The following is a 52207-nucleotide window of genomic DNA, read 5'->3' as shown; positions in this document are numbered from 1 at the left end:
GTACAGCATCACGTTGTCCAGCAACTCGTCCCGGGTCAACGCGTTCTCGGGGTGCCCGGCGCAGTCGGTCCACGCCCAGAACTTCTCCACGATCCAGGCCAACTGCGCGACCGGCGAATCCACCAGCCCGTAGCCCAGCGTCTGCGGCCGGGTGGACTGCTGCTTGGAATAGCCGGTGCCCCAACGTTGGTGCTCTTTCATCGCGGCCAGCGCCGCGCGCTCGGCATCGGTGGGATCGCGCATCGCCTCGGCGGTCGGCATCGCGATCGGCATGTTGGTGTGAATCCCGACGCAGTGGCCGCCGTTGCGGCCGATCTGCGTGGTGACCGCCGCACCCCAGTCGCCGCCCTGCGCGCCGTAGCGCTCGTAGCCCAGCCGCGTCATCAACGTCTCCCAGGCCGCCGCGATCCGCTCGACGCCCCAGCCGGAACGCGACGGCTTGCCGGAAAAGCCGTAGCCGGGCAGCGACGGGCACACCACGTGAAAGGCGTCCTCGGCGCGCCCACCATGGGCGGTCGGGTCGGTGAGCGGCCCGATCACCTTGTGGAACTCCACGATCGAACCGGGCCAGCCGTGGGTGATGATCAGCGGGAACGCATCGGGATGCGGCGAGCGCTGGTGCACGAAATGAATAGGCAGCCCGTCGATCTCGGTGACGAACTGATCGAAACGGTTCAGCGCCGCCTCCCGTGCCCGCCAGTCGTAGCCGGCGGCCCAGTAGTCGGCCAGGTCGCGGACGTAGGCCAGCGGGATGCCCTGGCTCCAGTCGTCGACGCATTCGGCTTCGGGCCAGCGGGTGGCGGCCAGCCGCCGGCGCAGGTCGACCAGCACATCGTCGGGCACATCGATCCGAAACCGTTGGATATCCGCCATGGCGCTACCGCCCCAGCGCCAGCAGAATGATGGCGAGCAGCGGCAAGGTGCCTTGCACCGCGGCGGCCCGCGCCTTATCCGGCGACGAGGCCACCAGCACCAGCGCCGCGGCCGCCATCGACCCGACGCCCGCGAACACCAGCGCGGCGCCAACCGCGCGGTTCCCCAACGTGATCGCGCCGATCCCGACGGCGGTGACGATGGCCAGAAACAGGTTGTAGAACCCCTGGTTGAACGCCAGCGGTTTGGTGGTCTCGGCCTCCTCCGCGGTAGTGCCGAACGCGGCCCGGGTGCGCGGCGCGGTCCACCGCAGCGACTCCAGCACGAAAATGTAGACGTGCAGCACCGCGGCCAGCGCGGCGAAAATCAAACCGGCGACAAGCATGACCGCCATTTAACCCGCCGGCCGGGATACGTACGGGATAACCCTCGTCGAACGTGTACTCAGCGCGAAAAATCCGCCCGAAATTCGGGCTGAGTACACGCTCGGCGGCCCGGGCTCAGCCGCCCACCCGCGCCCGCAGCTCCCGTTTGAGCACCTTGCCGTAGCTGTTCTTGGGTAACTCCTCGACGAACACGTAGCGCTTGGGCCGTTTGAACCGGGCGATGCGCGCCAGCAGGTGCGCGTCCAAGGCGGACTCGTCGGCGCTGCCCACCACGAACGCGACCACGATCTCCCCCCACTCCGGGTCCGGCGCCCCGATCACCGCGGCCTCGGCGACACCGGGATGCTGCAGCAGCGCCTCCTCTACCTCCCGCGGGTAGATGTTGCTGCCGCCGCTGATCACCACGTCCTTGGAGCGGTCGTGCAGGGTGAGGTAGCCGCCGACGGCGAAGCAGCCCAGGTCTCCGGTGTGCAGCCAGCCGTCCCGCAGCGTCGCGGCGGTGGCGTCGGGATCGTTCCAATAGCCGGACATGACCACGTCGCCGCGGCACACGATCTCGCCGACCTCGCCGCACGCGGCCGGGATGCCGTCGTCACGCAACACCGCGACCTGCACCCCGGAGCGGGGGTAGCCGACCGACCCCAGCAGCGCCTCGTTGTCGGCGTCGTGGTCGGCGCGGGGCAGCCCGGTAATGGTCATCGGCGCCTCGCCCTGGCCGTAGATCTGGGCGAAGACCGGGCCGAACGCGGCCATCGCCTTCTTGAGGCTGTCGACATACATCGGGCCGCCGCCGTAGATGATCGTCCGCAGCTGACGCGGGCAGGCCCGGCCGGTCGCGATCAGCCGCTGCACCATGGTCGGCGCCAAAAAGGCGCTGCAGCCGCGATGCTGGTCGCACAGGTCGAGGAATTCGTCCGCGTCGAACCCGTGCGACGCCGGGATCACCTGCCGCGCACCGCGCGCGACATAGGCCGGAATGTAGAGGCCCGACCCGTGCGACATCGGTGCGGCGTGCACCAGGGCGCAGTCCTGGTCGGGGTCGTCGATATCGGCCAGGTGCGCGAGCGTCATCGCCATCAGGTTGCGGTGGCTGAGCATCGCGCCCTTGGCGCGCCCGGTGGTGCCGCTGGTGTAAAACAGCCACGCCAGCGTCGACGGGTCGGTGTCCGGCGGCGCGGCCGGATCCGCCGCGAGCCGACGCGAGTACGCCTCGGTGGCCACGGATTCCACCGGCACGTCGGTCACCGCGGCGAGCTGGGCGGCGATGGTCGGCGAGGCGAACACCTGCGCGACGCCGGCGTCGGTGAGGATCTGCGCCATCTCGCGGGGATGCAGCTTGTAGTTCAGCGGCACCGCCACCGCGTCGGCCGCCCAGATCCCGAAGAACAGCTCGACGATCTCCGGCCGGTTCTCGCTGGCGATCGCGATCCGCGCCCCCGGCGCGCCGCCCGCCCGCAGCGAGCCGGCCAGCCGCAGTGCCCGGTGCCGCAGCTCGGTCCAGCTGCAGTACCGGCGCGCCCCGTCGTAGACCGCGCCGGCGTCACCGAAGCGAACTGCGGCCTGATCCAGCACCGCGAACAGGTTCACGGCGTGGTCCATTGCGAGGTCAGGGCCCGCTCGGACAGGTATTTCGTGGAGCTCCAGCCGCCGTCGACCACGATGGTCTGCCCGTTGATGAAGCTGCCGCCGGGTGAGCACAGGAACGCCACCGTGTCCGCCACGTCATCGACGGTGCCCAACCGCTGGTGCGGGGTCATCTCGGTGTTGATGCGGCGGAACCGTTCGTCGGCCAGCCGGTGTTCGGTCATCGGGGTGCGGATCACGCCGGGCGCCACCGCATTACAGCGGATGCCCTGCGCCCCGTACTGGCAGGCCAGGTGGGTGGTCAGCGCGGTCAGCCCGCCCTTGGCCGCCGAGTAGGCCCCGCCGCGCAGCCCCCCCACCACCGCGAAGGTGGAGGTGATGTTGATGATCGCCGAGCCCGGCCGCATGTGCGGCAGCGCCTCGCGGGTCAACCGAAACGGGGCGCGCAGCATCAAACCCAGGAAATAGTCCAGGTTCTCGTCGTCGGTCTCGTGCAGCGGTTTGGGGCTGCCCGCGCCGGCATTGTTGACCAAGAAGTCGATCCGGCCCCACCGCTGCACCGCCGCCTCGACGATCCGCCGCGGCGCATCCTCGTCGAGCAGGTCGACGGCCAGGGTCGCGACGGCGTCGTGCGAGTGTTCCAACTCGGCCAGCCGCCCCCGGTCGCGTCCGGTGCCCAGCACCGCCATGCCCGCCTGCGCGAGCCGCACCGCGCAGCCCCACCCGATTCCGCTGCTCGCCCCGGTCACTACCGCTGTCTGCATATCACTCATCCGTTGCTGTCAGCATTGCCTTAATCCGCTGCTTCAATACCTTCCCGGCGTCGTTTTTGGGCAGCGCGTCCCAGAGCACCACCTGCTCGGGGGCTTTGAAGGTGGCCAGGCCGTGCGCCTGCAGGAAGCCGCGCAGCGCGGCGACATCCGGGCCCGGCGCCGCCGCGGGCACGACGACCGCGCAGGCGCGTTCGCCGGTGCGGGCATCGGGCAGGCCCACCACGGCCACCTCGGCCACCTCGGGATGCCCGACGAGAATGTCCTCGACTTCCTTGGGGGAGATGTTCTCCCCGCTGCGGATGATGAGGTCCTTGGCGCGGCCGGTGACGACCAGGAACTCGTCGTCGACCCAGCGGGCCAGATCCCCGGTGCAAAAGAAACCGTCCGCGTCGAACGCGTCGGCCGCATCCTCGGGGTGCCGGTAGCCGACCAGCATTTGCGGTCCACGCGCCCGGATTTCGCCGTCGACCAGCTTCACCTCGGCCAGCCCGGGCCGGCCGTCGGTGTCCGCGGCGCGGTCGCGGTCGGCGGGGCCCAGCGCGCCGACCGTGGTGACCGGCACCTCGGTGGAGCCGTACACCCGGGTGACCACGGCGCGCTCGAAATGGGCGGCCGCCCGCCGGATCAGGCCCGGCGACACCGAGGCGCCGCCGCAGACGAACAGTTTCAGATCGGGCAGCCGGGTCCCGGCCCGCTGCGCCGCGGCCAGCAGCTGATCCAGGAACGGCGTCGCCCCGGCGAGGTGGGTGCAGCGCTCGGCCTGCATCAGCGCCACCGCGGCCTCCGGGTTCCACCGGTCCATCAGCACCGCGGTGGTGCCGAGCAGCAGCGGGCACTCGAACGCGTAGATGGATCCGCCGATGTGCGCGATCGGGGACGGCACCAGAAACGTGTCGCCGAACTCGACCAGCCAGTGGTCCCGGATCTGGGTGATCAGCGCGTGAATCGAATTGTGGCTGTGCAGCACCCCTTTGGGGCGCCCGGTGGTGCCCGAGGTGTACATGATCATCCGCACCGCGTCCGGGTCGAGCGTGGGCAGCGGCTGGGCGGCGGGTCGGCGACCCAGCAGCGCCGCGTAGCCGTGCTCGCCGGGGCCGCCGCGCACCACCACGACCTCGGGCGGGGCAGCCAACTGGGCGGTCACCCGGTCCAGCATCGCGGGATAGTCGTAGCGGCCGGTGTCACCGGGTACGAAGATCATCCGGGTGGCGGCGTCGTCGAGGATGAACGCCAGCTCGCGATCCCGCAGCGACGGCAGGATCGGGTTGACGACCATCCCGGCCAGCGTCGCCCCGAGGTAGATGACCGCGGCCTCATGCCAATTCGGCAACATGAAGGACACCACGCTGCCGACCGGCATCCGCGCCAGCAGGGCCTGGGCCAGCGCCTCGGCCTGACTGTGCAGGGCCTGGCAGTCCAGCCGGCACGCCCCGTCGATCAGCGCGATACGCCGGGGCGCGCGCTGCGCGGCGTCGCGCAGCGTGTCGGCCAGCGTGGTTTTCACCCACCACCGGTGCGCGTAGGCGGCGGCCGCGCGGTCGTAGTCGCAGCGGTCCATCGGCGGCCTAGCCTCGCACTCGCCGCATGGTCATCGCGTGCCGGAACCGCGACGCCGGATGGGTGTTGATGGTGACCTGCGCGACCTCGCCGTCGGAGGTGGTGTAGGTGCGGCGCACTTCCAGCGCCGGGGTGCCCGGCTGGACCTTCAGGCCCGCCGCCAGCGGCGGCGAGATCAGCACCGCGGCGATCTCCTGATGCACCTCGACGATGTTCTGCCCGAACAGGTCCTCGATCAGCGGGAAGATCGGGCCCTCGTGGCGCTGCAGCAGTCGGCCCACCCCGGCGAAGGCCCGGTTGATGTAGTACTCGGTCCAGCACAGCGGAAAATCCGCGCCCTCGGCCTGCCGGTAGCCGCGCACCGCCAGCCAGGAGTCGCCGCTGGCCAGCCCGGTGCGGCCGGCCAACTCGTCGTCCACGGTGACCATGGCGCTGGATTCGATGGCGAAGCGGGCGCCGGTCGCAAACGCCAGCAGGTCGTTGATCGACATGACGTCTTGCACGTAGGAGTCCGAGGTGGGGCGGGGCACCACCAGGGTGCCCGCCCGCGGCCGCGATGCCACCAGGTTATCGTCCCGCAGCCGGCGCAGCGCCTCCCGCACGGTGTATCGGCTGACCGAAAACCGTTGACACAGCTCGTGTTCGGTGGGCAGCTGGGAGCCTACCGGGTAGACGCCGTCCACGATCTCCTTGCGCAGGGTGCGCGCCACCTGCAGGTAACGGTGGTCGTTGTCGGGCATCGGGCGCGCCTAGGTCCGTCGCAGCGCCAGCACGCTGCCCTCGGCGTCGGCCGACAGGTACAGGGTGCCGTCGGGTCCGGCCGCGAGCCCGGCGAACGGGCCCTGCGGCCCGGAGAACGGCGGCATGCCCCGCAACGGTTTGGGGGTCACCCCAGCCGGGGCGCCGACCGGCAGGTCGGCCGCGATGACGCGTCGGGTTTTGTGCTCCAGATCGAAGCCGATCAGGGTCTTGTCGCTGGCGTCGACGACGTAGAGCTGCCCGTCGTGCACCGCGATCCCGTGCGGGCGCGCCACACCGTCCAGCACGGGTTCGCTGCCCGACCCGGTCACCGCGACCACCCGCCCGGCCTCGGCGACCAGGCAGCCGCCGTCGGGGCCGATCGCCACCCCCACCGGATCGCTGAGCCCGGAGGCCAGCACCTCGACCTGCCCCGCCCGGATCGCCAGCAGCCGCCCGGTGCCGAATTCGGCCGCCACCGCCGCCCCGTCCGGGGCCAGCGCCACCCCGTAGAGCTGATCGAATCCGTCGGCCAGCACCTCGCTTTCCTGGCTGGCCGGTCGGTACCGCGCCACCTGGCCGCCGGAGGTGGTGACGACGAACTCGCCGGGCCCGGCCGGGGTCAGGCCGCGCAGAAAACCCGGGTAGCCCGGGCTGAACAGCATGCCCACCGTGTGCAGCGCCCGGTCGCGGCCCAGCGCGTAGCAGTAGGTGCCGTCGGCGATGTGCAGGGTGCCGTCGCGGCCCACCGCCAGATCCAGCGGCCAGTTCAACCCGCCCGGCAGCACGGTGCGGATCTGCCCGTCGGCCAGGATTTCGGTGATCTCGCCGGTGAAATTCGAGACCAGCAACCGGTCGCCGACGAACGTCAGGTTGTCCAGGCCCGGGTTCAGCTCGGCCAGCACGGTGCGCGCCCCGCTACGCGGATCGATCCGCAGCACCTGGCCGCTGTGCACCTGGGTCGACACCAGCTGGCCGTCGGCGTCGAATTTCACCGCGTCGGGCACGCCCAGGTCGGCGGCGACGCGCTGCGGCTCGCCGCCGTCCGGGTCGATGCGCCAGATCTCGTTGGCGCCCATCACCGGGAAGTACAACAGGCCGTCGGGCCCGACCTCCATGGCGTTGGGGGAGGGCACGTTGTCCAACAGCACCCGCGGCGCACCGCCGTTCAGGTCGAGTTCGAGCAGCCGCCCGCCCTCCCGGCATTCGCCGATGAACAACCGGCCCCGATGCACGGTGATGCCGTTGGCCGACGGCACGTCGTCGCGCAGCACCCGGGCGCGGCCCGCGGTGTCCAGCACGCTCACCCGCCCGTCCATCACCTCGGTGGCGTACAGGTTGCCGGCCGGGTCGAAGGCCACATCGTCGGGCGCGATGATGTCGCCGCCCTTGGCGCTGATGGTCGCCAGCGCACCGGTCGCTAGGTTCAGCGCGCTGATCTGGCTGCCGGTGACCTGCGCGACGTAGACGCGGCCGTCGGCGCCGGTGCGCAGACCGTTCGCGCCGAACAGCCGGCTCGGCGGGGTCAGCCGCTGCAGCTGCCAGCCCTCGGCGAGGCGGGGCGCCGCCGGGGCGGCGTAGCGGCTGTCCGGCTGCGGCATGCGTGTTCCGACCGTCATCGCTCGCACGTTAGCAAGCGGTATTGGTCCAGACAATAACGCCACCCGCCCAAAATTCACCCCTTGACGCCAGGATCAGCTGTAGAGAATCATATTCTCAATCCAATGCACACAACTACCTGGTCCGGACAAATACTTTGGGTGAGAACGATCTGCTGAGCCTCGACGGCCGCGTCGTCGTGGTGTCGGGCGCCGGTGGCGGCGGAATCGGCACCACGGTGACCCGCATGGTCGCCGAGGCCGGGGCCACCGTCGTCGCGGTGAGCCGATGTCGGGACAACCTCGACCGGCACCTCGGGCCCCTGGTCGACCGGGGCCTGCCGATCGTGCCGACGGTCGCCGACGCCGCCACCGACGACGGCATCGCCGCGGTGCTGGAGCAGGCCCGCGCCGCCGCCGGCGAGCTGTACGGGCTGGTGAACGTGGCCGGCGGGGCCGCGCCGGCGACCTGGAGGCCGTGCACCCGGGTGCGCCGCGCGGACTGGCGGGCGTTGTTCACCGACAACCTCGAGACCATGTTCTTCATGAGCCAGGCGGTGGCCGCCGAACTGGTCGCGCAGCGCCGGCCCGGCTCGATCGTGTCGATCTCGTCGATCAGCGGAATGAACACCGCGCCGTTTCACATCGGCTACGGCACCGCGAAGGCGGCGGTGGTGGCGGCGACCCGCACCATGGCCGTTGAACTCGCCGGCCACCGGATCCGGGTCAACGCGGTGGCACCCGGGGTGACCGAGACGGCGGCGTCGGCCACCTACGTCGACGCCGACCCCGACCGCGACCGGCGGGCGATCGCGATGGGGCGCCGCGGCCGCCCCGACGAACAGGCCGGCGCCATCCTGTTTCTGCTGTCGGACCTGTCGAGCTACATCACCGGCCAGACCCTGCTGGTCGACGGTGGGCTGGACCTCAAATGGACACATCTGGGCGCGGACAACACCTCGCTGTTCCTCAAGGACGAAGCCTTCCGCGCCGCCATCACCCGTTGGGAGGAACCGTGACCGATTCCGACGAGCTGTCCGCACCGACGACGATCGGGGTCGAGGCCTACACCTGCCCGGACTACGCCCGCGCCGAGCGGGACCGGCTGTGGCGCAAGGTGTGGCAGCAGGTCGGTCGGGTCGAAGAGCTGCCCGAGGTGGGCAGCTACCTCACCTACGACATCCTCGACGATTCGATCATCGTGGTGCGCACCGGCGCCGACGAATTCCGAGCACACCACAACGTCTGCATGCACCGCGGCCGGCGGCTGGTCGACACCCCGGCGGGGGCCAAGAACGCCTGTGATCGGACCCGCAAGTCGTTCGTGTGCGGGTTTCACGGCTGGACCTACGACCTGACCGGGGCGTGCACCCACATCCGGGAGCGCCCGGACTGGCAGGGCGCGCTCACCGCGGACAACACCCACCTCGCCTCGGTCAACGTCGACACCTGGGGCGGTTGGCTGTGGATCAACATGGACCCGGACTGCGAACCGTTGGCCGACTACCTGTTTCCGGCCGCCAAGATCCTCGACCCGTTCGGATTGCAGAACATGCGCTACAAGTGGCGCAAGTGGCTGAACTTCGACTGCAACTGGAAGGTCGCGATGGAGGCCTTCAACGAGACCTACCACGTCTATACCACCCACCCGGAGTTCAACAGGTTCGGCGAATTCAAGGGCTGGGCCAAGGCGCAGGGCAAACACTCCAACATCGGCTACGACGCACCCGACGACCTGGAGGAAACCAAGTCGAAGATCCGGTTGGGCACCGGGGATCCGCGGATCTCCACCGCGCAGATGCAGGTCTACACCATGGAGGAGACCAACGCGACGACCACGCAGACGCTGGTGAACGCGGCGCTGCGGCTGGTCGACGAGTTGCCCGAGGGCACCCCCGCCGACCAGGTGCTTGAGCACTGGTTGTCCTCGGCGCGCCGGGATGACGAGGCGCGCGGCGTGATCTGGCCGACCATCCCGGCCGACATCCTGGGCCAAAGCGGCACCGCCTGGCAGATCTTCCCGAACTTCCAGATCGGGCAGGGCCTGACCAGCGCGCTGTGCTACAGCGCCCGTCCGGACCCCGGCTACAACCCGGACAAGTGCATCTTCGAAGTGTCGGTCTTCGAGCTGTACCCGAAAGGCGAAGAGCCGCACACCCAATGGGAGTACACCCCGGTCGGCGACCCGCGCTGGCGGTCGGTGCTGCCCCAGGACTTCTCCAATATGGCCGCGGTGCAGCGGGGCATGAAATCGCTGGGTTGCCCGGGCACCAAACCCAACCCGTACCGGGAACGGGCCACGGTCAACCTGCACCACCAACTATCGAAGTACATGGGTACCGGCGACCCACAGCAACTGCCGACCTCAACCGAAGGGAACGAGCGATGAAAGTCAACCTGGGCACCGGTGCGCAGAACTCGCAGGACTGGGAACGCGTCCTGGCCGGCGATTTCTCGACACCGCCGGCCACCCCGGACTACAAATGCGTGCAAGCCGCGCTGGCGCTGGGGGATCTGGCCGAGCCGCTGGGCTTCGACGGCATCTGGTTCCCGGAACACTGCGGCACCCCGTACGGGATGACCCCCAACCCGATTCAGGCGCTCACCTACTTCGCCGGGCGCACCGAGCGGGTCGGCCTGGGCACCTTCGTCGTGGTGGCGCCGTGGTGGCATCCGGTCCGGCTGGCCCACCAGATCGCCTACCTGGACATCGTCTCGGGCGGCCGCTACACCACCATCGGGATCGGGCGCGGCGTGTCCAAGGGCGAATTCGAGGCCGTCGGGGTGCCCCGCGAGGAAAGCCGGCAACGGTTCAACGAAACCCTCGACATCTTGCAGTTGGCGTTCTCCGGGGAGCGGTTCTCCTACGACGGGGAGATCTTTAAGGTCCCGGAGATGTCGCTGCGGCCGGCGCCGCTCAGCGACGACCTGTTCTCCCGCATCTACAGCTCGTCGTCGACCGCGGAATCGTTGGAGATACTGGCGCGGCGCGGCATGGTGCCGCTGTTCGTCGGCAACAAGCCGATCTGGGATGCCGGGGCCGAGGTGCAAAAGGTCAACACCTTCCGCGCCGAAGAGGGTCTGCCGCCGTGCCAGCCCAAGAACGTGATGTTCATGTACTGCGTCGCCAACGAGGCCGACGCGGCCAAGACCGAAGAGTGGATCTGGACCGCCAACCGGGATGTCACGGTGCACTACGGTTTCGCCGACGCCTCGAACTTCAAGGGCGTCAAGGGGTACGAGGCCTATGCCGCCCGGGAGGCCAGCGCGACCGCGGTGCTGGCCTCGGCGGTCACCGGCGACGGGAAGCCGCCCGCGCAGAAGACCCCCGGCTACCACGCGTCGAACCTGCTGATCGGGACCCCCGAGGAAATCCTCAAGCGGATCACCGCCGCCCAGGAGGCGTGCTCGTTCTCGGAGATGACGATCGTCCCGCAGTTCGGCACCATGCCCTACGAGGACGCCATGGCCAGCACCAAACTGTTCGCCCAGGAGGTGCTGCCCGAGGTGCACAAGATGGAGGCGCCGCTGCACCCGGCCGCGCTGCCGGAGAAGTCGCTGGCATGACCGACAGCTGCCCGCCCACGCAGACGCCCGACGACATCGACATCGACGCGCTGCGGGAGAAATACCGGGCCGAACGCGAGAAGCGGCTGCGCGCCGAAGGTTCCAAACAGTACGTGGAACTGTCCGACGATTTCGCCGGCTACTACGAAACCGATCCGCATTCACCGCCGCTGGTCCGCGACGCGATCTCGGCCGACATCGACGTCGCGGTTCTCGGCGGCGGCTTCGGGGGGCTGCTGACCGCCGCCCACCTCAAAAAGGCCGGCGTCGACGATGTGCGGATCATCGAGTTGGGCGGCGATTTCGGCGGGGTGTGGTACTGGAACCGCTATCCGGGCATCCAGTGCGACAACGAATCCTACTGCTACATCCCGATGCTCGAAGAGCTCGACTACATGCCGAGCAAGAAGTTCGCCGACGGCGCCGAGATCTACGAGCACTGCCGCCGGATCGCCAAGCACTTCGGCCTCTACGATTCCGCGATCCTGTCCACCCAGGTGCGCAACCTGCGGTGGGACGGCGAGATCAACCGGTGGCGGATCGGCACCAACCGCGACGACGACCTGCGGGCCCGGTTCGTGGTGCTGGCGTCCGGGCCGTTCCACCGGCCCAAACTGCCGGGTATCCCTGGCATCCAGGACTTCAAGGGGCATTGCTTTCACTCGTCGCGGTGGGACTACGACTACACCGGCGGGGACGCCACCGGCGGACTGGACAAGCTGGCCGACAAGCGCGTCGCCATCATCGGTACCGGGGCCACGGCGATTCAGATCGTGCCGTTTCTGGGCCGCGCGGCCAAGCAGTTGTACGTGTTTCAGCGCACGCCGTCGACGGTCGACGTGCGCAACAATGCGCCGACCGACCCGGACTGGGCGAACTCGCTGCAGCCGGGCTGGCAAGCCGAGCGGCAGCGCAACTTTCATGCTTGGACGTTCGAGGGGATGGCGCTGGGCCAGCCGGACCTGGTGTGCGACTTCTGGACCGAACTCGGGCGCAACACCGCCGCCCGGGTGCTGGCCCTGGACGATCCCGCGTCGCTGACCCCCGAGCAGTTCATGGCGATTCGGGAGGAGGAAGACTACAAGGTCATGGAGCGGCTGCGCCGCCGCGTCGACAGCATCGTCGACGACGCCGAAACGGCGGAGGCGCTCAAGCCCTACTACCGGTTCCTGTGTAAGAGACCGCTTTCCAATGACGAGTACCTGCCCACCTTCAACCGCCCCAACGTGACGCTGGTGGACGTGTCGGCCACCAAGGGGGTGGAACGGGTCACCGAGAAGGGGCTGGTGGCAGGCGGCGTCGAGTACGAGGTCGACTGCATCATCTACGCCAGCGGCTTCGAGATCACCACCGAGATCTCGCGCCGCTATTCCATCGACGCGATCGAGGGCCGCGACGGGTTGTCGCTGTACGACTACTGGCGAGACGGGTACAAAACCTTCCACGGCATGACCAGCCACGGCTTCCCCAATCAGTTCTACACCGGCTTCACCCAGGTGGGTATCTCGGCGAACATCTCGGCGAACTACGAACTGCAGGGCGAGCACATCGCGCACATCATCGCCGAGGCGCTCAAGCGCGGCGCCACCACCGTCGAGCCCAGCCAGCAGGCCCAGGACCAGTGGTGCCAGACGATCCGGGAGACCGCGATCGACAATTCGGCGTTCGATCAAGCCTGCACGCCGGGCTATTACAACAACGAAGGCGGCGGCGGGGGCGAGGGCATCCGGTCGCATCTGGGCGAACCGTACGGGCCCGGCTTCTACGCGTTCGGCGACCTGCTGCAGCAATGGCGCGACAAAGGCGATCTCGATGGCCTCATCCTGGGAACCTGAGCTGCGCTTCGATGACCGCGTCGCCGTCATCACCGGCGCCGGCCGCGGGCTGGGCCGCGCCTACGCGCTGCTGCTGGCGTCGCGGGGCGCCAAGGTCGTCGTCAACGACCCCGGCGGCAGCCTGGGCGGCGACGGCACCGACACCGGCCCCGCCGAGCAGGTGGTCGCCGAGATCACCGCGGCCGGCGGCGAGGCCGTCGCCTGCACCGAGTCGGTGGCCACCGCGGCCGGCGGTGCGGCGATCGCCGCGGCGGCGCTGGACCGCTACGGCCGCCTCGACATCCTCATCCACAACGCCGGCACCGTGCGGCGCGGCTCGCTGCTCGAGATGAGCTACGCGGATTTCGACGCCGTCGTCGACGTCCACCTGCGCGGGGCGTTTCACGTTGTCCGCCCGGCGTTTCCGGCCATGTGCGCGGCGGGCTACGGCCGCATCGTGTTGACCTCGTCGATCGGCGGCCTGTACGGCAACCACGGGGTGGCCAACTACGCGGTCGCCAAGGCCGGCCTGATCGGGCTGTCCAACGTGGCCGCGTTGGAAGGCGCCGCGTCCGGGGTGCGCTGCAACATCATCGTGCCGGCCGCCGACACCCGGATGGCCGAGGGCATCGACACCTCGGCCTACCCGCCGTGGGGCCCGGAGCTGGTGGCGCCGGCGGTGGGCTGGCTGGCCCACGAATCCTGTTCGGTCAGCGGCGAAATGCTGATCGCGATCGCCGGGCGGGTGGCGCGGGCCGTCCTCGCCGAAACCCCGGGCGTGTATCGGCCGTCGTGGTCGATCGAGCAGGTCGGTGCGGACCTGGCCGCGATCCGGGACGTCAGCGCTCCGGTGATCTTTCCGGTGGTGCCCGACGGGCACGTCGACCACATCCGGTACAGCTTCGCGATGGCCGAAGGAGCACAGCATGGCTAGGCCCACCGACCGGACCGGGCCGCTGGCCGGGCTGCGGGTGATCGACCTGACCGCGATGGTGATGGGACCGTACTGCACCCAGATCATGGCCGATATGGGCGCCGACGTGATCAAGGTCGAATCCCCCGACGGCGACACCACCCGCTACATCTCGGTCGGGCCGGCGCCGGCGATGAGCGGGGTGTTCGTCAACGTCAACCGCGGCAAGCGCAGCGTGGTGCTGGACCTGCACACCGACGCCGGGAAAACCGCGCTGCGGGCGTTGATCGGCACCGCCGACGTGTTCATCCATTCGATGCGGGCCAAGGCGATCACCAAGCTCGGCTTCGGCTACGAGCAGGTCGCGGCGCTCAACCCGGGGATCGTGTACACCAACTGCTACGGCTACGGCCGGCGTGGGCCGGGCCGCGACCTGCCCGCCTATGACGACACCATCCAGGCCGAATGCGGGCTGCCGGCCGTCCAGCAGCAGCTGACCGGGGAGGCCAGCTATGTCGGCACCATCATGGCGGACAAGGTCGCCGGGCTCACCGCGCTGTACGCCACCATGATGGCGCTGTTCCACCGGGAGCGGACCGGGGAGGGCCAGGAGGTGGAGGCCGCCATGTTCGAGACGATGGCGTCGTTCATGCTGGTCGAACACGCCAACGGCGCCATCTTCGACCCGCCGCTGGGCCCGGCGGGCTATCCGCGGGCGCTGGCCCCCAACCGCCGCCCGTATGCCACCAGCGACGGCCAGATCGCCGCGCTGATCTACAACGACAAACACTGGAACGCGTTTATCGGCGCGGTGCAGCCGCCGTGGGCCAGCGCCCGGTACGCCACCGTGCAGCGCCGGGCCCGCGAGATCGACACCGTCTACGCGCTGCTGGCCGAGACGCTGCGGGAACGCAGCACCGCGGACTGGCTGGCGCTGTTCCGTGAGCTGGAGATCCCCGCGGCGCCGCTGCACACCCCCGGGGCGCTGTTCGACCATCCGCACCTGAACGCGGTCGGTTTTTTCGAGACGGTGGACTCCCCGCACGGGGCGGTGCGGTTTCCCGGTGTGCCGACCTGGTTTTCGCGCACCCCGGGCCGCGTGGCGGGCCCCGCCCCGGAGCTGGGGGCCGACACGGCCGCGGTGCTGGAGGAACTCGGGCTGGCCGCCGAGCCGGCGCGCGGCGCGGGATAGCTTTGTCCACAGCTCGGGTGGGTGGCCGATTGACGGGCCCGGGCCGCGGTGCCAGCATGGAACGAACGTTGGCTCACGGGTATCTGGACCGAGGAGGTGAGGGCGAGATTGTGTCGCAGCGATAGTCCACATCCGTGTTTGACCGCAGTTTCGGCCCGACCCGGTCCGGGTACCCCTGTTCTCGGCTGAGCCCGAGCCGTCGCCGTCGCGCGACTTTTCCGACCGGACGGGCCTCCGGACAGGAGAAGGCCATGGATTTTGTTCTGCACCGCCCCGTTTCGGCCCGGTGCTCCGCGGTGTTGCGGCAGGCAGGTCGCCGCGCGGCCGGCCGGCTGCGGGCCTGGCGGCATCTGACGCCGCAGCAGCGGGCCGACCTGTACGTGTCGCGGATGCCGCCCGCGGTGATCACCGCCTCGCTGGGCGGGCACCCGCTGCGCGCGCCGGGGCGGGATTAGGTTGCGGGGGTGGAGGATAAAGATCGCGCCGACTATGCGGATTCATACGCGATACGCCTGGGCGTATGAAACCGCACACTCGCGAACGCTCCGGTACCCGGAGCCCTAGCCCGAACCCGCCCGCTTGTTCGCCAACCGCAGCCAGGTGTCCACCACCGTGTCCGGGTTCAGGGACACCGACTCGATGCCCTGGTCCATCAGCCATTCGGCCAAATCCGGGTGATCGCTGGGCCCCTGGCCACAGATGCCGACGTACTTGCCTTTCCCGCGGGCGGCGCCGATCGCCAGCGCCAGCAGCTTTTTCACCGCCGGGTCGCGTTCGTCGAACAGGTCGGCGACGATGCCGGAGTCGCGGTCCAGGCCCAAGGTGAGCTGGGTGAGGTCGTTGGAGCCGATGGAAAACCCGTCGAAGATGTCGAGGAATTCGTCGGCGAGCAGCGCGTTGGACGGCACCTCACACATCATGATGATCTTGAGGTCGTGCTCGCCGCGCCGCAGGCCGTTGTGCGCCAGCGCCTCGATCACCCGGGCCCCTTCGGCGACGGTGCGCACGAACGGGATCATCACCCAAATGTTGGTGAACCCCATGGTTTCGCGCGCCTTTTTCACCGCCGCGCACTCCAGCGCGAAGGCCTCGGCGAAACCGGGGTCGACGTAGCGGCTGGCGCCGCGATAGCCGATCATCGGGTTTTCCTCGTGCGGCTCGTACCGGCGGCCGCCGATCAGGTTGGCGTACTCGTTGGACTTGAAGTCGGACAGCCGCACGATCACCGGCTTGGGGTACACCGAGGCGGCGATCGTGGTGATCCCCTCGGTCAGGCGGTCCACGTAGAAGCTCACCGGGTCGGCGTAGCCGGCCATCCGCTCGTCGATCTTGGCCGTGGTCTCGGCATCCTGGCGGGCGTAGTCGAGCAACGCCTTGGGGTGCACGCCGATGTGGCTGGCGATGATCATCTCCAGCCGGGCAAGTCCGACGCCGGCGTTGGGCAGCATGCCGAAGTCGAACGCGCGGTCCGGATTGGCTACGTTCATCATGATTTTTAGCGGCGCCTCGGGCATCGCGCTCAGGTCGGCGGTGACCCGCTCGAACGCGAGGCTGCCCGCGTAGACCACGCCGGTATCGCCCTCCGCGCAGGACACGGTCACCTCGGCCCCGTCGGGAATGCGGGTCAACGCGTCCCCGGTGCCGACCACCGCGTGCACCCCCAACTCGCGGGCGATGATCGCGGCGTGGCAGGTGCGTCCGCCCCGGTTGGTGACGATGGCCGCCGCGCTTTTCATGATCGGTTCCCAGTCCGGGTCGGTCATGTCCGCCACCAGCACGTCGCCGTCGGCGAAGCTGTTCATCTGGTCCAGTGACCGGATGATCCGCGCCGTGCCGGCGCCGATCTTTTGCCCGATGGCGCGGCCTTCGGTCAGCACCGCGCCCTTCTCGTTGAGGTGGAAACGCTCGAGTTGGGTGGCGTGGGTGCGCGACTTCACCGTCTCCGGGCGGGCCTGCACGATGTACAGCTTGCCGGTGGGACCGTCCTTGGCCCATTCGATGTCCATGGGGCGGCCGTAGTGGCGCTCGATCACCAGCGCCTGCCGGGCCAACTCCTGCACCTCCTCGTCGGTGACGCAGAAACGACGACGCAACTCCGGTGGGGTCTCTTCGACCCGGATCCGTTCGCCCGGCCGGTCCGAATAGACCATGCGCTGCTGCTTGGCCCCCAGGCCGCGCCGCAGCACCGCGGGCTTGCCGGCCTGCAGCGTCGGCTTGAACACGTAGAACTCGTCGGGGTTCACCGCGCCTTGCACCACCATCTCGCCCAGGCCGTAGCTGCCGGTCACGAAAACCACGTCGGGGAACCCGGATTCGGTGTCCAGGGTGAACATCACGCCGGCGGCGCCGGTATCCGCGCGCACCATCAGCTGCACGCCCGCGGACAAGAACACCTCCGCGTGCTGGAATCCGTGATGCACCCGGTAGGCGATGGCGCGATCGTTGTACAGGGAGGCGAACACCTCCTTGACCTGGTGCAGCACGGCGTCGACGCCGACCACGTTGAGGAAGGTTTCCTGCTGCCCGGCGAACGAGGCGTCGGGCAGGTCTTCGGCGGTGGCCGAGGAACGCACCGCGACCGCGATGTCGGTGGCGCCGGCGTCCTCGCACAGTTTGGCGTAGGCGGCGCGGATGGCCTGCTCCAGCTCGGTCGGCAGCGGGGTGCCCACGATCCAGCTGCGGATATCCGCGCCGGCGCCGGCCAGCGCGTCGACGTCTTTCACGTCGAGACCCCGCAGCCGATCGACAATCCGGGCGGCCAGGCCGCTGCTGTCCAGATAGTGCTGGAAGGCGCTGGCCGTGGTGGCGAAACCGCCCGGCACCGAGACACCGAGCCCGGCGAGGTTGCCGATCATCTCACCCAGCGAGGCGTTCTTCCCGCCGACGCTGCCTAGATCGGTCATGCGCAACTGGTCCAGCCAAAGCACCTGGTCGTTCACGGGAATCTCCTTAGCGGGACGGGACGGGCCAGCGCGTATCCTCGGGAAACCTATGCAACGTACCGTGTTCTTCATTTCCGACTCCACGGGTATCACGGCGGAGACGATCGGCAACAGCATCCTGGCGCAGTTCGAGGGCGTGCAGTTTGAAAAGCACCGGCTGCCGTTCATCGACGACGTGCGCAAGGCCGAGTCCGCGGCGGCGCGGATCAAGACGCGCTACGAGCAGACCGGCACCCGGCCGATCGTGGTGAACACTATGGCGGATCGTTCGCTGGGGGAGATCGTCGCCGCCAGCGGGGGATTGATGCTGGATGTGTTCGCGCCGTTCCTGGGCTCGCTGGAGGACGAGTTGGGCACCAAGCATTCCGGCGCGGTGAACCGCTCGCACGGCCTGGTCGACTTCGAAAAATACGAGGCGCGGATGAACGCCACCAACTACGCCCTCGCCCACGACGACGGCATCGACGTGGACTATTCGCAGGCCGACCTGATCCTGGTGGGGGTGTCGCGCTCCGGCAAGACGCCGACCTGCCTGTACATGGCGTTGCATTACGGGGTGAGCGCGGCCAACTACCCGTTGATCGACGACGACCTGCACAAGCTGGAGCTGCCCGCGCACCTGCGTCCGTACCGGGACCGGCTGTGCGGCCTCACCATCGATGCGCAGCGGCTGGCGCAGATCCGCGAGCAGCGCCGCCCGGGCAGCCGCTACGCGGATCTGCAGCAGTGCCGCTGGGAGCTGCAGCAGGCCGACCGGCTGCTGCAGCAGGAGCGGATCCCGTGCCTGAACACCACCCATGTGTCGATCGAAGAGATCGCCAGCAAGATCTTCGACCGCTTCGGCATCGAACGGACGATGTTTTAGGCCTGCACGATGATCGGGTCGCCGATGTTCACCAGGTTGAAATACCAGGCCGCGTTGGAGGGGCTCAGGTTGATACAGCCGTGGCTGACGTTGGCGTAGCCCTGGGAATCCACCGACCAGGGCGCCGAATGCACATACACCCCGCTCCAGGTGACCCGCACGGCGTACTCCCCGTCGAGCAGGTAGCCCTCGGGGTCGTTGAGCGGAATCCCGATCGTGCGGGAATCGAACTTGATGGTCCGCTCCTTGGACAGCGCGGTGAACGACCCGATCGGCGTCGGGCGCTTGGGTTTCCCCATCGAGGCGGGCATCACCCGCAGCACCTCTTCGTTTTGGCTGACGGTGAAGGTGTGCGCGGAAATGCTGGCGACCGCGACCACCGCATCCCCGGTTTCGAAGCGGCTCGACAACCCGCTCGCCCGCACCGTCACCGTGCTGTGGGCCGGCCAAAACCGGTCCGGCACCCACTGCACGACCTCGTCGCTCACCCAGCTGAACCGCCCGGTCATGTTGCCGGGGGCGGCGATGTCGATGCTGCGTTCGGCGGCGGCGCGGTCGGCGACCGGTTTGGTGAATTGCACGATCACCGGGTGCCCCACCCCGACCACCTGGCCGGGGCCGGGCTGGATGGTGGCCGCGGTGTACCCGGCCCGCGGCGGCGCCTCGGCCGCCCGACTGACGGTGTCCGGGACCGCCAGCGTCAGCGCACACGTCGCCGCCACCACCGACAGACAGCGAACCACGCTCCGCATGGCGCCCACCCTCCCCAATGGTTGAATCATCAACAACACATTCTAATCGGACGGGCCCCGACACGACGCGACGCCGACGCCCGCACACCGGGTGTGGCAAACTTTCCGAATGGTCGCCTAGGGTGTGGCCGCGGCGGTGAAACTGCCCCAGGCCGCGCGGGCTCCCGACTCGCCGATGCGGTAGACCTGCACTAACACCGCCACCGATGCCGCGATCACCAGCACCGCGATCAGCCCCTGCACCGCCGGCGACAGCCGGTGCCCCCGCTGTTGGCGAACATGCGTCACCGCCAGCAGTACGGCCACCACCAGCAGCGCCACCGTGCAGTAGATGGTGGTGTCGCCCAGGTTCATGTGGGTGGTCAGGGTGGGGGAGGAGTCGACGTGCTCGGCGAACCAGGCCCCGGCCCGCACGGTGGGCGGCGTCAACGCGACGGTCACCGCCGCCAGCGCCACCAGCAGCCAGACCAGCCGGCGGCGCGCCGCCGGCCACAGCGCCGCGACGATCGCCAGCAGCGCGGTCAGCGGGGCCAACACGATGATGAAGTGGTTCAGCAGGATGTGCACCGGCAGGCCATGGAAGGTCGTCATCGATCACCTTTCTCTCCGGCGAGCAGACGCAGAATCGCACGCGCGAAGCGAAATTTGTGCGATTCTGCGTCTGCTCGGCGGGGTTAGGCCCGGACCCGCGCCGCGGCGGATTCCGGCATCGGGTCATACCGCACGAAGGACCGGGTGAAGGATCCGGCGCCGTGGGACAGCGAGCGCAGGTCGATCGCGTAGCGGCTGAGTTCGACCTGCGGAACCTCGGCCTTCACCAGGGTGCGCTCGTCGCCGACCTTCTCGGTGCCCAGCACCCGGGCCCGGCGACTGGACAAATCCCCCATCACCGCGCCGACCAGGTCGTCGGGCACCAGCACCGAGACCTCGTCGATCGGTTCCAGCAGCGTCACTTTCGTGGCCGCCGCGGCCTCCCGCAACGCCAGCGCCCCGGCCATCTGGAAGGCGAAATCCGACGAGTCGACACTGTGCGCCTTGCCGTCGAGCAGGGTGACCCGGATGTCGACGACCGGGTATCCGGCGTCGACGCCCTTCTCCATCTGCGCCCGCACCCCCTTTTCCACGCTGGGGATGAACTGCCGCGGCACCGCGCCGCCGACCACCTTGTCCAGGAACTCGAACCCGGTGCCCTCCGGCAGCGGTTCGACCTCGACGTCGCAGACCGCGTACTGACCGTGCCCGCCGGACTGCTTGACGTGCCGGCCGTGGCCTTTGGCGTTGCCGCCGAACGTCTCTCGCAGCGGGATCCGCAGCTCCACGGTGTCCACCGTGACGCCGTAGCGGTTGGCCAGCCCGTCGAGCACCACGCTGGAGTGGGCCTCACCCATGCACCACAGCACGGTCTGGTGGGTTTCCGGGTTCTGCTCGATGCGCAGCGTCGGGTCTTCGGCCGCCAGCCGCGCCAACCCGACCGACAGCTTGTCCTCGTCGGTTTTCGCGCGCGGCTGGACCGCGATCGGCAGCAGCGGCTCGGGCATCGTCCAGGGTCGCAGGACCAGCGGTTCGGCCTTGTCCGACAGGGTGTCCCCGGTTTCGGCGCGGCTGAGTCGCCCGATCGCGCACATGTCGCCGGCCACCACGGTGCCCGCCGGGCGCTGCTGCTTACCCAGCGGGAACGACAGGGTGCCGATCCGCTCGTCCTCGTCGTGGTCGGCGTGGCTGTTCTCCTCGCCGAAAAACGATGTGAAATGGCCCGACACGTGCACCGTCGCGTCGGGCCTGATGGTCCCGGAGAACACCCGGACCAAACTGACCCTCCCGACATAGGGATCCGAGGTCGTCTTCACCACTTCGGCCAACAGCGGCCCGTCCGGGTCGCAGCCCAGGCTGTCGTGGGCCGCGCCCTGCGGGGTGAACACCTCCGGCAGCGGATGCTCCAGCGGCGACGGGAATCCGCTGGTGGCGACCTCGAGCAGCTCGCACGTGCCGACCCCGGTGTTGGCGCACACCGGGATCACCGGGAAAAACGAGCCGCGCGCGACCGCCTTCTCCAGGTCAGCGATCAGCACCGCCTGATCGATCTGTTCACCGCCCAGGTAGCGCTCCATCAGCGACTCGTCCTCGGACTCTTCGATGACGCCCTCGATGAGGCTGCCGCGGTGTTCGTCGATCTGCTCGCGGTACGACGGGTCCGGGGCGTGTTCGGTGCGCTGCCCGCCGGCGTAGTCGTAGTGCGTCTGGGTCAGCAGCCCGATCAACCCGTCGCCGACCGGCAGATACAGCGGCAGCACCTTGCCGCCGAACGCCGCCTGCGCGGTGGCCAGGGTGTTGGGGTAGTCGGCGCGGGCGTGGTCCAGCTTGGTGATCACCACCGCGCGCGGCATCCCCACCTGATCGCATTCCTGCCACAGCGACTTGGTCGGCTCGTCGACCCCCTCGTTGGCGGCGATCACGAACAGCGCGCAGTCCGCGGCGCGCAACCCGGCGCGCAGCTCGCCGACGAAGTCGGCGTAGCCGGGGGTGTCGATCAGGTTGACCTTGATCCCGTCGTGCAGCAACGACGCCAGCGCCAACCCGACCGAGCGCTGCTGCCGGATCTCGGCGTCGTCGAAGTCGCAGACCGTGGTGCCGTCCACCACCGAGCCCAGCCGGGGCAACACCCCGGAGGCCACCAGCAGCGCATCGACCAAGGTGGTTTTACCGGCACCCGACGGGCCCACCACCACCACGTTGCGGATGCCGGCCGGACTGTCGGCGGTGGGCGCGGCTCCGGGGGAAGTAGCCGTCTTATCTGCCATGACCTGTCTCCTCGTTCCCCGGCGGCGTCCTGGTAGTCACGATTCCCTCAACCGCCGCGCAACACAAGGCCATACCGACAAAAACCGCATCCGCTGGGCGTGCCAAGCTGCGGGAATGATGTGTTGAGGCGCCCCAGGGCCGGTGCCACAATCGGAGGTATGAATTCGGGCGCCAATCGGCCCGCCGTCGCTGACGGGTACTGAGGGTGATCCCCGGGTGGACGGGAGACACCATGATCATCGTTTACGCCGTGGTCGCGGCCGTGGGTATCGCGGCGCTGTCGCTGGCGACCACCTTCCGCGTGATCAAGGAGTATGAACGCGGCGTCGTCTATCGCTTCGGGCGGGTGCAAGCCCGGGTGCGGACGCCGGGGCTGGCCTGGCTGATTCCGGTCGCCGACCGCCTGGAAAAGGTGAACATGCAGATCATCACGATGCCGGTGCCCGCGCAGGACGGCATCACCCGCGACAACGTGACGGTGCGGGTCGACGCGGTGATCTATTTCCGGGTCGCCGACCCGGTGCGGGCGGCCGTCGATGTGCAGGACTACATCTCGGCCATCGGGCAGGTCGCCCAGACGTCGCTGCGGTCGATCATCGGCAAGAGCGATCTGGACGACCTGCTGTCCAACCGGGAGGGGCTCAACCAAGGCTTGGAGGTGATGATCGACAGCCCGGCGCTGGGCTGGGGCATCCACATCGACCGGGTGGAGATCAAGGACGTGGTGCTGCCCGAATCGATGAAGAGGTCGATGTCGCGGCAAGCCGAGGCCGAACGGGAACGCCGGGCCCGGGTGATCACCGCCGACGGTGAACTGCAGGCCTCCCGCAAACTCGCGCAGGCCGCCGAGGCGATGGCCGACCATTCGGCCGCCCTGGAACTGCGACTGCTGGAGACGGTGGTCGAGGTCGCCGCGGAGAAGAACTCCACGCTGGTGCTGCCCTTCCCGGTGGAGCTGCTGCGGTTCCTGGAGCGGGCGGCGCCGGCGGGTTCGGGCGACGCGGTTCCCGCCGCCGAGCTGGCCGCGCACTGACCGAGCTACGCCGAGGCCAACCGCACCAGTTCTTTTGCCGCCCCGCGCAGCTCGGCGACCGAGCCGATCGGCTCGGGGTAGCCGACCCGGGTGTAGGCCACCCCGCGGTCGGTGACGACCCGAAGGTCCAGGCCGTAGCGGTCGGCGCCGGTGCACGTCGCCGAGCTGGTGTCCGGGTAGCCGCCCAGCGCCTGGGCCATCGCCCGCAGCGACTCGGCGTGGTCGGCGTTGAGGTGGGCGATCGCGCCCGCCGCGTGCGGCGCCACCGGATCCGGGTCGGCGGCGGTGTAGTCCTCGCCGGTCGCCGAATCCATCCGGCCGTAGCCGCCGACCCAGCGCACCCGGTGCACCCGCAGCACCCACAGCGAGAAGTCGCTGTAGTCGATGTAGTACTTGCCGGCCGGCACGTCGGCCAGGTAGGCGTCGCGGGCCGCGGCCAGCTCGTCGCCGTTGGGGTGGTGCACCACCCCGGCGAGGGTGACCCGCCCGCCCGCCAGCGGATCGGCCTGGGTGGACGGTTCGACGATGGCGAGGCTGGCCCGCGGATCTCGGGTCAGGTTGCGGCCGTGCTCGGCCATCCGGGACACACACAGCACCGGGGCGCCGTCCAGCAGCCCGAAGGTGACCAGCGACGCCCACGGGTCGCCGTGCGCGGTGAGGGTCGCCAGCGTGGCGGCGTTGGTGGAGGCCGCGATGGTGCGGGCTTCTTCGGCCGCCGACGGCCGGGTGTCGTTGACGACCGGGGCCAACGGGGGCGGCACCGACGGCGCGTCGCCGGGGTCGCCGTGATCACGGGAAGCCATGTCGGCACGATACCGGGTGCGTCGGGTCGGTTAGCCCGGCCAGCCCACCCACCGCCGCACCTCGACGGCGATGACCGGGCCGGTCAGGGCCACGGTGCGGTATTGCGGGTATTTCGCCTGCAGCAGCCGGTATCCGGTGTGCAGCTGCGCGCCGTCGTGGTGCACCACCGCGCGGCCGTCGGCGCGCACCCACCACAGCCGGGTCCAGTCGTCGGTGTAGTGATCCACCAGCAGGCTGACCCGCGGGTTGTGCTCGATATTGGCCAGCCGGCGCAGCCGGGCCGTGGTCTTGGGTTTGGCGTCGACGGCGGTGTAGACCAGGTCGTCGCGCACCGCGAACACCACCGGCACCAGGTGCGGCGCGCCGTCGGAGGTCACGGTGGCCAGCCGCGCGACCGGTGCCTGCGCGAACCGGCGGCGGAGGTCGGCGATGTCGCCCACCCGGCCAGCCTATGGGACACCACCGTTTTCGCCGCGCCAGCCGTCCCCGTCCGCGCCGGGCGCTACCGTAAAGTGCAGTCAATCGCGCGTGACGGCCACGTACGCTGCGAGGCAACGGCGAACCGATGCTGGAGGTGACGGGATGGGCGGATCTCCCCGCGGACCGTGGCGGTCTTTGCTCATGGCGGCTGCGGTCGGGCTGGGTCTGGCCACGGCGCCGGCGTACGCCGCGCCCGCCCCGGCGCCGGACCCGTCGTCGATGGTCGCCAAGGTGGGACCGACCGTCGTCGACATCAACACCCAGATGGGGTACCAAAGCGCGGTCGGGGCCGGCACCGGCATCCTGCTCGACCCCAGCGGCGTGGTGCTGACCAACAACCACGTCATCTCCGGGGCCACCAACATCACCGCGGTCGCCATCGGTAACGGCCAAACCTACGACGTCGACGTGCTCGGCTATGACCGCAGCCACGACGTCGCCGTGGTGCAGCTGCGCGGGGCGGTCGGGCTGCCCGCCGCCGATCTCGGTGACTCGTCGTCGGTGGCGGTCGGCGACCCGGTCGTCGCGATGGGCAACGCGGGCGGCCAGGGCGGCACCCCGAGCGCGGTCGCCGGCCACGTCAGCGCGCTGAATCAGACCGTGTCGGCGGCCGACGAGCTGACCGGCAGCTCGGAGACGCTCAACGGCATGATCCAGGCCGACGCCCCGATCCGGGCCGGCGATTCGGGCGGGCCGATGGTCAACGCCGCCGGCCAGGTGATCGGCATGAACACCGCCGCCTCCGACAACTACAAGATCCCGCAGCAGGGCGGTCAGGGCTTCGCGATCCCGATCAACCAGGCGCTCGCGATCGCCGGGCAGATCCGGTCCGGCGCCGCGTCGAACACGGTGCACATCGGTGACACCGCGTTCCTGGGGGTCGGCGTGGTCGACCACAACGGCGCCGGCGCGCGGGTGGAGCGGGTGCTGGCCAACACCCCGGCCGCGGACGCGGGAATCCGGATGGAGGACGTGATCACCGCGGTCGACAACGCGCCGGTCACCTCGGCGACCGCGTTGACGAACCTGCTGGACCAGCACCACCCCGGCGACACCATCGCACTGACCTGGCGGGGTCCGATGGCCGGTGTGCACACCGAGAAGGTCACGTTGGCGCCCGGCCCGGTCGGCTGATTCCCCGCCTCGACGGGTAACCGCCGCGGTTTTGCGGTAGGTGTGGAGGGGTGGGTGTAGCGAACGACGAACACGATCCGGCCGACCCCACCGCGGGCAGCCGCATCGAAGACGGGGTGGTCGAGCATCCCAGCGCCGACGACTTCGGCGACGCCACCACCCTGCCGGCCGACCGGACCTGGTTCAAACGCGCGGTGTTCTACGAGGTGCTGGTCCGCGCGTTCTACGACTCCAACGCCGACGGCATCGGCGACCTGCGCGGGCTCACCGAACGGCTGGACTACCTGCGCTGGCTGGGCGTCGACTGCCTGTGGCTGCCGCCGTTTTACGACTCGCCGCTGCGCGACGGCGGCTACGACATCCGCGACTACTACCGGGTGCTGCCGGAGTTCGGGACCGTCGAGGACTTCGTCACGCTGCTCGACGCCGCCCACCGCCGCGGCATCCGCGTCATCACCGACCTGGTGATGAACCACACCTCCGACTCGCACCCATGGTTTCAGGAATCCCGCCGCGACCCCGACGGCCCCTACGGCGACTACTACGTGTGGAGCGACACCAGCGAACGCTACGCCGACGCCCGGATCATCTTCGTCGACACCGAGGAATCCAACTGGACCTTCGACCCGGTGCGCCGCCAGTTCTATTGGCACCGGTTCTTCTCGCATCAACCCGACCTGAACTACGACAACCCGGCCGTGCAGGACGCGATGATCGACGTGCTGCGGTTCTGGCTGGACCTGGGCATCGACGGGTTCCGGCTCGACGCGGTGCCGTACCTGTTCGAGCGGGAGGGCACCAACTGCGAGAACCTGCCCGAGACGCACGCCTTCCTCAAACGCTGCCGCAAGGTGGTCGACGACGAATACCCGGGCCGGGTGCTGCTGGCCGAAGCCAACCAGTGGCCGTCCGACGTCGTCGAGTACTTCGGCGACCCGGACACCGGCGGCGACGAGTGCCACATGGCGTTCCACTTCCCGCTGATGCCCCGCATCTTCATGGCGGTGCGCCGCGAGTCGCGCTTCCCCATCTCCGAGATCCTGGCGCAGACACCGCCGATCCCGGAGATGGCGCAGTGGGGCATCTTCCTGCGCAACCACGACGAGTTGACGCTGGAGATGGTCACCGACGAGGAACGCGACTACATGTACGCCGAATACGCCAAAGACCCGCAGATGAAGGCGAACGTCGGCATCCGGCGCCGGCTGGCGCCGCTGCTGGACAAGGACCGCAACCAGATCGAGTTGTTCACCGCCCTGCTGCTGTCGCTGCCCGGGTCCCCGATCCTGTACTACGGCGACGAGATCGGCATGGGCGACATCATCTGGTTGGGGGACCGCGACGCGGTGCGCACCCCGATGCAGTGGACCCCGGACCGCAACGCCGGGTTCTCCACCGCCAACCCGGGCCGGCTGTACCTGCCGCCCATCCAGGACCCGGTGTACGGCCATCAGTCGGTCAACGTCGAAGCCCAGCGCGACACGTCGACGTCGCTGCTGAACTGGACCCGCACCATGCTGGCGGTGCGCCGCCGCCACGACGCCTTCGCCCTCGGCACGTTCCGGGAACTGGGCGGCTCCAACCCGTCGGTGCTGGCGTACGTGCGGGAGATCGACGATGACGCGGGCGGCGTTGACAGCGTGGTGCTGTGCGTCAACAACCTGTCCCGCTTCCCCCAACCGATCGAGCTGAACCTGCAGCACTGGAGCGGCTACACCCCGATCGAACTGACCGGGCACGTGGAGTTTCCGGCCATCGGGCAGCTGCCCTACCTGCTGACCCTGCCCGGACACGGCTTCTACTGGTTTCAGCTGTGCAAGTCTGAGGAGTCGCGATGACTTCCGCCGACCGTCCCGCCGGGATACCCGCCAACCTGCCCTGGGCGGATTGGCTGGTCCAACAACGCTGGTACGCCGGCCGCAACCGGGAACTGTCCGCCGCCACCCCCGGCCTGATCGTGGCGTTGCGCGACGGCCTGGATTTGGTGCTGGTGGACGTCACCTACACCGACGGGGCCGCCGACCGCTATCAGGTGGTGGTGAGCTGGGACGCCGATCTGGTCTCGGAGTACAGCGCGGTCGCCACGATCGGCACCGATCACGGCCACGTCGGCTACGACGCGCTGTATGACCCCCGCGCCTGCCGGTTTTTGCTGTCGCTGATCGACTCGGCGGCGGTGCGCGGCGACGTCAGCTTCGCCCGGGAACCCGACGCCGTGCTGCCGCTGGACGCGGCGTCCTGGGTGGCCGACGCCGAGCAGTCCAACACCAGCGTCATCTTCGAGCAAGACGCCATCCTGAAGGTGTTCCGTCGCGTGCAGCCTGGCATCAGTCCCGACGTCGAGTTGAACCGGGTGTTGGCGCGCACCGACAACCCGCATGCGGCCCGGCTGCTGGGCGCCTACCAGGCGGTGCTGCCCGGCGGGGTGCCCTGCCCGCTGGGCATGGTCAGCGCGTACGCCGCCAACTCCGCGGAAGGCTGGGCGATGGCCACCGCCAGCGTGCGCGACCTGTTCGCCGAGGCCGACCTGTACGCCCACGAGGTCGGCGGGGATTTCGCCGGCGAGTCCCAGCGACTCGGGGAGGCGGTCGCCTCGGTGCACGCGACGTTGTCCGAGGCCCTGGGCACCGCGCGGGCCACCTTCGGCGTGGACACCGTGCTGGCGCGGCTGAAGGCCACCGCCGCGACCGTCCCCGAACTGGAGCCCCACCTGGGCGCCATCGAGCAGCGGTTCGGCGCGCTGGCCGGCGCGCCGATCACCACCCAACGCGTGCACGGCGACCTGCATCTGGGCCAGGTGCTGCGCACCCCGGAAAGCTGGTTGCTGATCGACTTCGAGGGCGAACCCGGCCAGCCGTTCGAGGAGCGGCGCGCCCCGGACTCCCCGCTGCGCGACGTCGCCGGCATGCTGCGCTCCTACGAGTACGCCGCCTACGGGCAGCTGGTCGACCAGAGCGACGACAAGCAACTGGCGGCGCGGGCCCGCGAATGGGTGCAGCGCAACCGCACCGCGTTCTGTGACGGCTACGCCGCGGTGTCCGGGGTCGACCCGCGGGAGTCCGCGGACCTGCTGGCGGCCTACGAACTGGACAAAGCGGTGTACGAGGCGGGCTACGAGTCGCGGCACCGCCCGGGCTGGTTGCCGATTCCGCTGCGCTCGATCGAGCGTCTGACGGGTTAGCTGAGCGTCGCTCGCGCTGCCGGGACCCCGGAGGTCTGGCAGCATGGTGTGTCGTGATTCGTCTTCGCCAGATGTACGACAGCGAAACGAAGCTGTCCTGGGTGTTGTCCGCGCTGGCCGGGGTGCTGGGGGCCACCGCGTTTTCGCACTCCGCCGGATACTTCGTCACCTTCATGACCGGGAACGCCCAGCGGGCGGTGATGGGGTTCTTCGCCGAAGAGGAGTGGGCGACGGCCTCCCCGTGGTTGGCGGTGTCGGCCGCGCTGCTCATGGTGGCCTTTGTCGCCGGCGTGATCAGCGCGTCCCTGTGCCGGCGCTACCTGTGGCCGACCCGACCGCATGCGTCCACCGTGCTGGCCACGCTGGCGCTCGTCCTCGCGACCGTGGTGGACCTTTTCCTGGGCGGGCCCGCGCTGCCCGTGCCGTTCTTTCCGATCGTGTTGGTGACCTTCGGGGTCGGTGCGTTGAACACCACCTTCGTCAACAAAGACGGCGAAACGACGATCGGGTTGAGCTATATGACCGGGACCCTGGTGAAGATGGGGCAAGGCATCGAGCGGCACTGCAACGGCGGGAAACTCACCGACTGGCTTGGCTATTTTCTGATCCTCGCCAGCTTTATGGGCGGCGCCACCATCGGCGGCTTCATCAGCCTGTTCGCCGGTGGCACCTACATGTTGGCGATCGCCAGCGTGGTGTGCGCCGTCACCAGCGGATACACCTACCTCTACGCCGACCGCCGCGCCCTGTGGAAATAGTCTCTCGGCGAACAGACGCAAAAGCCCCCGCAAACATAATGTTTGGGGGGCCTTTGCGTCTGCTCGACGGGTTTAGGTGGCGGGCGCGGTACCCAGCAGCACCCGCTGGATGTCGGGCTTCATGGCCACCAGTTGCTGGTTCCAGTACGGCCAGGCGTGCGTCCCGTCGGCCGGGAAGTTGAACACCCCGTTGTTGCCGCCGGCGGCAATGTAGTTGTCCCGGAAGGTTTCGTTGGTGCGCAGCGTGAAGCTCTCCAGGAACTTGGCCGGCATGTCGGCCCCGCCCAGCTCGTTGGGCGTGCCGTTACCGCAGTAGATCCAGATGCGGGTGTTGTTTTGCACCAGCGTCGGGATCTGCACCATCGGGTCGTTGCGCTTCCACGCCGGGTCGCTGGACGGACCCCACATGCTGTTGGCGTTGTAACCGCCGGAGTCGTTCATCGCCATGCCGATCAGCGTCGGCCACCAGCCCTCGGACGGGTTGAGGAACCCGGACAGCGCTGCGGCGTACGGGAACTGCTGCGGGTGGTAGGTCGCCAGGATCAGCGACGAGCTGCCCGCCATCGACAGACCCACCACCGCGTTGCCGGTCGTGGAGACGCCCCGGTTGGCCTGCAGCCAGCTCGGCATCTCCTGGGTCAGGAACGTCTCCCACTTGTAGGTGTAGTTCTGGCCGTTGCCCTGCGAGGGCTGATACCAGTCGGTGTAGAAGCTGGACTGGCCGCCGACCGGCATGATCACCGACAGACCGGACTGGTAGTACTCCTCGAACGCCGGGGTGTTGATGTCCCAGCCGTTGTAGTCGTCCTGGGCGCGCAGACCGTCGAGCAGGTACACCGCGTGCGGCCCCCCGCCCTGGAACTGAACCTTGATGTCGCGACCCATCGACGGCGAGGGCACCTGCAGGTATTCGACCGGCAGACCCGGTCGGGAGAACGCGCCGGCAGTCGCTGTGCCGCCGACCACACCGACCAGGCCGGGCAGCAACGCCGCCCCGATGGCCGCCATCGTCAGCCGGCGTGGCAAACCTGCCGCGGCGCCGCGCAACTTGTCAACGAACTTCATAGCTCCTACCCATCCCAACTTTCATCTGCCGTTTGACACGGTCGAATGGCTGTTCTGGGGCAGTCAAACACGAACCGGGCGGGTTTCCGGCCCGTCGCCGCCGGGGAAACGCGTCGCGGTTAGCTAACGATTACGAGACGCCGCCGTTACCGTCGCCCGCGGGCGACGTCGGCGCCGCACGGCGGTCTGGGAGGATGCCGAGGACGGAAAGGGGAGCGCCATGACCACCAGCGCCGCGCCGCTCGCCGGCGTGCGAATCGTCGAGATCGCGAGTTTCGTCGCGGTGCCGCTGGCGGGCATGACGCTGGCCCAGCTTGGCGCCGAGGTGATCCGGGTCGACCCGATCGGCGGCGGCGCCGACTATCACCGCTGGCCGGTCGCCGACACCGGCACCAGCATCTACTGGTCGGGGCTGAACAAGGGTGTCCGGTCGGTGGCGATCGACCTGCGAGCCGACGCCGGCCAGCGCCTGGTGCAACGGCTGATCGCCGACGCCGGCGTGCTGATCACCAATGTGGTAGGGCGGCAATGGCATTCGTACGAGGCGCTGACCGGTGAGCGCGCCGACCTGATCCATGTGGAGGTCAGCGGACGCGGTGACGGGTCGACCGGGGTGGACTACACGGTCAACGCCGCGGTCGGTTTCCCGATGGTGACCGGGCCCGCCGAGCACGGTGGGCCGATCAACCACGTGCTGCCGGCCTGGGACGTGACTTGCGGGCTGTACGTCGCGCTGGGCGTCATCGCCGCGGTGCGCCGCCGCGACGACACCGGCGCCGGCGGCCGGATCACCCTGGCGCTGGAGAACGTCGCGCTGGCGACCGCCGGGGCGCTGGGGCTGCTCACCGAGCCGATGGTCAACGGCACCGAGCGGCAACGCCTCGGCAACGCCATCTACGGCCAATACGGCCAGACGTTCACCAGCGGCGACGGCGCGTCGTTCATGATCGTCACGCTCACCCCTCGGCATTTCCGCGACCTGACCGAACTCACTGGGACTGCGAAAGCCGTTGCCGCGCTGGCGGATGCGCTCGACGCGGACTTCGCCGAAGAAGGCGACCGGTACCGCTACCGGGACGCGCTGACCGGGTTGTTCACGGTGTGGTTCGCCGAGCACACCGCCGAGGAGATCACCGCGGGGCTATCGGCCACGTCGATCCTGTGGGACCGCTACCGCACCTTTTCCGAGGTGGCGGCCAGCGACCGGGTGACGGCCAACCCGCTGTTCAGTCCGCTGCATCAGCCGCGGGTCGGTGACTATCTGGCCGCCGGGTCACCGTTGGCGATCGACGGGGTGCACCCGCCGGCGGTGGCGGCGCCGGCGCTGGGCGACGACACCGCGGCGGTGCTGCGGGATCGGCTCGGGATCGGCGGCGAGGAACTGGCCCGGCTGGTCGAGCAGGGAATCGGCGCCGGCGGATGAGTCGCCTGCTGGGCTTACTCGAGGTGCGGCCCGCCGGCGGCGACGTGTGGCTCGGACCCGGCAGCGGGCCGGCCGGCAAGCGCGCGTTCGGCGGCCAGCTGGCCGGGCAGGCGCTGGCCGCGGCTGTCCGCACCGTCGCGGGGATGGCGCCGACCAACATGCACGTGCAGTTTCTGCGCGGCGGCGACGCCGGCGACGCCGTCGAATACGCGGTGGAGCGGGTGTTCGACGGGCGCACCTCGGCGTGCCGGCGGGTGGTCGCGCGGCAGGCCGGGCGGCTGCTGACCACCACCACGGTCACGTTCGCGGTGGCGCTGGACGGCCCGGAACACGGCCGGGTCGCCGCGCCGGCGCCGCCCGGCGACCTGCCGCGCACCGGACCCGCCGGGCCCGCCCCGTCGATGCCGCTCGACGAGATCGACATCCGGATCACCGACACCGGGTGCGGGGAGGCGTTTACGCGCCAATTCTGGTGGCGCACCACGGTTCCGCTGCCCGACGACCCGTTTGTGCACACCTGCGTGGCGGTGTATGTCACCGACGTGTACATGATCGACCCGGCGCTGCGGGTGCACGGCCATGCGATGGCCGACCGCAGCCACCGCAGCGGCACCACCGCCTCCTCGGTGTGGTTTCACCAACCGGTGCACAGTGATCGGTGGAATCTGCTGGAATCGTCGTCGCCGGCCGCCGCGCGGGGCCGCGGCGTGGTCAGCGGCCGGCTGATCGACACCGACGGGGCGGTGCTGGCCACCCTGGTGCAGGAGGGTCTGATCGCCGCCCGGTAGCCGACCCGCGTTTGGCGGCCACCCCGCCCGCCGAGTGTGCGGTTGTGGTACGCAGAATCGGCAGCGGCGGGCAACAAGTCCACGCTGGACGCGTCCAAAGGAGAATCACATGCGCACGTTTGGATCGGTCGCCGAACTGGCCGCGCTGCAGGGCCAAGCCATCGGCCACAGCGACTGGGTGACCATCACCCAGGAGGCGGTGAACCTGTTCGCCGACGCGACCGGGGACCACCAGTGGATCCACGTCGACCCGGAGAAGGCCGCCACCGGCCCGTTCGGGACCACGATCGCGCACGGGTACATGACGTTGTCGTTGCTGCCCCAGCTGATGCACACCATGTACCGGGTGGACGGGCTGAAGATGGCGGTGAACTACGGGCTGAACAAGGTCCGCTTCCCGTCGCCGGTGCCGGTCGGCGCCAAGGTGCGCGCCCAGGGTTCGGTCGTCAACGTCGACGAACTCGGTGACGGCGCCTACCAGGTGACCCTGTCGACGACGGTGGAGGTCGAGGGTGCCGCCAAGCCGGCGTGTGTCGCCGAGAGCGTGGTCCGCTACATGACCTGACCGCCTTCAGAACTCGGCGATCGTGTGTTCCAGCCGTTCGGCCAGCCGGGCCTGCGCGGCCGCGCGCCGGGTGGGCAGATGCGCCGACGGGAACGGTGAGGACACCGGCTGGTATTCCCGCAAGGTGCGGCGCGCCACCGTCATCTTGTGCAGCTCGGTGGCGCCGTCGGCGATGCCCAGCGACTGCGCGGCCACCATCATCTTCACGAACGGCATCTCGTTGGACACCCCCAGGGCGCCGTGCAGGTGCATGGCGCGTTGCACCACGTCGTGCAGCACCTGGGGCATGGCGACCTTCACCGCGGCGATATCGCGGCGCACCTTCTGGTAGTCGCGGTGCCGGTCGATCAGCCAGGCGGTGCGCAGCACCAGCAGCCGGAACTGTTCGATCTGAATCCAGCTGTCGGCCACCTTCTCCTGGGTCATCTGCAGATCCGACAGCGGACCAAACCGGGTCTGCCGCGACACCGCCCGCTCGCACATCATGTCGAACGCCAGCCGCGCCAACGCAATCGTGCGCATCGCGTGATGCACCCGCCCGCCGCCGAGCCGGGTCTGGGCGATCGCGAACGCCTGCCCCTCCCCGCCGAGCACGTGGTCGGCCGGCACCCGCACATCGGTGTAGCGGACATAGCCGTGACTGGCATGCTCGGCGGACTCCACCCCGACCCCGACATTGCGGACGATCTCGATGCCCGGGGTTTCGGCCGGCACGATGAACAGCGACATCTTCTCCCGGGTGCGGGCGTCCGGGTTGGTGACGGCCATGACGATGAAAAACGCGGCGTGGCGGGCGTTGGTGGAAAACCACTTCTCGCCGTTGAGCACCCAGCAGTCACCGTCCCGCTGCGCGCGGGTGACGAACAGGCCCGGATCCGAGCCGCCCTGCGGCTCGGTCATCGAATAACACGACGTGATCGCCCCGTCGAGCAGGGGTGTCAGATAGCGGGCCTTTTGCTCGTCGGTGCCGAACATTGCCAGGATCTCGGCGTTGCCCGAATCCGGTGCCTGACAGCCGAATACCGACGGCGCCCAGCGCGACCGGCCCAGGATCTCGTTGAGCAGCGCCAGCCGCACCTGTCCGTAGCCCTGCCCGCCGAGGTCGGGGGACAGGTGCGCCGCCCACAGGCCCTGCTCCTTGACCCGCTGCTGCAGCGGGCGCAGCACCGCCACGGTGTCGGGATTCGCCCGGTCGTAGGGGTCCAGCGCCACCAGGTCCAGCGGGTCGACCTCCGCGCGCATGAACTCCTCGACCCAATCCAGTTTGCGCTGATAGTCCGGCTCGGTTTCAAAGTCCCACATGGCGCCATCATGGACTACCGCCTACCGCCGCCGGTAGCGTTTCTCCGACCCGACGAGGAGCACGAGAGCCCATGCGGATTACCCGGATCGTGGAGACCCCGATACGGCTGCGCGGCGAGATCGCCAATGCGCTGGTCGACTTCTCGCGGCACACGGTCTCGCTGGTGGCGGTGGTCTCCGACGTGGTGCGGCACGGCCAACCGGTCGCCGGGATCGCGTTCGACTCGATCGGCCGGTTCGCCCAAAGCGGCATCCTGCGCGACCGGATGATCCCGCGGGTGCTGGCCGCGTCGCCGGAGGCGCTGCACGACGAAGCCGGCCGCCTCGACCCGGCGCGGGTGCTGGCGTGCGCGATCGCCGACGAGAAGCCCGGCGGGCACGGCGATCGGGCCGCCGCGGCGGCGGCGCTGGAACTGGCGTGCTGGGACCTGACCGCCAAACTCGCCGACGAGCCCGCCTACGCCACCATCGCCCGGCACTTCTCCCGCGGGCCGGTCCGGCAGGTGCCGGTGTACGCCGCCGGCGGCTACTACTACCCGGGCGATGACCTGACCCGGCTGCGCACCGAGATGCGCGGCTACCGCGACCTGGGCTACACCGCGGTCAAGGTGAAGATCGGCGGGGCGGCGCTGCGCGACGACCTGGCCCGCATCGAGGCGGTGCTCGACGTGGTCGGCGCCGGCGCCCGGGTCGCCGTCGACGCCAACGGCCGCTTCGACGCGGCCGCCGCGTGCGACTGGGCGCGGGCCTTGAGCCCGTACGGGCTGCGGTGGTACGAGGAGCCCGGCGACCCGCTGGACTTCGAACTGAACCGTCAGGTGATCGAGTGCTACGACGGTGCCGTGGCTACCGGGGAGAACCTGTTCTCGGTGGCCGACGTGACCAACCTGGTCCGCTACGGCGGCATGCGCCCCGGCCACGACATCTTTCAGATGGACGCCGGGCTCAGCTACGGGCTGACCGAATACGCCCGCATGCTCTCGGTGCTGGAGTCGCACGGCTTCGATCGGCGGTGCGCCTACCCGCACGGCGGGCACCTGATCAACCTGCACATCGCCGCCGGGCTGGGGCTGGGCGGCTGCGAATCCTATCCGGGGGTGTTCGCCCCGTTCGGCGGCTACTCCCCGGGCTGCGTGCTGTCCGACGGCGCGATCACCCCGACCGACGCGCCGGGCTTCGGGCTGGAGCACAAGGCCGGCCTGACCGAGTTGATCGACGACCTGCTGGGATGAACGGATGAAGATTGCGGTAATCGGTTGCGGCGCGATGGGTTCGGTGTACGCCGCCAAGCTGGCGGCGGCCGGCCATGACGTGCTGGCCGTCGACCGGGCGGATGATCACATCGCGCAGATCGCCGCGCACGGACTGCGGATCAGCGGGCCGGGATACGACCAGGTGGTGGCGATGCGGGCGGCCACCGCCGCCCCGGCCGAGGAGATGGACCTGGTGGTGCTGGCGGTCAAGGCCGCCGACGTGGCCGCCGGGGCCGGCGACGCCCTGCCGCTGCTGGGGGCGACGACCCCGCTGCTGACCATTCAGAACGGGCTGGGGTCGGCCGACACCGTGGCCGACATCGTCGGTGGCCACCGGGTGGCGGTGGGCATCGCCAGCGGGTTCGGCGCGTCGCGCCGAGCACCCGGCTATGTGCACCACAACGCGATGCGCGCGATGCGGTTCGGCGCGTATTCGTCGCTGCCGTTCGCGACGGTCACCGAGATCGCCGCGGCGTGGAGCGAGGCGGGCTTCGACGCCGCCGCGGTGGCCGACATCGCCGCCATGCAGTGGGAGAAGCTGATCTGCAACGTCGCCTACAGCGCGCCGTGCGCGCTGACCGGGATGACGGTCGGGCAGGTGATGGACGATCCGGATATGGGGCCGGTCAGCCGCGCCGCCGCGACCGAAGCCTGGGCGGTGGCCCGGGCCGCCGGGATCGCCGTCGACGTCACCGACCCGGTCGCGCACGTCCGCGCGTTCGGCGCCCAACTGCCGGAGGCGAAGCCGTCGGCCCTGCTCGACCACGAAGCCCGCCGGGTCAGCGAGATCGACGTCATCAACGGCGCGGTGGTGCGCCAGGCCGCGCGGGTCGGTGAACCGGTGCCGGTCAACACCACGCTCACCGCGCTGGTGAAAGCGGTGGAACGGCGGTGGGGCTAGCCGGCGGCTAACGCGCCCGACGCGGGAATGCCGCACGCGGCCGCGAACTGCGGCGGGGACAGCCCGTCGGCGGAGTTCATGTCGCAGCGACCGAACGGCGGGCAGCCCTCGGGCAGGCCGCCGCCATAGCCGGTGCCGTCGGTGTACTGGTGGGCGACCTTGCCCGGGTAGGGCGGGTTGCTGCCGTAGGCGGCGATGATCAGCCGCAGCCCGGCAGGTTTGCTGCGCCACATGGAGTTGAGGTCGTAGACGTTGCCGTACCCGATGATGCGGGCCGGGCTGCCCGTGTAGCCGGCCAGATTCCAGTACAGGTCGTTGATCCAGGCCGACCCATCGCCGGCGGGATTGCCGCCGGATTCCACGTCGAGCATCAACGCGACCCGCGGATGCAGGCCACCGTTGGCGTTGATCATCGACTGCACGGTGTTGGCGTTGGCCTGCCAGTTCGGTCGGACGTAGGTGTAGACGATCCCGAACGTCAGACGGCCGCTGTCCAACGCCGCGCGCATCCAGGCGTAGTTGCGGGCGAAGTTGTGGTCCTGGTAGGTGCCGTCGCAGACCCGGATGGACAGCACCCGGTAGGGATACGAATCATCCACCGGCACTTGGTATTCGGACACGTCGGCGAACAGTGTATTAACGATACCGTCAAACCTACCCGTTGGCCGGCGGCCGGGCAACCGGACCGGCCGCGGCCCGGACCGTCGTGAGTTGCGCTGTGGCGCAACAGTATTTGCTGGCGCTAGCGGTTATAGCGGGCGGCCAACTTCGCCAGCGTGGCTTCGATCCCGGCGGTGTTTCTCCGCACGAAGCCCAACCGCTGGTAATACTTGAACCGGTCTTTGAGCGGTCCGGTGTCGGAGTAGTCGAACGTCTCGGTGACCCGGGTGACCGTCGGCGATACCGCGGCGAACTCCCAGCGCCAATGGTGGCCCACCGGGTGGCACCATTCGATCAGCTCATCGGGTTTCACCGCGGTGACCGTGCTGGTGATCCGGTACGGGAACCCGAACATCCGCATCTTGGTGGAGAACCGCGAGCCGGGAGCCAACCGCGCGGGGCCGTCGACGAAGGCGGCGACGGTGCCCGAGCCGTCCAATTCGTGGTGTCGACGCGGATCGGCAACCGAGGCGAACAGCTCCGCCGCCGGGGCGTGAACCTCGACGCTGCGACTGACCTGCTTGGGGCCGGCATCCACGGCGGTGACGGTCATGATGGCTACCGGCACTGACCGTACTCCCCACCGGGCAATGTGGCGAGGTCGGTAACGCCGCCCGCGCCGGGCATTAGCCTGACGACGTGAGCATCGAGGTGCGACCGGCGCGCAAAGCCGACATCCGTCCGCTGGCCAAGGTGTTGGGTCGCGCCTTCCACGACGACCCGGTGTCGATGTGGCTGTTGCCCAACGACAGATCCCGGGTCGCGCGGCAGAGCCGGATGTTCGCCGCACTGACCCGACACCAGCACTTCGCGGCCGGCGGCGTGCAAGTGGCCTGCGACGGCGCGAGCATCGGCGCTGCCGCGCTGTGGGATCCGCCCAATCGGTGGCAGCAGCCCAGCCGGGCCGAACTGCGGATGATCCCGGCGCTGATCGGCGCGCTGGGTCCGCGGGCGTGGCCGGGGCGGGTGTTGACCGAACTGATGAAGCGAGAACACCCGGAGGAACCGCACTGGTACCTCGCCGTGATCGGCAGCGACACCGCGGTCCGCGGCCGCGGCTTCGGGCAGGCCCTGATGCGGTCGGGGCTGGCCCGCTGCGACGCCGACCACGCCCCGGCGTACCTGGAGTCGAGCAAGGCCGACAACGTGCCGTACTACCAACGGTTCGGCTTCGACGTCACCGGCGAGATCGTGGTGCCCGGCGGCGGCCCGACGCTGTGGAAGATGTGGCGGCCGCCGCGGTGAACCCGGTGAACCACCCGCTGACTCTGCGTCCACCAGGCAGAAGTGCGAGTGGAGTCCCGGGTACACGCAGAGTCAACGCGTCAACGTGGCTTGAAACTGCATCACCCGATACGGCCAGCCCTGCGCGGTGTTCCACTGCGACACCAGCAGACCCACCCCGCCGGGGCGGTCCAGTTCCGACCCGGGCAGCAGATAGCCGCCGTAGAGCTGGGCGACCCGGCCGCGGGCGTGATCCTCGCTGTCCCAGCCGGTGCCGACGATCGGCAGCTGGATCGGGGCGTCGCGCACCTCGGTGGTGGGGGAGTCCAGCACCCGGTAACCCAACGCGTAGCGCGACGCCAGGAAGCCGCCGAGAACCCAGCCGCCGCCGGCCAACCGCCGCAGCGTCAGCTCCCCCCAGGTTTCGCCGTCCGGGGTGATCGGGACCGGGTCGTCGCCCCAGCGCCACCGGCCGGTGGCGCCGCGACCACGCGCCGCATACTTCGACGGGTCAGCGAGGTCTTTGGGCCGCACCCGGTACAAGACGATGCCCTTATCCCGCTGAAAACCGGTCGAGACCACGTACACCCAGCCGTCGTCGGGGTCGTAGTCCCAGGACCAGCACTGCGCGTGCCCGCGGTGCCGCCGCCCCGGGAACTTCACGCCCAGCGGCCGCCAGGTGATGCCGCTGTCGTCGGAGCGCCAGATCTCGGTCCACACCACGTTGCCGAATCCCCGGTTGACGATCGCGTGCAGGTACAGCGCATCATCCACCCGCAACAGGTCCGACGGAATCACCGTGCTGATGCCCCGCCGGGAGCGCACGGCGTCGACGCCGGGGGCGATGTTGCGGTGCTCGTAGTGCCACAACTGGTGGGCGTAGTCGGGGTCGGGGCCGCCGGCCCGCCGGTAGCGGATCCGGTGTCCGGCGTCGCCGGTGCCGATCAGCACCACCGGCGACCGCCAGTCCCCCTGCCCAACGTGGCTGCCGGAGAAGGTGTCGCCGAACACCGACACCAGCGTGCCGTTGGGGGCGAGCACCGACGCGCCCAGGTCGGTGCAGGTCACCCCCCAGCGGTCGGTGATGCCCGGGCCGGTGATGTCGGCCAGCTTGCCGACTTCCGGGGAGCGTCCGGTGCCGCTCACCGCGACCACGGGGTCACCGGTCGGGGCCGGTGCTCCCCGTCGACGATGGTGTCCACCCGCTCGTCGAAGAAGGCGACCCGGTCCCGCACCGGCTCGGCCTCCCGCAGCGGGTGCGGGTAGGACCAGGCCAGATCCGGCGGCCCGCCGGGCACCGCGAAGTAGGCGGCTCGACCCTTGTACGCGCAGTAGGTGACGGTGTCGCTGGGCTGCAGATCGACGGCGATGTCGGCGCGCGGCAAGTAGAACCGCACCGGCAGCCCCGTCTCAAACAGCAGCAGCGGCCGCGATGACTCGGCCAGCACCCGACCGTCCAGCTCCACCCGGACCCGTCGACTGCTGGCCAGGATGTCGATCCGGTGGTACGGATCGTGCGGGTGCGCCACGACGGGCTCGTCTTCTTCGCGCCACTCGAACGCGCCGAACTCGAGGATGACGTGGTCGGCCAGGTCCGGGTCGTTGGGCCGGAACGCCGCCGCTACGCGCCGCGCCTCGCCGGCGATCACGTCGAACCCGGACCCGGCGCAGCTGTGCGACGGGGCGGCGTCGCCCGCCGCGGGTTCCAGCCGCGCCGCGACATCCGCCACCGGGACCGCGTAGCCGGGCACCACCCGGCCCGGCTCCCAGACCAGCCGGCCGTCGGTGGTGTCGGCCACCGGCTCTCCGGCCAGGTAAGCCCGCAGGCGTTTGTCGGTGCGCTCGTAGCGCAGCGATCCGAGTACGTCGCCGAGCAGATCCCGCATCCTGGTGCCCATCGCCCCATCATCGCCGCTGCGGCTGCGCGGAGAACCTGGAAACGCTTTACAGGCTGCTGCGCCAGCCGGCGACGCCGATGGCGATCATCCGCAGCTGTTTGATCGCGGTGCGTTTGATGTCGGCCAGCGCCTCGGCGCTCTGGGAATCCTCGATCGCCTCGGCGGTGACGATCATCGAGTTGACGAACAGGGTGGCCAACACGTTGAGGTCTTCGGTGCTCCAGGCGTTCAGGCCCGGGAAGCGGGCCAGGTCGGTGGCGAGCTCGGAGGTGATGAGCCGGATTTCGGTGCGGATGGCATAGCGCAGCACGGTCACGCCGCTGGAGCGTTCCCGGCCGATGAACCGCCAATGCTCCCGCTGCTGATCGACGCTGGCCACCAGGATGTCCACCGACGACTCGATCACCCGATTCGGGTCCAGCCGGCCGGCGCGGGCTTCGCGCAGCATGTCGCGCAGCGCGCGGAACGATTCGTCGATGAGCGCCAGGCCCAGGGCCTCCATCGATTCGAAATGGCGGTAAAACGCGGCCGGCACGATGCCGACCTCGCGGGTGACCTCCCGCAAGCTCAGCCCGGAAAAGCTGCGGTCGTCGAGCAGTTTGAGGGCCGCGGCGATGATCGCGCGCCGGGTGGCCTCCTTGCGTTCCTCCCGCGTTTGGGTCTCCCGCGGGCGGCTCCGGCTGGATCGGTGGGGCCGTGAACTAGGAGTACGACTGTTCACTATGTGAACCCTACCACAGAGCTGGAGAAACACTTGACGGCCTGCGGGTTACCGTCTCACAGTGTACACATGTTCACTCAAATTTTGACTCGTTCCGTGGGCCAGCGGGTGCTGGGGTCCGGGCTGGTCAACCTGCTCACCGGGCCGCATGGCGTCGACCGTTACACCGAACTGGTGGACCCGACGCTGGTGTCGGGTGAGGCGCGCGCCAAGGTCGTCGCCGTGCGCCGGGCCACCCCGCGCAGTGTCACCCTCACGCTGGCGCCCAACGCCGCGTTCACCGCCCGCAACAGCCTGCGGGCCGGCCAGCACGTCAACCTCACCGTCGAGATCGACGGCCGCCGGCACACCCGGTGCTACTCGCCGGCCAACGCCGAAGGCGCCGACTACCTGGAGCTGACCGTCGGCCGGCACGAGGGCGGGCTGGTGTCGAACTACCTGTACCGGCGCGCCGAAGTCGGGATGGTGGTTGGCCTCGACGCCGTCGCCGGGGACTTTGTGCTGCCCGCGCAGCGGCCGCGGCGCATCCTGTTCGTCGCCGGCGGCAGCGGCATCACCCCGATCATGGCGATGCTGCGCACCCTGCGCGACCACCGCCACGACGGCGAGCTGGCGGTCATCCACTACGCCCGCAGCAAGGCCGAGGCCTGCTATCACGACGAACTGGCGGCGCTGCCCGGGGTGCGGGTGCTGCACGGATACACCCGTTCACTGGGCGACACCGACCTGACCGGTCATTTCGACGCGACCCACCTGTCCGCGGCGTTGCCCGACCCCGACGCCGTCTACGTGTGCGGCCCGCCGGCGCTGGCCGACGCGGTACGGCAACACTGCGGCAACGTCAGCGCGGAGTCGTTCGTGCCGCCGGTGTTCGACGTGCCCGCCGAACCGTCGGGCGGTCGGGTCAGCTTCGCCGACAGCGGCGTCGAGGTCACCGACGACGGCCGGTCGCTGCTGGAGCAGGCCGAGGCCGCCGGGCTCAACCCGCAAAGCGGATGCCGGATGGGTATCTGCCACACCTGTACCCGCCGCAAGACCTGCGGTGTGGTGATGAACCTGACCACCGGTGGGGTGTCGACCGCCGACGAGGAAGACGTGCAGATCTGCGTGTCGGTCCCGGTCGGCGACGTCGAACTCGCCCTGTGAATCGGCGCGTCGCCGCTTCACCCAACCTCGTAAGGGAGCACCCATGACACAGCAGAAGATCACCCTGACCCCCGAGCAGCTCGACGAGTTCGGCCGCGAACTCGACGCCATCAAGCAGCGCGTGTTCGACGACCTCGGCCAGCGCGACGCGGAGTACATCCGCCGCGTCATCAAGGCGCAACGCGCCCTGGAGGTCGGTGGCCGCGCCCTGCTGTTCTTGCCGCCGGCCTGGCCGGTCGGCACCGTCATGCTCGGGCTGTCGAAAATCATCGACAACATGGAGATCGGCCACAACGTCATGCACGGCCAGTACGACTGGATGCGCGACCCGGCGTTGTCCGGCCGCAACTTTGAGTGGGACACCGCCTGCCCGGCCGACCAGTGGCGGCACTCGCACAACTACATGCACCACACCTACACCAACATCGTCGGGATGGACCGCGACATCGGCTACGGCATCCTGCGGATGAGCGAGGACCAGCCGTGGGAGCCCTACTTCCTGGGCAACCCGCTGTACGCGTTCCTGCTGATGGTGCTGTTCCAGTACGGGGTGGCGGTGCACGAGCTGGAGGCCGAACGCCTGCGCGCCGGCGAGATCCGCCTGGCCGACAAGCGCGAGATGCTGGCCGAGACCTGGCGCAAGACCCGTCAGCAGACGTTGAAGGACTATGTCGCGTTCCCGTTGCTGGCCGGGCCGTTCGCGCCGTTGGTGTTCGCCGGCAACCTGACCGCCAACCTGATGCGCAACGTGTGGGCGTTCACGATCATCTTCTGCGGCCACTTCCCGGACGGCACCCAGGAATTCACCGCCGAGGAAACCCGCAACGAGACCCGCGGCCAGTGGTACTTCCGGCAGATCCTGGGTTCGGCGAACCTGACCGGCGGCAAGCTGTTTCACCTGCTGTCCGGCAACCTGTCGCACCAGATCGAGCACCACCTGTTCCCGGACATGCCGGCGCACCGTTACCCGGAGATCGCCGCCGAGGTGCGCGAGATCTGCGGCCGCTACGGCATCCCGTACAACGCCGGCCCGCTGTACAAGCAGTTCGCCACCGTGGTGCGCAAGATCGTGAAGCTGGCGTTGCCGTCGAGCAAGCCGGCGGCGAGCAAACCCAGCCCGCAGCCGGTCGCTGCCTGAGTCTCCCGAGCGCTGGAGCGCTGGAGCGGCGGACTACGGGCGCCCTAGGGCTGGACCAGGATGCGGATGGGGTTGCCCTCGCCGCGCGCCAGCTTGTCGATCCCGAGCCGGATGTCCTCGAGCGCAATGACCTCACTGATCGACCGGGACAGGTCCAGCCGCCCGTAGGACACCAGCCGGGCCAGGGTCTCGATGTCGACGTTCTGGTAGCCGAGGTGCCCCAGCACCTGCTTGCGGGTCAGCCCGAACATCGAGGTGGGCCCGATGGTCGGGGACTGCGCACTCATCCCGACACCCACCAGCCGGCCACCGTTGGCGACACAGTCCAGGGCCTGCTCGAAGGTCGCCTTCAAACCGACCGCGTCGAACGCCACGTCCAGTTTCCGGCCCCCGGTGACCTCGGCGATCTTGTCCTTGAGGTGCTCGTCGCGGGAGTCGAAGGCGTAGTCGGCACCGAGCTCGCGGGCACGGTCGAGCACGGCCGGGTTGATATCGACGACGACCACCGGGGCGGCGCCCACCAGCCGGGCCAGTTGCAGGATGTGGGTGCCCACTCCGCCGGCGCCCCAGACCCCGACCGATTCGCCGACGGCGACCCTGCCGGTGCGCACCACGGCCCCGAACGGCGTCGAGACCGCGTCGGCCAGGATCGCGGCCTGCTCCAGTGGGACGTTGTCGGGCACTCGGGTCAGGCCGGCGGCCTGCGCGAGGGTGTAGTCGGCCCACGCACCGTCGTAGGCGAACGCCATCAACTGGACCTGCAGGCAGTTCACCACGTCGCCGCGGCGACAGTTCGGGCATTGCTGGCACGGGCGACCCGCGGCCACCACCACCCGGTCGCCTTCGGCCCAGCCGGTCACCCCGGGGCCGAGCTTGGCGATGGTGCCGGAGGCCTCATGGCCCTGGGTCACCACCGGGGCCTGCGCGGGAAACGTGCCGTTGATCAGGCTCAGGTCCGAATGGCAGATCCCGCAGAACGCGACCTTGACCAGCACCTCGCCCGGCCCCGGCTCGGGCACCGGAACATCCTCCAGCGCAACGGTTTTAGTGTCGGCATAGAAGCGTTCCGCGCGCATGGTGGCGGCCACGGCGGCCGTCACTCGACGCCGATGGTCACTTCGGTGGACTTGATGAACACCGTCGCGGGCTGGCCGGCCTTGAGGCCGAGGTTCAGCGCGGCGTCCTTGGTGACCGACGACGTGATCACCTGCTCGCCGCCGTCGAGGCGCACCTTGACGATCGCCATCACAGTGCCGACGTCGACCTCGGTGATGGTTCCGGTGAGCTGATTTCGAGTCGATAGCCGCATGCCAGCCTCCACGTCGTCGGCGGTTTGCGATGAGCGTAGTTCAGCGTCGCCCGCCCAGCAGCGCGATCGAGGCATCCACGGCGGGGTCGACGATTTCGCGGACATTCTTGCCGTCTTCGACCGCGAGTGCGGTCAGTTCCCGCAGCCCGCCCAGCAGGATCACCGCCAGCGCGGGCGTCAGCGGCGGCACCTGGGCGCGCTGGAAGCCCGGGCTGCCGCTGAGCTCGACCAGCAGCGTGGTCAACAGCTGCAAACCCTGGCGCTGCACCGGACGCCCGGCGGCACCCAGGGAGGGCAGCTCGCGGATCCAACTCAGCGTGATGGCCGGGCGGGACTCGATATTGGCGACGTAGGCCCGCACCGCCTGACGGATCTGGTCCCGCCAGTCGGCGTCGGGGTCGACGCTGGCCTGGATGTCGTCGCGCAGCTTGTCGTTGTTGTCCCGCAGCAGCTCGAGGAAGCACTCCTCCTTGCCGCTGAACTGGTCGTAGAACGTGCGTTTGGAGGTGCGCGCCGCGCGCACGATGTCGGCGACGGTGGTGGCGCGGTACCCGCGCTCGGCGATGGAGGCGGCCAGGCCGTCGAGCAGCCGGCGCCGAAACGGGTCGGCACCGGTCAGCGCCCCGTCATCGACCGCTGCCGTCATCGGCGCCACTCCTCCTCATCGCTACGCTCTGCATCGTCGTCGGCGCGTGTCATCGGCGCCACTCCTCCCGAGCCAAAACCCTTGCCAGGGATTGGTACCACAGAGTACCGTACCGATTAGGCCACGTGGTACGTCGCGGTACCACGACTTTGTTGGGAGTGTCACCGCCATGAGCGAAGCAGTCACCGTCGACAGCCACACCGCCACGACGCCGGCGCTTAACGTGCCGCCGGGACCGCGAATTCCCAAGGCGCTGCAGGGCATCGCGTTCTCGCTGGCCCGACGGTGGGCGGTGGAGCGGCTGGCGCGCCGGTACGGCAGTGCCGCCACCCTCAACGTGCCGCTGTTTGGCCGCATCGTGGTCATCAGCGATCCGCAGCTGGCCAAACAGATCTTCACCTCCAGCCCCGAGGTGCTCGGCAATATTCAGCCCAACCTGAGCCGGCTGTTGGGGCCGGGCTCGGTGTTCGCGCTCGACGGCGACGAGCACCGTCGGCGGCGCCGCCTGCTCGCGCCGCCCTTCCACGGCAAGAGCGTCAAGAACTACGAGGCGATCATCGAGGAGGAGACCCTGCGCGAGACCGCCGGTTGGCCCGAGGGCCGGGAGTTCGAGACGTTGCCGGCGATGATGCGCATCACCCTCAACGTGATCCTGCGGGCGGTGTTCGGCGCCGAGGGGGCCGACCTCGACGAGTTGCGCCAGATCATCCCACCCTGGGTGACACTGGGTTCGCGGCTGGCGGTCCTGCCGATGCCGACCCGCCGCTACGGCCGCTATTCGCCGTGGGCCCGGCTGGCCGAGTGGCGGCGTCGCTACGAAATCACCGTCGACCGGCTGATCGAGGTGGTGCGGGCGGATCCGAACTTTGAGCAGCGCACCGACGTGCTGTCCCTGTTGCTGCGCAGCAGCTATGAGGACGGTTCGGCGATGTCGCGCAAGGATATCGGTGACGAGCTGCTCACCTTCTTGGCCGCCGGTCACGAAACCACCGCGTCCACCCTGGGTTGGGCATTTGAGCGGCTGCGCCGGCATCCGGCGGTGCTGGCGGCGCTGGTGGAGGAGGCCGACGCCGGCGGCAACGAGCTGCGCCAGGCGACGATCTGGGAGGTGCAGCGCAACCGGACCGTCATCGACTTCGCCGGTCGGCGGGTCAATGCGCCGGTGTTCGAACTCGGCGAGTGGGTGCTGCCGCGGGGTTGTTCGCTGTTCGTCGCCATCTCGCCCATGCACGCCAACGCCGACGCCTTCCCCGATCCGGAGCGGTTCGATCCGCAGCGTTTCGTGGACGCCAAGCCGTCGACCTTTGCCTGGATTCCGTTCGGTGGCGGAACCCGGCGCTGCCCGGGTGCGGCGTTCGCCAACGTGGAAATGGATGTGGTGTTGCGAACGGTGTTGCGGCACTTCACCATCGAGACCACGTCGGCGCCTGGGGAGAAGTGGCATTCCCGCGGGGTGGCGTTCACCCCGAAAGACGGCGGGCGGATCGTCGTACACCGGCGTCGGTGAGCCCACCGAATTCCCAACCGACCGGTTGATTAGGATCGGCCGTCATGTTGCGTCCTGAAAGTTGGACTGGACTAGCGGGTGGGAGTCCCGTCCCGGTAGGCACCGGAGCGCCGGGTAGCAGGCCCCGGTTCGTCGCGGAGACGTGGCGGGCTGAGCGGGGTGTCGAGAGCCTCTTCGGAGGGAGCAAGTGTGCGGGCCGTAGCGTTAAGCGAACTCTGCAGCCTCGTCAGATTCACAACGGAGGAGCCGAGCCGCTCATGTCACGGCGAAGGCCATGTCCGGGGAGCCCTGGTCCGGGGTCAGCTCGTCGGGTCCTTCCGGGGTATGGGAGGCGGCACGTGCATACAGTCTGGTTCGAAACAGGAGAGGCCCGTCTGTCTGGCCTTCGTCGGGCGAAGACCAGGGATATAAGCCGATGGTGAAGTTCTCTGGAGGGCAGCGGGAGTCCGATGGGGTCGTAGTACCGCTGATCGGCGTGCAACATAACGCGCCGGGAGGGAAGGGCCCTAACTTTGATCACGCGTGTGAAGCGGGTAAGCGCGAGGGCATGACCGGCTCTGTCCGGTCCAATTACCCCGGCAGGCCATCGTCTGCCGTAGCCGTCGAGGAGCTGTTGATGGCCTCGCCGGGGAAAGTGCGAGGACTGCAACGCACGCTATGGGCTGCGGCCAAGCAGTCGCAGGGTCGGCGTTTCCACGCCCTGTATGACCGTATCTATCGGGGTGACGTCCTGGTGGAGGCGTGGGAGCGGGTGCGTAAGAACAAGGGTGCGGCTGGGGTGGATCGTGTCACCCTGGCTGCGGTGGAGGACTACGGCGTGGACCGCATGTTGCGTGAGTTGCGCCGTGACCTTCGCGAGGGCGTGTACCGTCCGGCGCCGGCGCGTCGGGTGGAGATCCCGAAACCACAGGGTGGTAAGCGGCCGTTGGGGATCCCCACGGTGCGAGACCGGGTGGTCCAGGCGGCGGCCAAGCTGGTGTTGGAACCGGTTTTCGAGGCGGACTTTTTGTCGTGCTCGTATGGGTTTCGGCCGAAGCGGTCGGCGACGATGGCGATGGAACGGTTGCGGACCGGGTTCATCGAGGGCTACTCGTTTGTGGTGGAGTTTGATATCGCCAATTTCTTCGGCGAGATCGACCACGACCGGCTACTGGCTGAGGTGAGTAGGCGGGTTTCGGATCGGCGGGTGCTCAAACTGCTGCGTTTGTGGCTGCAAGCAGGAGTGATGGTCGAAGGGGTGACCGAGCGGACGGTCGCGGGCACCCCACAGGGCGGGGTCATTTCCCCGCTGTTGGCCAACATCTTCTTGCATGTGCTCGATACCGAACTAGTCCGCAGGAACGTGGGTGAGTTGGTGCGCTACGCCGATGACGGTGTGGTGCTGTGCCGCAGCGCGGCACAGGCTGAGCATGCCTTGGTGGCGGTGGGAGAGATCCTGGCGTCATTGGGGTTGCGGCTGCATCCGGATAAGACGAAGGTGGTCGACCTGCGTAACGGGCGTGAGGGCTTGGATTTCTTGGGCTGTCATTTCCGGGCACGCATGTCGGGTCGGCTGTGGGAACAGCGGCGGATCATCCGCTACTACCTGCACCGCTGGCCCAGCCAAGCAGCGATGAAACGACTGCGTGACAAGGTCCGTGCTCTGACCGGGCGCTCGCGTGTTGGTCTGGATATTCGCACCGTGATCGCGACGTTGAATCCGATCCTGCGCGGTTGGGGTAACTACTTTCGCACCGGCAACGCCGCTGACAAGTTCGTCCAGGTCGACCGGTACGTACGGTGGCGGTTGTTCCGCTTGATGGTGAAGAAGCGGGGCCGCAACCTACGTGCTGGACAAGCCGATCAGTGGACTGAAGAGTGGTTTAACGGGCACGGCCTGCACCGGCTTCGCGGCACCATCCGTTACCCGACGGCTGCGTAACCATGTCAAGAAGATCATCGGTAAGCCGTGTGCGGGAAAACCGCACGCACGGATTGAAAGGGGGAAGGGGAAACGGGCTCCTCACCGAGCACCGCGCCCCGGACTACCAATGACCAGTGACGCCAGCCAACTCGTCGAGATGATGAACCAGGGAATGGGGTCCACCATCCCGACCGCGCACCAGATGGGCATCCGCATCGTGGAGGCCGGTCGCGGGTACGCCGCCGCCACCGCACCCGTCGAGGGCAACGGCAACCACTTCGGCGTCATCTACGCCGGCGTGCAGTTCACCGTCGCCGAAATCCTCGGCGGCGTCATCGCGTTGAGCACCTTCGATGCCGCCAAATACTTCCCGCTGGTCAAGAACGTCGACATCGCGTTCGTGGGGATGGCGAAATCGGCGCTGCGCGCCGAGGCCCGCCTCGACGAGGAGACCATCGCCCGGGTCGAGGCCGAGGCCGCCGAGCGCGGCAAGGCCGACTTCACTCTGGAGGCGGTGGTGACCGACGCCGACGGCCAGACCGTCGCCACCACCCGCGGGCTCTACCAGCTCCGCGCGCACGGCCGCTAGCGGTCCCTTCTCGCCGAACGTGCACTCAGCGCGAAAAATCGGGCTCAATCTCGGTCTCAGTGCACGTTCGGCGGATTGAGGCCAGCCCGAACTAGTTGGCGTCGGCCCGGCGCGGCAGCTTCCAGCCCGGTCGGACGAAGTGGCAGGTGTAGCCGCCGGGGTAGTGCTGCAGGTAGTCCTGGTGCTCGGGCTCGGCCTCCCAGAAGTCGCCGGCCGGGCTGACCTCGGTCACCACCTTGCCCGGCCACAGCCCGGAGGCCTCGACGTCGGCGATGGTGTCCAACGCGATCCGCTTCTGCTCGTCGTCGCGGTAGAAGATGGCCGAGCGATAGCTGGTCCCGACGTCGTTGCCCTGCCGGTTCTTGGTGGTCGGGTCGTGGATCTGGAAGAAGAACTCCAGCAGCGTGCGGTAGTCGGTGCGGGCCGGGTCGAAGGTGATCTCGACGGCTTCGGCGTGGCCGGGGTGGTTGCGGTAGGTGGCGTGGGCGTTCTCGCCGCCGGTGTAGCCGACCCGGGTCGCGACGACGCCGGGCTGCTTGCGGATCAGTTCCTGCATACCCCAGAAGCAGCCGCCCGCCAGGATCGCCGTGTCGTAGGTCGTCATGCTCGTCCCTCCTTGCCAAGTGGGCATCGCCTCGATTATCCCCGTGCCCGGGCCGGGCATCGATCCGCGGAATCCCTCGACAAACTCCGGTAGAACGTGTTCTAGTTCTTCCGTGGCGACCCCGCTGTTTACCCGTGACGAGCTGGCCGCGGCGTTCGAGACGTTCGAGCAGACCGTGGCCCGCGCCGCCGAAACCAAGGACTGGGACGCCTGGGTGCAGCACTACACCCCGGACGTCGAATACATCGAGCACGCCGCGGGCACCATGCACGGCCGCGACGAAGTGCGGGCCTGGATCCGCACCACGATGACGACGTTTCCGGGCAGCCACATGGTGGCGTTCCCGTCGCTGTGGTCGGTGATCGACGAGGCCACCGGGCGGATCATCTGCGAGCTGGACAACCCGATGGCCGACCCCGGGGACGGCACCGTCATCAGCGCGACGAACATCTCGATCATCACCTACGCCGGTGACGGGCTGTGGCGCCGCCAAGAAGACATCTACAACCCGCTGCGGTTCGCCCGGGCGGCGATGAAGTGGTGCACCAAGGCGCAGGCGCTCGGCACGCTGGACGACGAGGCGGCCGGCTGGATGCGCAAGTTCGGAGGACAGCGATGACCCCACGGCCCAAGCTGGTGATCGGCGCCAACGGATTCCTCGGCTCGCACGTCACCCGGCAACTGGTCGCCGACGGCGCGCAGGTGCGGGCGATGGTGCGGCCCACCGCCAACACCCGCAGCATCGACGACCTGGACGTCACCCGGTTTCACGGCGACGTCTTCGACACCGACACCCTGCGTGCGGCGATGGACGGCTGCGACGACGTCTACTACTGCGTGGTCGACACCCGGGCCTGGCTGCGGGATCCGGCGCCGCTGTTTCGCACCAACGTGGACGGGCTGCGCCATGTGCTCGACGTCGCGAAGGACGCCGACCTGCACCGGTTCGTGTTCACCAGCAGCTACGCGACGGTGGGCCGGCGCCGCGGCCGCGTCGCCACCGAGGACGACATCATCAACCCGCGCGGCCTGACCCCTTACGTGCAATCCCGGGTGCAGGCCGAGGAGCTGGTGCTGCGCTACGCCGCCGAGAAAGGGCTGCCCGCGGTCGCGCTGTGCGTGTCCACCACCTACGGCCGCGGAGACTGGGGCCGCACCCCGCACGGCGCGTTCATCGCCGGGGCGGTCTACGGCAAGCTGCCGTTCTCGATGGACGGCATCGAGCTGGAAGTCGTCGGTGTCGAGGATGCCGCCCGCGCGTTGATCCTGGCCGCCGAGCGCGGCCGCGTCGGGCAGCGCTACCTGATCTCGGAACGGATGATGCCGCTCAAACAGGTGGTGCAGATCGCCGCCGACGAGGCCGGGGTGCCGCCGCCGCAACGGTCCATCTCGGTGCCGGTGCTGTACGCCCTCGGCGCGCTGGGCAGCCTGCGGGCCCGGTTGACCGGCAAGGACGCCGAGCTCAGCGTGACCTCGGTGCGGATGATGCGCGCCGAAGCCCCCGTCGACCGCAGCAAAGCTGTCCGGGAGCTGGGCTGGCAGCCGCGGCCGGTGGAGGAAGCCATCCGCGAGGCCGCCCGGTTCTGGGCCGAGCTACGCAACGCCAAGGGCAAGAGCACCACCGCGGGCTGAACACCACACCGACCGTCGTTCAACACCGCGCCTCGCGCGGCCTCCACGACTAGCCTCGGGCGGCGTGACCACCGAACGAGTGCCCGTCGATCTCAGCGGCGCGCCGCAGACCATGTTGGCGACGTTCTACGCCAAGGCATTGGACGCCGACTTCGCCAACCCGATCCTGGGCGACCGGTACGCGAAAGAG

The 52207-nt window shown here is 69.2% G+C and carries 51 protein-coding genes (1 of these 51 cut by a window edge); 27 read left to right on the top strand and 24 right to left on the bottom strand.

Going from position 1 to position 52207, the window contains the following annotated elements:
* The 7 genes from BKN37_RS01070 to BKN37_RS01040 form a co-directional block, all read right to left on the bottom strand.
* A partial coding sequence (locus BKN37_RS01070; RefSeq protein WP_083341500.1) for an epoxide hydrolase family protein occupies window positions 1-864 on the bottom strand: 864 nt, incomplete at its 3' end.
* A 13-nt stretch (window positions 865-877) separates the two neighbouring features.
* Window positions 878-1258: a DUF1304 domain-containing protein gene (locus BKN37_RS01065; protein ID WP_071019934.1), complete on the bottom strand. Its 381-nt coding sequence runs from the start codon at window positions 1256-1258 to the stop codon at window positions 878-880.
* A 115-nt stretch (window positions 1259-1373) separates the two neighbouring features.
* Entirely contained in the window at window positions 1374-2846 is a 1473-nt protein-coding gene (locus tag BKN37_RS01060; protein WP_071019930.1) for an acyl-CoA synthetase, read from the bottom strand.
* Window positions 2843-3616, bottom strand: coding sequence for an SDR family NAD(P)-dependent oxidoreductase (locus BKN37_RS01055; protein WP_207547194.1), 774 nt, complete (start codon window positions 3614-3616; stop codon window positions 2843-2845). The genes BKN37_RS01060 and BKN37_RS01055 overlap by 4 nt, the downstream gene beginning before the upstream one ends.
* On the bottom strand, window positions 3609-5174 hold the full coding sequence (locus BKN37_RS01050) for an AMP-binding protein (RefSeq protein WP_071019859.1): 1566 nt from the start codon (window positions 5172-5174) through the stop codon (window positions 3609-3611). The genes BKN37_RS01055 and BKN37_RS01050 overlap by 8 nt, the downstream gene beginning before the upstream one ends.
* Window positions 5175-5181: 7 nt before the next feature.
* Window positions 5182-5913 carry a GntR family transcriptional regulator gene (locus tag BKN37_RS01045; protein ID WP_071019856.1) on the bottom strand — a complete coding sequence of 244 codons (732 nt, stop codon included), beginning with the start codon at window positions 5911-5913 and terminating at the stop codon, window positions 5182-5184.
* A gap of 9 nt (window positions 5914-5922) precedes the next feature.
* Entirely contained in the window at window positions 5923-7512 is a 1590-nt protein-coding gene (locus BKN37_RS01040) for a Vgb family protein (RefSeq protein ID WP_095406961.1), read from the bottom strand.
* Window positions 7513-7667: 155 nt separating this feature from the next.
* Here BKN37_RS01040 and BKN37_RS01035 point away from each other — a divergent pair, with 155 nt between their 5' ends.
* The 7 genes from BKN37_RS01035 (at window position 7668) to BKN37_RS01005 (ending at window position 15450) form a co-directional block, all read left to right on the top strand.
* Window positions 7668-8528, top strand: a complete 861-nt coding sequence (locus BKN37_RS01035; RefSeq protein ID WP_071019849.1) for an SDR family NAD(P)-dependent oxidoreductase — start codon at window positions 7668-7670, stop codon at window positions 8526-8528.
* On the top strand, window positions 8525-9898 hold the full coding sequence (locus BKN37_RS01030; protein ID WP_242657032.1) for an aromatic ring-hydroxylating oxygenase subunit alpha: 1374 nt from the start codon (window positions 8525-8527) through the stop codon (window positions 9896-9898). The genes BKN37_RS01035 and BKN37_RS01030 overlap by 4 nt, the downstream gene beginning before the upstream one ends.
* The gene (locus BKN37_RS01025; protein WP_071019843.1) at window positions 9895-11076 is read left to right on the top strand and encodes an LLM class flavin-dependent oxidoreductase; all 1182 of its coding nucleotides are present in this window, start codon (window positions 9895-9897) and stop codon (window positions 11074-11076) included. Before BKN37_RS01030 ends, BKN37_RS01025 begins: the two co-directional genes overlap by 4 nt.
* A complete protein-coding gene (locus BKN37_RS01020) occupies window positions 11073-12911 on the top strand; it encodes a flavin-containing monooxygenase (RefSeq protein WP_071019839.1) in 1839 nt (612 codons plus the stop codon). The genes BKN37_RS01025 and BKN37_RS01020 overlap by 4 nt, the downstream gene beginning before the upstream one ends.
* Window positions 12889-13824 (top strand): SDR family NAD(P)-dependent oxidoreductase, encoded by a 936-nt coding sequence (locus tag BKN37_RS01015; protein WP_071019835.1) that lies wholly within the window; start codon window positions 12889-12891, stop codon window positions 13822-13824. Before BKN37_RS01020 ends, BKN37_RS01015 begins: the two co-directional genes overlap by 23 nt.
* Complete coding sequence (locus tag BKN37_RS01010) at window positions 13817-14995, top strand: CaiB/BaiF CoA transferase family protein (RefSeq protein ID WP_071019832.1); 1179 nt, start codon at window positions 13817-13819, stop codon at window positions 14993-14995. Before BKN37_RS01015 ends, BKN37_RS01010 begins: the two co-directional genes overlap by 8 nt.
* A gap of 251 nt (window positions 14996-15246) precedes the next feature.
* A complete protein-coding gene (locus BKN37_RS01005; protein ID WP_071019829.1) occupies window positions 15247-15450 on the top strand; it encodes a hypothetical protein in 204 nt (67 codons plus the stop codon).
* A 105-nt stretch (window positions 15451-15555) separates the two neighbouring features.
* On the opposite strand, the gene ppsA is transcribed toward BKN37_RS01005, so the two are convergent.
* Complete coding sequence (gene ppsA, locus BKN37_RS01000; RefSeq protein WP_071019825.1) at window positions 15556-17934, bottom strand: phosphoenolpyruvate synthase; 2379 nt, start codon at window positions 17932-17934, stop codon at window positions 15556-15558.
* Window positions 17935-17986: 52 nt separating this feature from the next.
* On the opposite strand from ppsA, the gene ppsR reads away from it, so the two are divergent.
* Window positions 17987-18802 carry a posphoenolpyruvate synthetase regulatory kinase/phosphorylase PpsR gene (gene ppsR, locus BKN37_RS00995; RefSeq protein WP_071019821.1) on the top strand — a complete coding sequence of 272 codons (816 nt, stop codon included), beginning with the start codon at window positions 17987-17989 and terminating at the stop codon, window positions 18800-18802.
* On the opposite strand, the gene BKN37_RS00990 is transcribed toward ppsR, so the two are convergent.
* The 3 genes from BKN37_RS00990 to BKN37_RS00980 all read right to left on the bottom strand — a co-directional run bounded on the left by BKN37_RS00990 (window position 18799) and on the right by BKN37_RS00980 (window position 22352).
* Entirely contained in the window at window positions 18799-19554 is a 756-nt protein-coding gene (locus BKN37_RS00990) for a L,D-transpeptidase (protein ID WP_071019817.1), read from the bottom strand. The two genes, ppsR and BKN37_RS00990, sit on opposite strands and share 4 nt — an antisense overlap.
* Before the next feature lie 117 nt (window positions 19555-19671).
* Window positions 19672-20145: a DUF2231 domain-containing protein gene (locus BKN37_RS00985; protein ID WP_071019814.1), complete on the bottom strand. Its 474-nt coding sequence runs from the start codon at window positions 20143-20145 to the stop codon at window positions 19672-19674.
* 83 nt (window positions 20146-20228) lie between these two features.
* Window positions 20229-22352, bottom strand: a complete 2124-nt coding sequence (locus BKN37_RS00980) for an elongation factor G-like protein EF-G2 (protein WP_071019811.1) — start codon at window positions 22350-22352, stop codon at window positions 20229-20231.
* Window positions 22353-22585: 233 nt separating this feature from the next.
* Here BKN37_RS00980 and BKN37_RS00975 point away from each other — a divergent pair, with 233 nt between their 5' ends.
* A complete protein-coding gene (locus BKN37_RS00975; protein ID WP_071019807.1) occupies window positions 22586-23386 on the top strand; it encodes an SPFH domain-containing protein in 801 nt (266 codons plus the stop codon).
* 5 nt (window positions 23387-23391) lie between these two features.
* Here the strand turns inward: BKN37_RS00975 and BKN37_RS00970 are convergent, their stop codons facing one another.
* Window positions 23392-24189: a HugZ family pyridoxamine 5'-phosphate oxidase gene (locus BKN37_RS00970; protein ID WP_071019804.1), complete on the bottom strand. Its 798-nt coding sequence runs from the start codon at window positions 24187-24189 to the stop codon at window positions 23392-23394.
* 30 nt (window positions 24190-24219) lie between these two features.
* Window positions 24220-24630, bottom strand: a complete 411-nt coding sequence (locus tag BKN37_RS00965; protein ID WP_071019801.1) for a TIGR03668 family PPOX class F420-dependent oxidoreductase — start codon at window positions 24628-24630, stop codon at window positions 24220-24222.
* Window positions 24631-24772: 142 nt separating this feature from the next.
* Here BKN37_RS00965 and BKN37_RS00960 point away from each other — a divergent pair, with 142 nt between their 5' ends.
* The 4 genes from BKN37_RS00960 to BKN37_RS00945 all read left to right on the top strand — a co-directional run bounded on the left by BKN37_RS00960 (window position 24773) and on the right by BKN37_RS00945 (window position 29743).
* Window positions 24773-25804: a S1C family serine protease gene (locus BKN37_RS00960; protein WP_071019798.1), complete on the top strand. Its 1032-nt coding sequence runs from the start codon at window positions 24773-24775 to the stop codon at window positions 25802-25804.
* A 50-nt stretch (window positions 25805-25854) separates the two neighbouring features.
* Entirely contained in the window at window positions 25855-27642 is a 1788-nt protein-coding gene (treS, locus tag BKN37_RS00955; RefSeq protein WP_071019795.1) for a maltose alpha-D-glucosyltransferase, read from the top strand.
* Entirely contained in the window at window positions 27639-28985 is a 1347-nt protein-coding gene (locus BKN37_RS00950) for a maltokinase N-terminal cap-like domain-containing protein (protein ID WP_071019792.1), read from the top strand. The genes treS and BKN37_RS00950 overlap by 4 nt, the downstream gene beginning before the upstream one ends.
* Before the next feature lie 71 nt (window positions 28986-29056).
* Window positions 29057-29743: a YoaK family protein gene (locus BKN37_RS00945; protein WP_071019789.1), complete on the top strand. Its 687-nt coding sequence runs from the start codon at window positions 29057-29059 to the stop codon at window positions 29741-29743.
* A gap of 72 nt (window positions 29744-29815) precedes the next feature.
* On the opposite strand, the gene ag85C is transcribed toward BKN37_RS00945, so the two are convergent.
* Window positions 29816-30808, bottom strand: coding sequence for a diacylglycerol acyltransferase/mycolyltransferase Ag85C (gene ag85C, locus BKN37_RS00940; protein WP_071019785.1), 993 nt, complete (start codon window positions 30806-30808; stop codon window positions 29816-29818).
* Window positions 30809-31028: 220 nt separating this feature from the next.
* On the opposite strand from ag85C, the gene BKN37_RS00935 reads away from it, so the two are divergent.
* The 3 genes from BKN37_RS00935 (at window position 31029) to BKN37_RS00925 (ending at window position 33584) form a co-directional block, all read left to right on the top strand.
* Entirely contained in the window at window positions 31029-32231 is a 1203-nt protein-coding gene (locus BKN37_RS00935; RefSeq protein WP_071019782.1) for a CoA transferase, read from the top strand.
* Window positions 32228-33019 carry an acyl-CoA thioesterase domain-containing protein gene (locus BKN37_RS00930; RefSeq protein WP_071019779.1) on the top strand — a complete coding sequence of 264 codons (792 nt, stop codon included), beginning with the start codon at window positions 32228-32230 and terminating at the stop codon, window positions 33017-33019. Before BKN37_RS00935 ends, BKN37_RS00930 begins: the two co-directional genes overlap by 4 nt.
* 109 nt (window positions 33020-33128) lie before the next feature.
* Entirely contained in the window at window positions 33129-33584 is a 456-nt protein-coding gene (locus BKN37_RS00925; RefSeq protein WP_071019776.1) for a MaoC family dehydratase, read from the top strand.
* Window positions 33585-33590: 6 nt separating this feature from the next.
* Here BKN37_RS00925 and BKN37_RS00920 read toward each other — a convergent pair whose 3' ends face one another.
* Window positions 33591-34886, bottom strand: coding sequence for an acyl-CoA dehydrogenase family protein (locus BKN37_RS00920; RefSeq protein WP_071019773.1), 1296 nt, complete (start codon window positions 34884-34886; stop codon window positions 33591-33593).
* A 71-nt stretch (window positions 34887-34957) separates the two neighbouring features.
* Here BKN37_RS00920 and BKN37_RS00915 point away from each other — a divergent pair, with 71 nt between their 5' ends.
* Both BKN37_RS00915 and BKN37_RS00910 read left to right on the top strand, forming a co-directional pair.
* On the top strand, window positions 34958-36118 hold the full coding sequence (locus tag BKN37_RS00915) for an enolase C-terminal domain-like protein (protein ID WP_071019770.1): 1161 nt from the start codon (window positions 34958-34960) through the stop codon (window positions 36116-36118).
* 4 nt (window positions 36119-36122) lie between these two features.
* Window positions 36123-37040, top strand: a complete 918-nt coding sequence (locus BKN37_RS00910; protein WP_071019766.1) for a ketopantoate reductase family protein — start codon at window positions 36123-36125, stop codon at window positions 37038-37040.
* Here BKN37_RS00910 and BKN37_RS00905 read toward each other — a convergent pair.
* Together BKN37_RS00905 and BKN37_RS00900 are read right to left on the bottom strand one after the other, a co-directional pair.
* Window positions 37037-37660, bottom strand: coding sequence for a glycoside hydrolase family 25 domain-containing protein (locus tag BKN37_RS00905; RefSeq protein WP_242657030.1), 624 nt, complete (start codon window positions 37658-37660; stop codon window positions 37037-37039). The genes BKN37_RS00910 and BKN37_RS00905 overlap by 4 nt on opposite strands.
* Before the next feature lie 122 nt (window positions 37661-37782).
* Window positions 37783-38253, bottom strand: a complete 471-nt coding sequence (locus BKN37_RS00900) for an SRPBCC family protein (RefSeq protein WP_071019923.1) — start codon at window positions 38251-38253, stop codon at window positions 37783-37785.
* Between the two features lie 86 nt (window positions 38254-38339).
* Between BKN37_RS00900 and BKN37_RS00895 the strand changes: the two genes are divergently transcribed.
* Window positions 38340-38945, top strand: coding sequence for a GNAT family N-acetyltransferase (locus tag BKN37_RS00895; RefSeq protein ID WP_071019763.1), 606 nt, complete (start codon window positions 38340-38342; stop codon window positions 38943-38945).
* A gap of 72 nt (window positions 38946-39017) precedes the next feature.
* Here the strand turns inward: BKN37_RS00895 and BKN37_RS00890 are convergent, their stop codons facing one another.
* Genes BKN37_RS00890 through BKN37_RS00880 form a run of 3 tightly spaced genes read right to left on the bottom strand, consistent with a single transcriptional unit; the run spans window position 39018 to window position 41543 of the window.
* The gene (locus BKN37_RS00890) at window positions 39018-40079 is read right to left on the bottom strand and encodes a DUF4185 domain-containing protein (RefSeq protein ID WP_083341496.1); all 1062 of its coding nucleotides are present in this window, start codon (window positions 40077-40079) and stop codon (window positions 39018-39020) included.
* Entirely contained in the window at window positions 40067-40822 is a 756-nt protein-coding gene (locus tag BKN37_RS00885; protein WP_071019759.1) for a DUF427 domain-containing protein, read from the bottom strand. The genes BKN37_RS00890 and BKN37_RS00885 overlap by 13 nt, the downstream gene beginning before the upstream one ends.
* A gap of 46 nt (window positions 40823-40868) precedes the next feature.
* Window positions 40869-41543 (bottom strand): TetR family transcriptional regulator, encoded by a 675-nt coding sequence (locus BKN37_RS00880; RefSeq protein ID WP_071019755.1) that lies wholly within the window; start codon window positions 41541-41543, stop codon window positions 40869-40871.
* Between the two features lie 69 nt (window positions 41544-41612).
* Between BKN37_RS00880 and BKN37_RS00875 the strand changes: the two genes are divergently transcribed.
* Together BKN37_RS00875 and BKN37_RS00870 are read left to right on the top strand one after the other, a co-directional pair.
* Window positions 41613-42689: a ferredoxin reductase gene (locus BKN37_RS00875; RefSeq protein ID WP_071019752.1), complete on the top strand. Its 1077-nt coding sequence runs from the start codon at window positions 41613-41615 to the stop codon at window positions 42687-42689.
* A 43-nt stretch (window positions 42690-42732) separates the two neighbouring features.
* Window positions 42733-43827, top strand: coding sequence for a fatty acid desaturase family protein (locus BKN37_RS00870; RefSeq protein ID WP_071019749.1), 1095 nt, complete (start codon window positions 42733-42735; stop codon window positions 43825-43827).
* Between the two features lie 44 nt (window positions 43828-43871).
* Here BKN37_RS00870 and BKN37_RS00865 read toward each other — a convergent pair whose 3' ends face one another.
* The 3 genes from BKN37_RS00865 to BKN37_RS00855 are packed head-to-tail and all read right to left on the bottom strand — an operon-like array spanning window position 43872 to window position 45782.
* Entirely contained in the window at window positions 43872-44915 is a 1044-nt protein-coding gene (locus BKN37_RS00865; protein WP_071019915.1) for a zinc-binding dehydrogenase, read from the bottom strand.
* Between the two features lie 8 nt (window positions 44916-44923).
* The gene (locus tag BKN37_RS00860) at window positions 44924-45136 is read right to left on the bottom strand and encodes a TOBE domain-containing protein (protein ID WP_071019745.1); all 213 of its coding nucleotides are present in this window, start codon (window positions 45134-45136) and stop codon (window positions 44924-44926) included.
* Window positions 45137-45176: 40 nt separating this feature from the next.
* Window positions 45177-45782 (bottom strand): TetR/AcrR family transcriptional regulator, encoded by a 606-nt coding sequence (locus BKN37_RS00855; protein WP_071019740.1) that lies wholly within the window; start codon window positions 45780-45782, stop codon window positions 45177-45179.
* Between the two features lie 169 nt (window positions 45783-45951).
* On the opposite strand from BKN37_RS00855, the gene BKN37_RS00850 reads away from it, so the two are divergent.
* The 3 genes from BKN37_RS00850 to BKN37_RS00840 all read left to right on the top strand — a co-directional run bounded on the left by BKN37_RS00850 (window position 45952) and on the right by BKN37_RS00840 (window position 49781).
* On the top strand, window positions 45952-47289 hold the full coding sequence (locus BKN37_RS00850) for a cytochrome P450 (protein WP_071019736.1): 1338 nt from the start codon (window positions 45952-45954) through the stop codon (window positions 47287-47289).
* A 415-nt stretch (window positions 47290-47704) separates the two neighbouring features.
* Complete coding sequence (gene ltrA / locus BKN37_RS00845; RefSeq protein WP_242657029.1) at window positions 47705-49210, top strand: group II intron reverse transcriptase/maturase; 1506 nt, start codon at window positions 47705-47707, stop codon at window positions 49208-49210.
* 109 nt (window positions 49211-49319) lie between these two features.
* Window positions 49320-49781 (top strand): PaaI family thioesterase, encoded by a 462-nt coding sequence (locus tag BKN37_RS00840; protein ID WP_071019728.1) that lies wholly within the window; start codon window positions 49320-49322, stop codon window positions 49779-49781.
* A gap of 91 nt (window positions 49782-49872) precedes the next feature.
* Here BKN37_RS00840 and msrA read toward each other — a convergent pair whose 3' ends face one another.
* On the bottom strand, window positions 49873-50385 hold the full coding sequence (msrA, locus tag BKN37_RS00835; protein ID WP_071019725.1) for a peptide-methionine (S)-S-oxide reductase MsrA: 513 nt from the start codon (window positions 50383-50385) through the stop codon (window positions 49873-49875).
* A 112-nt stretch (window positions 50386-50497) separates the two neighbouring features.
* Here msrA and BKN37_RS00830 point away from each other — a divergent pair, with 112 nt between their 5' ends.
* From BKN37_RS00830 to BKN37_RS00820, 3 genes are all read left to right on the top strand, one after another.
* Window positions 50498-51004, top strand: a complete 507-nt coding sequence (locus tag BKN37_RS00830) for a nuclear transport factor 2 family protein (protein WP_071019721.1) — start codon at window positions 50498-50500, stop codon at window positions 51002-51004.
* Entirely contained in the window at window positions 51001-52017 is a 1017-nt protein-coding gene (locus tag BKN37_RS00825; protein WP_071019718.1) for an NAD-dependent epimerase/dehydratase family protein, read from the top strand. The genes BKN37_RS00830 and BKN37_RS00825 overlap by 4 nt, the downstream gene beginning before the upstream one ends.
* 79 nt (window positions 52018-52096) lie before the next feature.
* A protein-coding gene (locus tag BKN37_RS00820) for a class I SAM-dependent methyltransferase (protein ID WP_071019911.1) crosses the window boundary here: on the top strand, window positions 52097-52207 show its 5' end (the start). The gene runs 696 nt beyond the window's last position; only the first 111 of its 807 coding nucleotides appear in the window; the start codon lies at window positions 52097-52099; its stop codon lies off the right edge, out of view.

Source organism: Mycobacterium talmoniae (assembly GCF_001854525.1).
Lineage (GTDB): Bacteria > Actinomycetota > Actinomycetes > Mycobacteriales > Mycobacteriaceae > Mycobacterium > Mycobacterium talmoniae.
Note: the sequence above shows the minus strand (reverse complement) of the source record. Positions and strands in the feature narration are given on the sequence as shown.

Bases quoted from the DNA above. Each gene is read 5' to 3' on its own strand.
- BKN37_RS00875 (WP_071019752.1), top strand. From the start codon at position 41,613: ATGTTCACTCAAATTTTGACTCGTTCCGTGGGCCAGCGGGTGCTGGGG.
- BKN37_RS00850 (WP_071019736.1), top strand. From the start codon at position 45,952: ATGAGCGAAGCAGTCACCGTCGACAGCCACACCGCCACGACGCCGGCG.
- BKN37_RS01040 (WP_095406961.1), bottom strand. From the start codon at position 7,512: ATGCCGCAGCCGGACAGCCGCTACGCCGCCCCGGCGGCGCCCCGCCTC.
- BKN37_RS01065 (WP_071019934.1), bottom strand. From the start codon at position 1,258: ATGCTTGTCGCCGGTTTGATTTTCGCCGCGCTGGCCGCGGTGCTGCAC.
- BKN37_RS01015 (WP_071019835.1), top strand. From the start codon at position 12,889: ATGGCCTCATCCTGGGAACCTGAGCTGCGCTTCGATGACCGCGTCGCC.
- BKN37_RS01020 (WP_071019839.1), top strand. From the start codon at position 11,073: ATGACCGACAGCTGCCCGCCCACGCAGACGCCCGACGACATCGACATC.
- BKN37_RS01045 (WP_071019856.1), bottom strand. From the start codon at position 5,913: ATGCCCGACAACGACCACCGTTACCTGCAGGTGGCGCGCACCCTGCGC.
- BKN37_RS00925 (WP_071019776.1), top strand. From the start codon at position 33,129: ATGCGCACGTTTGGATCGGTCGCCGAACTGGCCGCGCTGCAGGGCCAA.
- ag85C (WP_071019785.1), bottom strand. From the start codon at position 30,808: ATGAAGTTCGTTGACAAGTTGCGCGGCGCCGCGGCAGGTTTGCCACGC.
- BKN37_RS00980 (WP_071019811.1), bottom strand. From the start codon at position 22,352: ATGGCAGATAAGACGGCTACTTCCCCCGGAGCCGCGCCCACCGCCGAC.
- BKN37_RS00840 (WP_071019728.1), top strand. From the start codon at position 49,320: ATGACCAGTGACGCCAGCCAACTCGTCGAGATGATGAACCAGGGAATG.
- BKN37_RS00915 (WP_071019770.1), top strand. From the start codon at position 34,958: ATGCGGATTACCCGGATCGTGGAGACCCCGATACGGCTGCGCGGCGAG.
- BKN37_RS00990 (WP_071019817.1), bottom strand. From the start codon at position 19,554: ATGCGGAGCGTGGTTCGCTGTCTGTCGGTGGTGGCGGCGACGTGTGCG.
- BKN37_RS00930 (WP_071019779.1), top strand. From the start codon at position 32,228: ATGAGTCGCCTGCTGGGCTTACTCGAGGTGCGGCCCGCCGGCGGCGAC.
- BKN37_RS01050 (WP_071019859.1), bottom strand. From the start codon at position 5,174: ATGGACCGCTGCGACTACGACCGCGCGGCCGCCGCCTACGCGCACCGG.
- BKN37_RS00910 (WP_071019766.1), top strand. From the start codon at position 36,123: ATGAAGATTGCGGTAATCGGTTGCGGCGCGATGGGTTCGGTGTACGCC.
- BKN37_RS00855 (WP_071019740.1), bottom strand. From the start codon at position 45,782: ATGACGGCAGCGGTCGATGACGGGGCGCTGACCGGTGCCGACCCGTTT.
- BKN37_RS01005 (WP_071019829.1), top strand. From the start codon at position 15,247: ATGGATTTTGTTCTGCACCGCCCCGTTTCGGCCCGGTGCTCCGCGGTG.
- BKN37_RS00870 (WP_071019749.1), top strand. From the start codon at position 42,733: ATGACACAGCAGAAGATCACCCTGACCCCCGAGCAGCTCGACGAGTTC.
- BKN37_RS01055 (WP_207547194.1), bottom strand. From the start codon at position 3,616: ATGAGTGATATGCAGACAGCGGTAGTGACCGGGGCGAGCAGCGGAATC.
- BKN37_RS00950 (WP_071019792.1), top strand. From the start codon at position 27,639: ATGACTTCCGCCGACCGTCCCGCCGGGATACCCGCCAACCTGCCCTGG.
- msrA (WP_071019725.1), bottom strand. From the start codon at position 50,385: ATGACGACCTACGACACGGCGATCCTGGCGGGCGGCTGCTTCTGGGGT.
- BKN37_RS00825 (WP_071019718.1), top strand. From the start codon at position 51,001: ATGACCCCACGGCCCAAGCTGGTGATCGGCGCCAACGGATTCCTCGGC.
- BKN37_RS00860 (WP_071019745.1), bottom strand. From the start codon at position 45,136: ATGCGGCTATCGACTCGAAATCAGCTCACCGGAACCATCACCGAGGTC.
- BKN37_RS00960 (WP_071019798.1), top strand. From the start codon at position 24,773: ATGGGCGGATCTCCCCGCGGACCGTGGCGGTCTTTGCTCATGGCGGCT.
- BKN37_RS01010 (WP_071019832.1), top strand. From the start codon at position 13,817: ATGGCTAGGCCCACCGACCGGACCGGGCCGCTGGCCGGGCTGCGGGTG.
- BKN37_RS01025 (WP_071019843.1), top strand. From the start codon at position 9,895: ATGAAAGTCAACCTGGGCACCGGTGCGCAGAACTCGCAGGACTGGGAA.
- BKN37_RS00985 (WP_071019814.1), bottom strand. From the start codon at position 20,145: ATGACGACCTTCCATGGCCTGCCGGTGCACATCCTGCTGAACCACTTC.
- BKN37_RS00885 (WP_071019759.1), bottom strand. From the start codon at position 40,822: ATGGGCACCAGGATGCGGGATCTGCTCGGCGACGTACTCGGATCGCTG.
- ppsR (WP_071019821.1), top strand. From the start codon at position 17,987: ATGCAACGTACCGTGTTCTTCATTTCCGACTCCACGGGTATCACGGCG.
- BKN37_RS00945 (WP_071019789.1), top strand. From the start codon at position 29,057: ATGTACGACAGCGAAACGAAGCTGTCCTGGGTGTTGTCCGCGCTGGCC.
- BKN37_RS00920 (WP_071019773.1), bottom strand. From the start codon at position 34,886: ATGTGGGACTTTGAAACCGAGCCGGACTATCAGCGCAAACTGGATTGG.
- BKN37_RS00970 (WP_071019804.1), bottom strand. From the start codon at position 24,189: ATGGCTTCCCGTGATCACGGCGACCCCGGCGACGCGCCGTCGGTGCCG.
- BKN37_RS00975 (WP_071019807.1), top strand. From the start codon at position 22,586: ATGATCATCGTTTACGCCGTGGTCGCGGCCGTGGGTATCGCGGCGCTG.
- BKN37_RS00900 (WP_071019923.1), bottom strand. From the start codon at position 38,253: ATGACCGTCACCGCCGTGGATGCCGGCCCCAAGCAGGTCAGTCGCAGC.
- ltrA (WP_242657029.1), top strand. From the start codon at position 47,705: ATGGTGAAGTTCTCTGGAGGGCAGCGGGAGTCCGATGGGGTCGTAGTA.
- BKN37_RS00935 (WP_071019782.1), top strand. From the start codon at position 31,029: ATGACCACCAGCGCCGCGCCGCTCGCCGGCGTGCGAATCGTCGAGATC.